Below are 56,619 nucleotides of genomic sequence, written 5' to 3' on the forward strand. Positions count from 1 at the left end.
CGCCGCCTGGCCCCCCGCCGCACCAGACCCGAGGCTCCCCGCGTCACCTCCGCGGCCAGGCGGCGATGGCCGTACACCAGGCCGGCGTCGAGGTCGATCAGCGCGGGCCGATCGCCTCGCCCGTGCGCGTAGCCGAACACCGCCTCGGTGAGGGTGCAGCTGGTGGACGGAGAGGTCGGTCTCATTCCGCCGACGCTAGGGGCGGGCCGTCCGCGCGGGCATCGGCAGATGTATGTAGATGGCTGTGTATCCGGCCCCTCCGCGCCCGCCCGTCCACCCGGCCGCGGGACGTCCGGCCCGCGGGTCCCCCGGCGCGTCCCGGGCGGCGTCGTGACCGTGGGCGGGAACGCCGGGCGGGCCCGGGCCCTGCGCGACCCGAGCCCGCTGTCACATGCCCCATGACCTGGTCCCCACCCCTCCGAGGAGACCCCGGCCGTCGACAAGGGCACGCGACGTCCGCGACGTGCCCGACCGAGACGTCCGGGATGGTGTGGACCTCCGTCCCGTACCGGGGTTTCGGCCGGCGCGGTGCGGAAGGCTGGACGTCATCGGTCGAACACCAGGAAAACGTACGGCGCGCCACGGGTCCGCCACATGCTCCGGAGTGCGTATCCCGGGATGTATCTTCCGCGCCGCACATGTGTAGCCCGCGGGCTAGGAACGGTTCTGCTCGACCACCCAGGTGGCGACCTGCGTCCGGGAGGAGAAGCCGAGCTTGGCCAGGATGTTGGCGACGTGCCGGGCGGCGGTGGCGGGACTGATCACCAGGTCGTCGGCGATGGCCTTGTTGCTCAGGCCCCTGGCGACGAGCTCGGCGATCTCCCACTCCCGGCAGGTGAGCGTGGTCAGCGGGGTGACCGCCGGGGAGGCGCCGAGCAGCGGGGGCGTCTCGTGCGGCTCCTCGACCTGCAGCGCGTAGCGGACCGCCTGCTCCTGGGACATCTCCTGGCCCTGCGCCCACAGCCGGGCGACCTGGCTCTCGCCGAGGCGCATCCGGGCGGGCTGGAGCAGCTCCTCCATCCGCGCCCCGAACCCGGGCGGGAGCACGGCGCCGCTCATCGCGCTCCTGATCGCGGCGGAGGCCCCGGCCAGGCGCACCGCGCGGCGGTCGTCCTCCTCGGCGAGGGCGAGCTGGGCGAGCGTCTCGATCCGGCGGGCCACGCCGAGCCGCTGGCCGGTCCCGATGCACAGCCGCAGGCTCTCGATCAGCCTGACCCGCGCGGTGGCGAGGTCTCCCTGGGCGAGGGCGATGCGGCCCAGTCCGGACAGGCACGTGACGACCTGCCAGTGGGCGGTGATGTCCTGGAGCATGTCGAGGGCGCGCTCGTAGCGGGCGCGGGCCTCGGCCAGGTCGCCGCGGAGCCAGGCGACCTGGGCCAGGCCGATCAGCGCGACCGGCGCGGCCCAGTGGTTGTCGAGCTCGTGCGCGATCGCCAGCGCGGCCTCGAAGGAGCGCTGCGACTCCTTCGCCCTGCCCTCGGAGAGGGCGAGCGTGCCCTCCATCGACCGGACGACCGTCTCGTGCCAGGGGTCGTCGACCGCGCGCACGGCCTCCAGCGCCTCGTCCAGCAGGGCCCTGGCCCGGTCGGGACGGCGCTGGTAGATGGCCACCCAGGCCAGCACGGCCAGCGCGCCGCCGAGCGGCCCGTGCAGGCCCGCCTGCCGGCACAGCCCGATCGCGGCGGTGCAGGCGACCTGGGCCGCGTCGGGGTCGCCCTGCCCGAAGGCCACCTGCCCGCGCAGCGCGAGGGCGTCGCCGCGCACCTGGGGCGACAGCTCCTCGGGGGCGGCCTCCAGCAGGCGGTCGAGCCACTTGTCGGCCGGGGTGAACCTGCCCCCGGCGATGAGCGGCCAGCGCAGCAGGACGAGCAGGCGCAGCGCGCTCTCCGGGTCGTCGTCGGCCTCGGCCGACCAGCGCACCGCCGCCCACACGTTGGCCTGGAGCTCGTCCATCATGACCAGCATCGGGCAGATCTCCGCCCAGGTGGGGCGGGGCCGCCGGACGATCGTGCGGTGCATCCGGGCGGCGACCTCGATCATGTGGTCGCGGTGCAGCCTGCGGAAGCCGGATTCCTCCCCGGAGGCGGCCAGCTGCTCGGCCGCGTACTCGCGGATCGTCTCCAGCATGCGGTAGCGCGTCTCGCCCGCGACCGCCGTCTCGGCCAGCACCAGTGACTTGTCGACCAGGACGCAGAGCACCCTCAGCACGTCCTCGGCGCGCAGGGCGTCGCGCGCGCAGACCCGCTCGGCCATGTCGAGCGTCCACCCGCCGGTGAAGACCGCCAGCCGCCTGAGCAGGATCCGTTCGGGCTCGTCCAGCTGCTGGTAGCTCCAGTCGACGGTCGCCCTGAGCGTCTGCTGCCTGGCCGGGGCCGTCCGGTCGCCCGCCGACAGCAGCCGGAACCGGTCCCTGATCCGGGCGTTGATCTGCCCCACGGTCAGCACCCGGCACAGGGCGGCGGCGAGCTCGATGGCCAGCGGCATCCCGTCGAGCGCCTCGCAGAGCCCGGCGATGTCGGCCTCGTTCTGCTCGGTGACGGCGAACTCGCGGGAGGCCGCGGCGGCGCGGTCGACGAAGAGCCGCACCGCCTCGCTGTCGGCCGGGTCGTGGCCGCCGCCCCGGGGCAGGCTGAGCGGCGGCACGCGCCACACGGTCTCCCCGGCCACCCGCAGCGGCTCCCGGCTGGTCGTGAGCACGCGCACCTCGGGGCAGACGGTCAGGACCGCGCGGCAGAACCTGGCGGACTCCTCGATGAGCGATTCGCAGTTGTCCATGACCAGCAGCAGCCGCCGGTCGCCGAGCGCGTCGATCAGGGTCTCGGCCAGCGCGCGGGACGGCTCGGCCTTGACCCCGAGCACGGCGGCCACCCTGGTCTCGATCTGGTCGCCGGGCACCGCGTCGGCCAGCTCGACCAGCCAGACGCCCCCGGGGAACTCCGCCGCCACCTGGGAGGCCACCCGGATCGCCAGCCTGCTCTTGCCGATGCCGCCCGTCCCGCAGAGCGTCACCACCCGGGCGACGCCCAGCAGGTCGACGAGTTCTTCCACGTCGGTCTCACGCCCCACGAAGCCGTTCGGTTCGAGGGGCAGGTTGCCACCGGTGAGGGAGGCGTGCGCGGTGTCCTGGGTCATCGGCTCTTAGGGAGGTCGGGTAGAACCGTCACAGAAAGTGTGACATCAATTACCGAACCATGCCCGGTCTTAGTCCTTTTTCCGGGCGGCGCGCGGGCGCGGGTCCCGGTGCTGACCGTCAGCGGCCATCGGATGGCCATCGGATGGCCATCGCCGGGACGGCCGCTCACACTGCTTCCATGGCCGACTCCCCCGTCCCCCGCTCCCCCGACCCGTCGGGCTCCCCGCCCCCTTCCGGCACGTCCGGCCCGGCCGACGCCCCCGGCCCGGCCGGTGCTCCCGATCCGGCCGACGCCCCAGGCCCGGCCGGTGCTCCCGGCCCGGCCGGTGACCCGGGTCCGTCCCGGGCCCCCGGCCCGGCCGCGGACGACTCCCCCGAGTTCGGCGAGCTGAACCTCTCCGAGTGGTACGCGCACGCCGACACGATGGCGAAGGTCGGGTTCCTGACCATCGCCCGCAGGCTCCCGGCCCTGGTCTCGCAGGCCGTCGGGCTGGCGTGGTCGGCCAGCCGCCGCGACACCGCCGTCGCGATCGCGCTGAGCCTGCTGGCCGGCGTGTTCACCGCGTTCGGGCTGCTCGCCACCACCGAGGTGCTGTCGGCGCTGTTCGCGGCCGGTCCGACCCCCGAGCGGGTGCGGGCCGCCCTGCCCGGCCTGATCATGGTGGGGGTGGCCGCGGCCCTGCGCACCCTCATGCAGGCGGGCGCGGGCTGGGCGCAGTCACGGCTGGAGCCTCAGGTCGGCCGGCTCGCCGAGGAGCGCCTGTACGGGCTGACCAGCAAGGTCGAGCTCGCGGCCTTCGACGACCCCGACTTCCACGACGCCCTCCAGCGGGCCCGGACGCGCGGGGTCTCCACGGCCGACGTGGTGGTGGGCACGACCGTCAACGTGCTGACCGCGGCGATCGGCATCGTCGCCGCCGCGGGCGTGCTGGGGGTGCTCCACCCCGTGCTGCTGCCGCTGCTGGCGCTGGCGGTGCTGCCCGACGCCTGGGCGGCGGTCCGCTCGGCGCGGATGCGCTACACGACCCTGTACGCGCTGATCCCGGTCGGCCGCCGTAAGTGGATCATCTCGGACCTGCTGGCGCAGCGGGACCCGGCGGCCGAGGTGCGCTCGTTCACCATGCGCGACTTCCTGATGCGGATGTACGACGTGGTCGCCACGGCCGAGCAGACCGTCATGCTCACCCTGGCGCGGCGGCAGACGGTCGCCAGGATCGTGGGCGAGGCGCTGGGCGGGATCGGCACCGCCCTGGTGTACGTGGCGCTGGGGGTGCTGCTGGCGATGGGCGCGGTCCCGCTGGCGGTGGCGGGCACCGCGGTGCTGGCGATCCGCTCGGGCCAGACGTACCTGGCCAACCTGATGTTCGCCACGAACCGCCTGTACGAGGAGGGCCTGTACTTCACCGACTTCCTGGACTTCTGCGCCGAGGCGGAGGGGAGGATGGCGGCCGGGCGACCGGCACCGGCGCCGGAGACCTTCGCCCGGATCGTCGCCGAGGACGTCGTCTTCACCTATCCCGGCTCCGCCTCCCCTGCGCTGCGGGGGGTGAGCGTGCGCGTCGAGCGGGGCGAGGTGATCGCGCTGGTCGGGGAGAACGGGTCGGGCAAGACCACGCTGGCCAAGATCCTGTCCGGGCTGTACGAGCCGGACGCCGGCCGGGTCCTGTGGGACGACACCGACCTGTCCACCGTCGACCCCGACGCGCTGAGGCGCCGTATCGCGGTCATCGCCCAGGACCACACCCGCTGGCCCCTGCGGGCCCGCCACAACATCACCATGGGCACCGACAAGGGGGAGCCCGCGCTCGTCGCGGCGGCCGAGGTCGCCGGTGCCGACCAGGTCGTGGCCGAGCTGCCGCACGGTTACCGCACCCTGCTCGACCGGCGTTTCAAGGACGGCCACGAGCTGTCCGGAGGCCAGTGGCAGAGGATCGCGGTGGCCCGCGGCTTCCACAGGGACGCCCCGCTGCTGATCTGCGACGAGCCCACCGCCGCGCTGGACGCCCGCGCCGAGAACGCCCTGTTCGAACGCATCCGGGAGCACGCCGACGGGCGCACCGTCCTGCTGATCACCCACCGGCTGGCGAGCGTCCGCTACGCCGACCGGATCTACGTGCTGGACCACGGCAGGGTCATCGAGCACGGCACCCATGACGAGCTCATCGGCCTCGACGGTCTCTACGCCGACCTGTACGGGCTCCAGGCCTCCGCCTACTCGGCCTGACCGACCAGCACGGCCTCGATGACGGCCCTGGCGATGGGGGCCGCCACCCGCCCGCCCTCCCCGCCGCCCTCGACCAGGACGCCCACCGCGACCCGGGGGGCGGCGGCCGGTGCGAAGCCGGTGAAGAGCGCGTGGTCCGCGGCCGGGGGGACGTTCCCTGCCGAACCGGTCTCGGCCGCGACCTTCACCCCGGGGACGGCCGCGGCGACGCCCGTCCCTCCCGGCTCGGTGACGGCGACCATCATCCCGGTGAGCCGTTCGGCCTCCTCGGCGCCGAACACCCGGCGGTAGGGCGACGGCTCGGCCCGCTCGATCACGGTGTCGTCGGCGAGGCGGACGTCCTCCACCAGGTGGGGGCGCATCAGCAGGCCGTCGTTGGCCACCGTCGCCGCGATCATCGCCATCATCAGCGGGGTGACCCGGACACCGGCCCCGCCCAGCGCCGACAACGCGGTCCGCGCGTCGTCCGTCGCCGGCGGGTAGACGCTCCTGACCACCGGCATGGGGATCCGCAGGTCGTCGGTGTCGAACCCGAACGCCTCGGCCCGCTCGCGCAGCGCGTCGTGGCCGAGCTCGATGCCGAGCTTGGCGAAGGGGGTGTCGCAGGAGGACCGGAACGCCTGGAGCAGGGCCGCCTCCCCTCCGGCACAGGCGGCGCCGCGCCGTTCGCGCAGGTAGGTGCCGGTGCCGGGGAGCCGGAGCGAGGCCGGGACGCTGACGGCGACGCCGGGGCCGTACCGCCCGGAGGCGAGCGCCGCGGCGCTGGTGACGATCTTGAAGGTGGACCCGGCCGGGTGGCTCCGCTGGATGGCCCGGTTGACCAGCGGGTCGGCGGGATCGCCCCGCAGCCTCTTGTCCGCCCGGTCGAGCCTGGCCGGGTTGAAGCTCGCGTACAGGTTCGGGTTGTAGGAGGGCAGGGAGACCATCGCCAGGACGGCGCCGGTGCGGGGGTCGATCGCGACGACGGCGCCGGGCAGGCCGGTGGCGCGCAGGCCGTCGTAGGCGGCCCGCTGGGCGCCGCGGTCGAGGGTGAGCCTGAGGGTGGCGCCGTCGCGGGTCCCGCCGATCAGCCCGCGCACCCGTACCCGGGGGTCGTTCCCGGACAGCAGGGCGTCCTCGGCCCGCTCCAGCCCGCCGCTGCCGTGGAGCGAGAAGTGCCCGGTGACCGGCGCGTACAGCCGGCCGCCGGGGTAGACCCGCCGGTAGCGGTAGGTGACGCTCCTGGACCTGCGGCTGGCCGCGACGACCGTGCCGTCGCGGAGCAGGATCCGGCCCCTGGGGCTCTCGAAGCGGGCGATCGTCGTCCGGCGGTTGCGCGGGTCCTCGTTGAGCCGTTCGGAGTCCAGCGCCTGCAGGTAGGTCACGTTGGCCAGGAGGGCGAACAGCATGGCGCCGCACATGAGGGCGACATGCCGCAGCGGAATGTTGATCCGGCGTGCCCGCGGTGCGATCATGACCCCTCCCGGACCCCGGCTCCGATACCGGTTTAACAGCCGGACCGAAAAGGGCGTCCCGAGCCGGGGCAAAGCCGCCGTACGGCTTGCGGTCCCCGTCACGCGACCCATGTGGGAAAAAGCGCGGGAAATTACTTAGCAATTTGGAAAGTAATGCCCTACTGTGAAGGTACTGCCCGAGCAGGAAGGTGGCCCCATGACACAGCACGATCACATGAGCCCGGCGGAGGCGCTGGCACGCGCCGAGGAGCTGGAGACCGTCGTGCGGAACCGCTCCAAGTGGTACGCCCGCTATCTGGCCACGTTCGGTGTCGCGACGTTCGCGTTGATGCTCGCGCTCGGATTCACCTCGGGCCCGCTCGCCCTGACGGTCTCCATGACCCTGTGGGTGGCGTTCGTCGCGGCCATATCCGTCTACGCCGTACGCCAGCCGGTGAGCCGCCGCGGGTTCGGCACCCGGCACGGCGTGATCATGGCGACGTGGGGGCTGCTGTACGCCGCCGTCCTGATGGGCGGGCTGGCCTGGTTCCGCGGCGAGCCCGTCTGGTGGATCCCGGGCGCGGTCGTGGTGTCGCTGCCCGCCTTCGTCGGCGCCTACCTGGAGGCGCGCCGGTGAGTCATCCGCGCCACCTGCTCGACGACGTCATCCACTCGCCGGTCCGGTTCGCGATCGTGGCACTGCTCGCCGCCGCCGAGAAGGCCGAGTTCGGCTACGTCCGCGACACCGTCGAGGTGACCGACTCGGCCCTGTCCCGGCAGGTCGCCACGCTGGAGAACGCCGGTTACGTCCAGGTCACCAAGGGCTACGTCGGCAAGCGCCCGCGGACCTGGCTCGCCCTCAGCAAGGAGGGCAAGGCCGCGTTCGCCGCGCACTGCGCGGCGCTGCGGGCGATCGCCGACGGCGTGCCGTAGCGCGAGCCCGCCGGAGGCGGTCAGCCGGCCACCGAGTGGTAGTACCGGATCTTGTTCCGGATCGCCACCTGCTGCTCGCGCAGGTTGTCGACCTGCTCCTCCACCCGCCGGTCGTGGGCCTCCAGCAGCGCGATCCGCTCGCGGACCGTGTGGTCGCCCGCCCTGGTCAGCTCCGCGAAACGGAGCATCTCCGCGATCGGCATGCCGGTGCCGCGCAGGCAGCGGAGCATGCCGAGCCAGCCGACGTCCTGCTGGGTGAACCTGCGCTGCCCGGCCGCGTTGCGGCCGATCGGTTCGAGCAGCCCGATCCGCTCGTAGTAGCGGAGCGTGTCGAGGCTGAAGCCGGTCTCCTCGACCACCTGTCCCGGTGTGTACACGCTCACGTCCGTGGACCCCGTCACCTGACCACCTCACCGAGAGTCGCCCCTGCCGGCCCGCCGTCGCCGGCGGATCGGCACAACCTGAAAGGTCCCGGACCGACGCGGCGGCCCGGAGCCCTGTCCCGTCCGTCCGGGAGGGTTCACGAAGACACGAACCTGCCACGACCCTACCGACGCCCCCGCGGCCGTAACAAACGCCCGGACCCCCGGGACACGGGTCCCTCAGCGGTCGCGCTTGACCTGGAGTGAACTCCAGCCTGCAGGGTGGGACCCATGACGCACATCCCCCTCGCCCTGGGCACCATCCCGTTCGGCACCGCCGTCGACGACGAGACCACGTTCGCCATCCTCGACCGGTTCGCCGAGGCCGGCGGCACCATGCTGGACACCGCGAACAACTACCCGTTCTGGATCGAGGGCGCCACCGGTGACGAGAGCGAGCTGGCCATCGGCCGCTGGCTGGCCGCCCGCGGCAACCGTGACCGGATGGTGCTGAGCACCAAGTGCGGCGCCCGGCCGACCGTCCCGGGCGACCGTACCCTGGACTTCGCCGAGGGCCTGTCCGCCAAGGCGATCGCCGCCGCCGCCGAGGGCAGCCTGCGGCGGCTCGGCACCGACCACGTCGACGTGTACTGGGCGCACGTCGAGGACCGCTCCGTCCCGCTGGAGGAGACGCTGGGCGCCTTCGGCGAGCTGGTACGGGCCGGCGCGGTGCGCGAGATCGGCGCGAGCAACGTCCCCGCCTGGCGCCTGGAGCGCGCCCGCGCCCTCTCCCGGGCCATGGACCTGCCGCCCTACACCCACGTGCAGCTCCGCCACACCTACCTGCGGCCCCGGCCCGGGGTGAGGCTCCCCGAGGGGGGCCACGTCCTGGTCCAGGACGACATGCTCGACTACCTGCGCTCGGAGCCGGACCTGACGCTGTGGGCGTACAACACGCTCATGTTCGGCGCCTACACCCGCGAGGACCGGCCGATCCAGGACGTCTACGACCACCCGGGCACCACCCGCGGGCTCGCCGTGCTGCGGGAGATCGCCGGTGAGCTGGGCGCGAGCGTCAACCAGGTGGTGCTGGCCTGGCTGATCGGCGGTGACGTCAGGACGGTCCCGATCGTCGGCGTGAGCTCCCTGGCCCAGCTGGAGGAGGCCCTGGGCGCCCTGGACCTCACCCTCGACGCCGGGCACCGCGACCGCCTGGAGTCCGTCCGCTGACGCCCTCCCCGCGACGGCCCCGCGACGGCCCCGCGACGGCGCGGGGACGGAGACGGGCACGGGCGCCCGCGTGTCACCCGGCGGGCAGGTGGACCGACAGGTAGCGCCGGACCAGGTTCTTGCACTCGTCGATCAGGTCGAGGTCGCCGTCCGGGTGGGAGCGGAAGGCGAGCTTGAGCACCGCGTCGGCGGCCTCGACCGCGACGAAGAGGGCCCGGTCCAGGCCGGGGCCGATCGGGGCGCCCATCAGCTCGACGGTGATCCCGCGGAGCCGGTCGGCCACGATGGCGTTGTTCTCCATCGCGGCGTCGAGCATCCGGTCGGTGCCCTTGACCACCGAACCGGACGGACCGGCGAGCACCTTCCCGAAGTCGACGACCGCGAAGCCCGGGGTGGACCGCTTCATCGCGACGAACTCGTCGACGGCGAGGTCGACCATCTCCGTCCAGTCGGACAGGTGCGCCTGCGCGAGCCTGGCCGTGATCCGGCCGAGGAACGCCTCCAGGTTGCGCATCGCCAGCGCCCGGACCAGCCCCTGCTTGTCCGGGAAGAACTGGTAGAAGGTCCCGATCGGCACCTCGGCGCGGCGGGCGACCTCCTTGGTGGTCATCATCTCGTAGCCGACCTCGTCGAGCAGACGCGCGCACTCGTCCAGCATGCGTTCCACCCTCTCCAGGCTGCGGCGCTGGGCAGGACGGCGGCGAAGCGTTCCCCCGGAGACGTTCGTCATCTCCCCATCATCCCTCACGGGAGGGATCGTCCCCTCACGAACGGGCGGGGGGTTACCATGATCCGGACTCAGGCGGGCTGGAGGCCGGGATGTTCCTGTGGGGTACGGCGACCGCGTCCTACCAGATCGAGGGCGCCGTCGCCGAGGACGGCCGGGGCGCCTCGATCTGGGACACCTTCTCCCACGAGCCCGGCCGGATCCGGGGCGGTGACACCGGTGACGTGGCCTGCGACCACTACCACCGCTGGCGGGAGGACGTCGCGCTGATGTCCGGCCTCGGGGTGAACTCCTACCGGTTCTCCATCGCCTGGCCGCGCGTCCAGCCCGACGGCAGGGGCGCGGTCAACCGGGCGGGGCTGGACTTCTACGACCGGCTGACCGACGCGCTCGTCGAGCGGGACATCGTCCCCGCGGCCACGCTGTTCCACTGGGACCTGCCCCAGCGGCTGGAGGACGAGGGCGGGTGGCTGAACCGCGACACCGCCCACCGCTTCGCCGAGTACGCCGCGGCCGTGGCCGACCGGCTCGCCGACCGGATCCCCATCTGGATCACCCTGAACGAGCCCTTCGTCCACATGGTCTACGGGTACGCGCTGGGTACCCACGCCCCCGGCAGGACCCTGGTCCTGGACGCGCTGCCCGCCGCCCACCACCAGCTGCTCGGGCACGGCCTGGCCGTGCGGGAGCTGCGGGCGCGCGGCGCGGAGAAGGTTCTGATCACCAACAACTGCACCCCGGTCCGTCCCGCCTCCGGCGACCCGGCCGACCTGGCCGCCGCGGACGCCTACGACACGCTGCACAACCGCCTGTTCAACGACCCGGTGCTGCTGGGCGCCTACCCCGACCTGTCCGCGTACGGGACGGACATGGACGGGGTCCGCGACGGCGACCTGGAGCTCATCTCCGCCCCGCTCGACGGCATCGGTATCAACTACTACAACCCCACCCGGATCGCCGCCCCCGTCGACGACGGTCTCCCCTTCCACGACGCGGGCGTCACCGGCCATCCCGTCACCGGCTTCGGCTGGCCCGTCGTCCCCGACGGGCTGCGCGAACTTCTCGTCGGCCTCCGGGACCGGTACGGCGACGCCCTGCCGCCCGTGTACGTCACCGAGAACGGCTGCTCCCAGCCCGACGAGCCCGGCCCGGACGGGACGGTCGACGACCGGGCCAGGATCGAGTTCCTCGACGGCCACATCGAGGCCATGCAGCGGGCGCGGGCCGAGGGGGTGGACGTGCGCGGCTACTACGTCTGGTCCCTGCTGGACAACTTCGAGTGGGCCGAGGGCTACAGCCAGCGTTTCGGGCTCGTCCACGTCGACTTCCCCACCGGGGCGCGTACCCCGAAGGCCTCCTACCACTGGCTGCGCGAGCGCATCGCGCGACCGTGACCGTGACCCCCGGGGCCTCCCGCCGCCGGTGGGGCGGCCGGCTCAGTTGAACTCGTCGGGGTCCGGGCCGATGCGGGTGCCCTTCTCCAGCCCGGCGATCCGCGTCATGTCCTCCTCGGTGAGGGAGAAGTCGGAGAGGTCGAAGTTCTCCCTGATCCTCGACGGGGTGACCGACTTGGGGATCACGACGTTCCCCAGGTCCAGGTGCCAGCGCAGCACGACCTGGGCGGGGGTCTTGCCGTACCGGCCGGCGATGTCGGTGATCACCGGGTCGTCCAGCACGTCCCCCTGCGCCAGCGGGCTCCACGCCTCGGTGACGATCCCGTGCTGGTCGTGGAACGCGCGCAGCTCGGCCTGCTGCAGGGCGGGGTGGAGCTCGATCTGGTTGACCGCGGGGACGAGGCCGGTCTCGTCGATGACGCGCGTCAGGTGGGCCGGCTGGAAGTTGGACACCCCGACGGCGCGGATCCGGCCGTCGGCGTGGAGCTTCTCCAGCGCCCTCCAGGTGTCCAGGTACCGGTCCCTGGCCGGGGTGGGCCAGTGGATGAGGTAGAGGTCGAGCCGGTCCAGGCCCAGCCGCTGCATGCTCGCGTCGAAGGCGGCCAGGGTGGAGTCGTAGCCCTGGTCGTCGTTCCACAGCTTGGTGGTGACGAACACCTCGTCACGGGGCAGGCCGGCGGAGGCCAGCGCCTCGCCCACCTCCCGCTCGTTGCCGTACACCTTGGCGGTGTCGATGCTGCGGTACCCCGTCTCCAGGGCGGTGCTCACCGCCTTCGCGGTCTCGGCCGGGGGGATCTGGAACACGCCGAAACCGAGCCGGGGCATGGACACCCCGTTGTTCAAAGTGATCATCATCTCTGGTTCTCTCCTCATCGGTCGCGAACGACCCGGGGCCGCCGGTGCGCGGCCGCCGTGGACGGGCGTGCCGTCGGCCGGCGCCCGTCATCGGGCCACGTGACCACGGCGGACGCCGGAACAGGTCCATACCCGCCCTCGCGCCGGTACGCCTCGGCGGGCCGTAGTCCCAAAGGTGTACGGCCACCTCGACGTCACGCAGGAGGTCACGCGCGGGTCCGGGGCGGAGGATCGAAGGGACGGTGGGCGAGATCCTGCCGATCCCTGCCGATCCCTGCCGATCCCTGCCCCCGTCCCCACCGCCGAAGGACCACGTTGACCATCACCCTGATGCTCACCCTCGCCGCGCTGGCCCTCCTGGACAGCATGAGCTTCGGGACCCTGGGCGTCCCCGTGTACCTGCTGATCTCCTCGGACCGGTCGCCGGCGGGCCGCCTGGTGGTCTACCTGACCACGGTCGCGCTGTTCTACTTCGGGGTCGGCGTGGCCCTGATGCTCGGGCTGGCCGCCGCCCTCGACACCTTCGACGAGGCCCTGAGCAGCCGTCCCGCCTACTGGGTGCAGCTCGTCATCGGCGTGGGACTGTTCGCGCTCAGCTTCCGGTTCGACTCCAAGCGGCAGAGGGACCGCCCGGACCGCTGGGAGTCCCGCCTGGGCGGCCCGGGGGCGATGGTCCTGCTCGGGCTGACCGCCGCCCTGCTGGAGGTCGCGACGATGCTGCCCTATCTCGGCGCGATCGGCTTCATGACCTCCGCGCAACTGCCCGCCGCGCAGTGGGTGCCGCTGCTGGCGGGCTACGTGATCGTCATGATCCTGCCCGCGCTCGTGCTGTTCGCCCTCTGGTCGGTCGCCCGGCGGCGGCTGGAGCCCGCGCTGCGGCGGCTGCGCGACTGGATGCGCAGGCACTCGGCCTCCACGATCGGCTGGACCCTGGGCATCGTCGGGTTCTTCGTCGCCCGGGACGCCGCGGCCCACCTGTTCCTCCTCTGACCTGCGAGGACCCGCACGGAAAACCGGTTGCGCAGTGGCGAGACGAGTCGTATCGTCTATCGCCATGTGCCTGTATTACGCCGTCATGACCTACGGCTATGTGATCCGTCCCCGCGGTGACCGGCCCCTGGCCCGCTAGGGACGCGTCACCCCTTCTCCGTTCCGCCACGCGTCCCCGATGCGCGCCCCGGGCCTTCCGAGACCTCTCACCTCGGACCCGAAAGGGCGAAAGCCGTGGCGCACTTCTCCGCGCACCGAAACCGTTCATCATCTCAGGGAAAGGGGGAAAGCGACCGTGGCCGGGCCAGGCGCGTCCTGTCACAGAACTTCCTCGTCGATCCGCACGCCGTACGCCTGATGGCCGAGACCGCGGGCTCGCACGAGCTGCTCCTGGAGCCGGGGGCCGGCCGGGGAGCCCTCACCCTCGCGCTGGCCGGCACCTGCGCCAGGGTGGTGGCGTACGAGATCGACCCGGAGCACGCGGACAGGCTCGCCGCGCGCGCCCGCGGTCACGACCGGATCGAGGTGGTCAGGGCCGACTTCCTGACCGCGCGGGCCCCGCGCGAGCCGTTCGCGGTCGCCGGGAACATCCCGTACTCGATCACCTCGGCGATCGTCGGCTGGTGCCTGCGCGCCCCCGCGCTCACCTCGGCGACCCTGCTCACCCAGCGCGAGTACGCGCGCAAGCGCTCCGGCGACTTCGGCCGCTGGAGCAGGCTGACCGTGCTGACCTGGCCGGGCCACTCCTGGGAGCTGGCCGGTCGCGTCGGCCGGGCGAGCTTCCGCCCGGTGCCCGCCGTCGACTCGGCGATCCTGCGGATCACGGCCCGGCCGGTCCCGCTGCTGCCGTCCGGGCGGCACGACGCCTGGCGGGCGTTCGTCGAGGAGGGCTTCACCGGGCGGGGCGGCTCGCTGCACGCCTCGCTGCGCGGGCGGTACCCGTCCCGCAGGGTCGACGCGGCCTTCGCGCGGGCGGGGGTGGACCGTGACACGGTGGTGGCGTTCGTCCATCCCGACCGGTGGCTGACGCTCTTCGAGCTGATCTGCTGAGTCCCCGGGCCGCGGGAGCGGCCGGGGCGGGGATCGCCCCGTCCCGGCCACTCCCGCACCCTCGCTTCAAAACGATTTTATTCCGGCGGAAGGCGGGGCTCACCCCCGGTGAGCTGGGAGATCGCCGACGGCACCGGCCTCCAGAGGCGATGACGGACGAATCCTGACATGCGTCACTCTTGACTCACCGTTACCGGAGCGTTGACACTCGCTCAAAGCCGTCGCCGACCTTTCGTTGTGTTAACGCTAACAACCCGCGACCTCCGCTCTCCGCCGACCCGTGAACCGGACGGTTCCGCACCGCCCGGCCCGCACCCCCGCACATGAGGAGATCTTCGTGCCGTCCGCGTACCTCACCATCGATCCCGCGTTCAGGGTGGCCCCCGTCAGCCGGCGCACGTTCGGGACGTTCGTCGAGCACCTCGGCCGCTGCGTCTACACCGGCGTCTACGAGCCGGACCACCCCACCGCCGACGAGGACGGCCTCCGGCGCGACGTCCTGGAGCTCACCCGCGAGCTGGGCGTCACCACGGCCCGCTACCCCGGCGGGAACTTCGTGTCCGGCTACCGCTGGGAGGACGGCGTCGGCCCGCGCGAGCGCCGCCCCCGCCGGATCGACCCGGCCTGGCACAGCACCGAAACCAACGCGTTCGGCCTGGACGAGTTCGTCGCCTGGGCCCGCAAGGCCGGGGTCGAGCCGATGATGGCCGTCAACCTCGGCACCCGGGGCGTCGCCGAGGCGATGGACCTGCTGGAGTACTGCAACCTCCCCTCCGGCACCCACCTGTCGGACCTGCGGGTCGCCAACGGAGCCAAGGAGCCGCACGGCATCCGGATGTGGTGCCTGGGCAACGAGATGGACGGCCCCTGGCAGATCGGCCACAAGAACGCCCGCGAGTACGGGCGGCTGGCCGCCGCGACCGGCCGGGCGATGCGGATGATCGACCCGGACGTGGAGCTCGTCGCCTGCGGCAGCTCCGGCTCCTCCATGCCGACCTTCGGCGCCTGGGAGGCGGCCGTGCTGGAGGAGACCTACGACGTGGTCGACTTCATCTCCTGCCACGCCTACTACGAGGAGCACGACGGCGACCTGGCGAGCTTCCTGGCCTCGGCGACGGACATGGACCGCTTCGTCGACGCGGTGACGGCGACGGCCGACAGCGTGGGGGCCAGGCTCAAGAGCGCCAAGAGGATCGACATCTCCTTCGACGAGTGGAACGTCTGGTACCTGTCCCGCTTCCAGAACGCCGAGCCGCCCCGGGACTGGCCGGTCGCCCCGCCGCTGCTGGAGGACCACTACCACCTGGCCGACGCGGTGACCGTCGGCGGCCTGCTCATCTCGCTGCTGCGGCACAGCGACCGGGTGACCTCCGCGTGCCTGGCCCAGCTGGTCAACGTGATCGCGCCGATCATGACCGAGCCGGGCGGCAGGGCCTGGCGGCAGACCACCTTCCACCCCTTCGCCCTGACCTCCCGGTACGCGGCCGGCCACGTGCTGCGGGTCCCGTTCGACTCCCCCTCGCACGAGACCGCCCGGTTCGGCGAGGTGACCGCGCTCGACGCCGTCGCCACCCACGACGAGGAGACCGGCGACACCACGCTGTTCGCCGTCAACCGCTCGACCGACCGGCCGCTCACCCTCACGGCCGACCTGCGCGCCCTCGGCCCGGTGCACCTCGCCGAGGCCACGGTGCTGGCCGGCCCCGACCCCTACGCCCGCAACACCGCCGACGCCCCCGGCACGGTGGTCCCCCGCGCCAACCCCGACGCCCGCCTCGGCGACGGGAAGCTGGAGATCACCCTGCCGCCCGTCTCGTGGAACGCGGTCCGCCTCACCCGCCCGTAAGTCCGCCCCGGCGCGCCGTCACTTCCCACCGGCCGCCGGCACACCCGCACAGGAACAGATCCCGTCCCGGCGCGCCGTCACTTCCCACCGGCCGCCGGCACACCCGCACAGAAGCAGATCCGTCCCGGCGCGCCGTCACCTCCCCGGCCGCCGACGCACGCGGAAACACCTCCGTCCGGCCGCGCCGTCGGGAAGGCGCGGCCCCGTCCCCCTGGAGACAGCAATGGACGACATTCCACCGACCCCCTCACCCATCAGCCGGAGAAACCTGCTGGGCGGCGCGCTCGCCCTCGGCCTCCTCGGCTCCGGCTGCTCCATCCCGGTGGACCTGGGCTCCTCGCGGACCCGGGTCAAGTACTGGCACTTCCTCGGCGCGAGCGACGGGGTGATCATGAACGGCATGGTCGGCGCGTTCGCCGAGGAGAACCCCGACCTGTTCGTCGAGGAGAACGTGCTGCAGTGGGGCGAGCCCTACTACACCAAGGTCGCGATGGCGGGCTCGGGAGGCCGCTCCCCCGACGTCGCCACCTTCCACCTCGCCCGGCTGCCCGGCATCGGCCCCGGCCAGATCCTCGACCCGATCAACCTCGACCTGCTCGCCGAGAACGGCCTGCGCGCCGAGGACTTCAGCCCGCCCATCTGGGAACGCGCCCACATCGACGGCGTGCTGTACGCGGTGCCGTTCGACGCCCACCCCATGGTCCAGTACTACAACACCGACATCTGCGGCAAGGCCGGGCTGCTCGGCGGCGACGGGAAACTGCTCCCCACCAAGGGCACCGACGAGCTGCTGACGGCACTGCGCAAGGCCAAGGACGCGCTCGGCGGCAAGCCCCCGCTGGTCTTCGACGCGCTCGGCCTGGGCACCGTGGGCCCCTGGCGCGTCTGGTGGTCGCTGTACCCGCAGAGCGGCGGCACCCTGCTGTCACAGGACGGCACGCAGGTCACCATCGACGACGCCAAGGCGCTGGAGGCGCTGGCCTTCATGCGCACGCTCGGCGAGGAGGGCCTGTGTGACACCACCCTCGACTACGCCGCGTCGGTCGCCGCCTTCCAGAGCGGCACCGCGGCCTTCCTGTGGAACGGCGACTGGGAGACCACCACCTTCAAGCTGGCGAAGATGCCGTTCAGCATGGCGCGCTTCCCGTCGGTGCTGGGCGGTCACTCGGCGCAGGCCGACTGCCACGTCTTCGTGGTGCCCCACCAGCGCGACCGCGACCCCGAGGTCGAACGGGCGACCTACCGGTTCATCGCCTCCCTGGTGAAGAGCAGCGCCGACTGGGCGGTCGCCGGTCACGTCCCGGCGTACCTGCCGGCGCTGGAGAAACCCGAGTACCTCGCCCTGAACCCGCAGTCGGAGTACCGCTCGGTCATCACCGACGTGGCGCTCGACCCGCAGGTCTGGTTCGCCGGGTCGGCCTCCCGGTTGTGGATCGAGTTCGGCGGGGCGTTCTCCACGGTGATCAGCGGAGCGCGCACGCCCGAGCAGGGCCTGGCCGTGGCCAAGGACGCCTTGCGCCGCCTGATGGCCGCCCCGAACCCCTTCCCCGAGGAGCCCCGATGACGACCACCGTCACCGCTCCCGCCACCGCCGCGCCGGTCGCGGCGGCCCGGGCGGGTCACCGCTGGACCCAGCACGGGCTGCTGTTCGTCGCGCCCTTCCTGATCATCTATCTGGCCTTCCTGGTCTGGCCGCTGATACAGGGCCTGCGGATGAGCCTGACCAGCGTCAACGTCGCCGGGTCCAACGACCGGTTCGTCGGGTTCGCCAACTACGCCGAGGCGTTCGGCGACCCCCGGATGTGGAACGCGCTGTGGAACACGCTGCGCTTCACCGTGCTGAGCACGATCCCGCTGGTCGTGCTGGGGCTGGCCCTGGCCCTGCTGGTGCACAACCTGCGCTTCATGCGGTGGCTGTGGCGGTTGTCGTTCTTCGCCCCGTTCCTGCTGCCCTCGGCGGTGGTGTCGCTGCTGTGGATGCACATGATCTACCAGCCGAGCTTCGGCCTGCTGAACAACGCCCTCGGCACCGACGTGCTGTGGCTCGGCGACCCGGGCATGGCGATGTGGTCGGTCGTGCTGACCACCGTGTGGTGGACGGTCGGCTTCAACTTCCTGCTCTACCTGGCCGCGCTGCAGAGCATCCCCGAGCATCTGTACGAGGCCGCCTCCATCGACGGCGCCTCGGCCTGGGACAAGCTGCGCTCGATCACGCTGCCGATGCTCCGCCGCACCACCGGCCTCATCGTGGTGCTGCAGCTGCTGGCCTCGCTCAAGGTCTTCGACCAGATCTACCTGATGACCGGCGGCGGCCCGGACGACTCCACCCGCCCGATCATCGAGTACGCCTACGACATGGGCTTCACCGGCTACCGCATCGGCTACGCCTCGGCCGTGTCCTACATCCTCTTCGTCCTGATCGTGATCGTCTCCCTGGTGCAGCTCCGGCTGTTCCGCAAGCGCGAGGAGTCCCGCCGATGACCAGACGCCTCAGCCCGGGACAGCTCGTCCTGCTGGTGATCACCGCACTGCTCGCCCTGCTCTGGCTCGTCCCCGTCGCCTGGGCGGTCGCCACCTCCCTCAAGCCCGAGGCCGACACCACCGCGATCCCGCTGCGCTGGTTCGGCGAGGAGGTGACCCTGGACGCCTACGCCCTGGTCCTGGGCACCGGCGGCATCGTGAAGTGGGCGATCAACTCCACCGTCATCGCGGTCGCCGTGACGTTCATGACCGTGCTGTTCTCGGCGATGGCCGCGTACGGCTTCGCGCGGATCCCGTTCCGGGGGCAGCGGGTGCTGCTCGCGGCGATCCTCGCGGGGATCATGGTGCCCCCGCAGGTGCTGATCGCCCCGCTGTTCGCCGAGATGGTGGCGCTCGGCCTGGTCGACACCTGGTGGGGCGTCATCCTGCCGCAGGTCGCGGCGCCGGTCATCGTCTACATCCTCTACAAGTTCTTCCAGGGGGTGCCGCCGGAGCTGGAGCAGGCCGCGTTCGTCGACGGGGCGGGGCGCTGGCGGGTGTTCTTCACGATCGTGCTCCCGCTCTCCCGCCCGGTGCTCGCCGCGGTGTCGATCTTCACGTTCATCACCACCTGGAACAACTTCCTGTGGCCGTTCCTGGTCTCCACCGACCCGAACACGATGACCCTGCCGGTGGGGCTGGCCAACGTGGTGCAGGGCACCTTCGGCGTCCGGTACGCGCAGATCATGGCCTCGGTGGTCCTGGCCGGCCTGCCACTGCTCGTGATCTTCGTTCTCTTCCAGCGCCAGATCGTCCGCGGCGTCGCCCACACCGGCCTGGCCGGTGAGTGACGGGCGCCTGACGACCGCCCGTCCCCCGCGAGGTCTCCCGCGGGACGGGTGACCGTCCCCGCCGCGGGGTCCCGCGACGTGCGGGCCCCGCGGCGGCGGCCGTCCGCGCTCGCGTAGGGTTCTCCCCGAGATGAGCGAGATCGGGACGACCGGCGGGACCGACGCCGCACGGCTGCTGGAGGCGGCGAGGGCGGGTGACCCCGACGCCTTCGGGCGCCTGGTCGACCCGTTCCGCGCCGAGCTGCAGGCGCACTGCTACCGGATGCTCGGGGCGGTGCACGACGCCGAGGACGCGCTCCAGGAGACGCTGGTACGCGCCTGGCGGAGCCTGGGGCGGTTCGAGGACCGCGGCTCGATCCGGCCGTGGCTGTACCGGATCGCGACCAACCGCTGCCTGACGCTGATCGAGCAGCGGGGCCGCCGCGAGCTGCCCGCCGACCTCGGCCCCGGCTCCGCGCCGCTCGCCGAGATCGCATGGATCGAGCCCTACCCCGACGCGCGGCTGGGCCCGGAGGCCCGCTACCTGGAGCGCGAGGCGGTGGAGCTGGCCTTCGTCGCCGCGCTCCAGCACCTGCCGGGCCGCCAGCGGGCCGTGCTGGTCCTGCGGGAGGTCCTCGGGTTCTCCGCGCGCGAGGTGGCGGACCTGCTGGAGAGCACGGTCGCGTCGGTCAACAGCGCGATGCAGCGCGCCCGCGCGTTCCTGGACTCCCGGCTCCCCGCCACCGGCCAGCAGGAGACCCTGCGGTCGCTGGGCGAGGAGAGGGTCAGGCGGCTGGCCGAGGACTACGCCGGCGCGTGGGAGGCCGGTGACGTCGACGCCATCGTGGCCATGCTGACCGACGACGCCAGGTACGCGATGCCGCCGCTGGCCGAATGGTACGCGGGACACGAGGCCGTCAGGGCCTTCCTGCTGGAGGGGCCGCTGGCCAGGCGGTGGCGCTTCCTGCCGGCGCATTCCAACGGGCAGATCGCGTTCGGCACCTACATGTGGGACGAGGACAGGGCCGCCTACGTCGCCGGCGGGCTCGACGTGCTCACCCTGCGCGGCACGAAGGTCGCCGAGGTCGTCGCGTTCCTGGACCCGGAGGTCTTCCCGCTGTTCGGGCTTCCCGCCGAGGTCGCCGACCCGCCCGGCGGCCCCCGGGACATCCGGCCGTCCCGGCCGTAGGTCGTCTCAGCCGAGGGCGGGGGCGGCCCGGATGATCCGGGCCACCTCGGCGGGCGCGCTGTAGTTGAGGGTGTGCCCGGCTCCGGGCACCTCGGTCAGCTCTCCCCGGGGGAGCAGGGCGGCGACCCTCCGCGACCACTCCCGTGGCGCGATGAGGTCCCGCTCCCCGCGCACCACCATGGCGGGGACGTGCACGTGGCCCAGCTTGTCCTCGATCGGGTCGGCCAGGGCGGCGTCCAGCGTGGCGAAGTAGCGGCGCGGGCCGCAGACGAGGTAGTCGCGGCCCAGCACCGGCACCAGGCCGGGCCGTTCGAACGCCGTGTTCCCCGCCAGCCGCGCCGCCTGCCGCCACGCGGAGCGCGCGCCGGCGTCCATGGTGGGGCCGATGAGGGTCACCGGCCCCAGCAGCTCGGGGGCGTGCACCGCCATGTCGACGACGACCTGGCAGCCGACCGAGTTGGCCACCAGCGGCGTGCCACCGCGCCCGGTGGCACGCAGCCATCCGGCCAGCACCCGCGACAGGCCGCGGATGTCCAGCGGCTCGCGCGGGCCGGGCGTACGGCCGAATCCGGGCAGGTCGACGGCGACCGCCCGCGACTCCGGTGCCAGGCACCGGGCCAGGGGCAGGAAGTAGCGGTGCGAGCAGCCGAGACCGTGCACGAGCACCATCTCCGGCGCGGAGGCGGGCCCCAGCACGGCGGCGTGCACCGGGACGCCCGCCACGGCGGTGACCTCGTGCTCCTGCCAGCCGGTCGCCCGCCGTCGGGACGGCCGCCGGCCGGCCGGTGACCGGCCGGCCGGCTGCTCGCCCGTCACCTCGTCGTCAGCAGACGCCGCGCGCCCACGGCCGCTCCGGCCAGGGTCGCCGCCACGGCGATCCGGCGTACCGCGGTCTTGCGCCCGCCGTGCCAGCCCCCGGTCACCGCTCCCGGCCCCGGGATCGGCTCGTGCAGGTTGCCGTGCGTGTCGGCGGCGCGCTTCCTGCGCGACAGGTGGGTACGGTCGACCTGGGTGGCCATCGCCCGCTCGGTGCGGCCGGGGGCCTTCTTGGCCTGCCGCACCATGGCGCGCCCGGCCGGGCCGACGACGACCTCCCTGCGCGGGGACCGCACCACCTTGACGATCGCCTTCGCGACCCGCTGCGGCGTGTACACCGGCGGCATCGCCACCGGCTTGCGCCCGGTGTAGTTGGCCGCGTGCTCGAACAGCGGAGTGTCGATGGTCGCGGGCATCACCGTGCACACGTCGATCTTCTTGGCGCCCTCCAGCGCCAGTTCCTGCCGCAGGCTGGCCCCCAGGGCGCGGACCGCGAACTTCGACATCGTGTACGCGTGCGTGTAGGGCTGGGCCACCACGCCGACGATCGACGCCACGTTCACCAGCACCCCGGCGCCCTGTGCCCGCAGGTAGGGCAGGGCCGCCCTGGCGCCGTGCACGTACCCCATCACGTTGACGTCCATCACCCGGCGGAAGTCCTCCAGCGGCACGTCGCTGAACGGCCCGAAGACGGTCACCGCGGCGCAGTTCACCCAGACGTCGATGCGCCCGAACCGCTCGGCCGCCAGCCGCGCCAGTTCCCGTACGGCCTGCTCGTCGGTCACGTCGGTCGGCACCACCAGGGCCCGCCCGCCGGTGGCCTCGCACTCCTCGGCGACCTCCTTGAGCACGCCCTCGCGCCGTGCGGCCAGCACCACCGAGGCCCCCTCGGCCGCGAACGCCAGGGCGGTCGCCCGCCCGATACCGCTCGACGCGCCGGTGACGACGACGACCTTGTCCTTCACCTTCATCCGACGACTCCCCGAACTAGAGATTCACGGGCCGCTACCGGCCCGTTCTCCCCCTCCCCGGTAGACCTCCGCCGAAACAACACCCCCCGCGCGTCGTCCCCGGCCGCGGCAGGACCCGGGGCGAAGAACGACGGAGCCCGCCTCCCCGGGGAGGCGGGCTCCGCGACGTTCACGGCTCCCACGGGCTCCGGACGGGGCGGGCCCGCGGGTGGCGCGGGGCGCTCAGGTCTGCGGCGACTCCTTGCCCAGGCCCTTGAACCTGTTCTCGATGAAGTCCCCCCACGTCGCGTCCAGCATCGTCAGCTCGCCGTCGACCATCTTCCACTGCCGGGCCTTGTGCGGCGGGTAGGCGAACAGCACCGACGACAGGCGCCGGTAGCCGGGGGGCATGGGCTTGGTGTGCACGCGGTGCGTCGACGGCCGGAAGCGCTCATCGGACGCGCTCCAGAGCATCCGGCCGATGTTGCACAGGACCACGTCGGTCCCGGCGATGACCGGCTCGACCCAGGTGCCGTCGTGCAGGACGTACTGCAGGCCCTGGTCGGACGGGGGGAGCTGGAGACCGAGCATCTGGATGCCCGAGTGCTCGTGCGCCAGCACCTGGCGGTCGCCCACGTCCCTGTAGTTGATCACCCGCAGGTTGGTCGCGTCACGCGAGAGGTCCAGCTCCGGCGTCCCGGGCGGCATCATGCCGCGGACGACCTCGCCGAAGAGCGAGATCAGCCTGAACGCGACGTCGAACACCTCGGTGGCGGCGGCCCCGAACCTCGGGAAGGCGCGCAGGACGTCCGCGGCCCCGGGCGGCTGATCCGAGATCATCGCCCCGCTGACGTGAATGAACTCCTTGGGGTCGGCCACGCCGTTGGCCAGGCGGGGAATCTCCGAATGGTACGGAAAGAATCCGTGCGTCCCACCTGCGGACAACTGCGGAACGGATTCGTACCGATAATCGGACAGGCTCGGTTCGGTCGACGCGCAGGCCGACGCGAATTCGTTCATCATGCCTGCGACGCGTTCACCGATACCGGGGACCTCTGCGGCCATGAAGCCCCAACCGGTCAACTGCGCGCCGATGTCCTCGGCGGCGGAGTTCATGTCCGCCTCGAGTTCGTTCAGTCTTATGGAGGGAACGCGGCCACTGAGTTCCATCGGGGGGACGTCCAATGTCGCTCCTTTTGTCGTCGGCCATCCTTGTTCGAGGCTAGCCCTTTCACCGGAGCAGTCAAGGAGTCGCGGATCGATTTCGGAGAAAACATTTCCCGGCATGGAACGGAATTAACTCCGGATGATAATGACCGCGCGCGGCGGGCCGGAACCGGGCACGGCGCGCCGTCGCCGGTGCCTCCTCCGGGTCCTCGGGGACGGTTCCTCACCGCGCGAGCCCGCTCCCCAGCCGCTCCGCGGCCAGGGCCACCTCCGTCCGGTTGGAGCAGCCGAACTTCACCAGCAGGTTCGAGACGTGACGCTTGACGCCGTGGATGGATATCCCCATGGCGCGGGCGATCTGGTGATTGCTCATCCCCTCCAGCAGGAGGGCCAGCACGGCGCGCTCGCGCTCGGTCAACCTCCCGATCGGGCGCGTTCCCGGACCGGGCGCACCGCGCTCGCCGCCGTTCACCGGACCGCGCGTCCCCCCGGCAGGAACGGCCGGGACGGGCGGGCCGGGCACGGCGGACGGGCGGGAAAGGCCGGGCACCGCGGACGCGCCGGACGGATCGGGCCTGGTGGGAGGGCCGATCGGGTCACCGCGGAGCACCCGCTCGAAGGTGGCGGACAGCCCCGCGACGCTGATCTCTCCGGGCGTCAGGTAGCCGTCGGCGAGGGACGGGACGGGCCGGACCCGCTCCTGTCGCAGGACGGCCAGCATCGTCGGGCGCCTTCCGGCGGGGCTCGCGGCCAGGATCTCCGGCAGCGCGTCCAGGGGTGCCACCGCCACGTCGAAACGCCGTTCCGCGAGCAGCGCCCGGGCCTCCGCCGCGTTCCGCCCGACCGCGGCCTCGGCCACGGCCGGCACCTTCATGAGCAGTAGCGGGAGCCCGTGATAGGAGACGTCGTCCTCGGCGAGCCAGAGGACACAGAGCCCGGAGCGGCGCGGGCCGCCCTTTCCGGCCCGTCGGCGGGAAGGGGTGCCCGGAAAGGGATCTCCGGCCTCCGTCACGCTGGCATCCATCGCACGGCCCTTTCTCCTGGATCCGCGAAGAACGCATTCCACGCCGGGCCGGAAAGAACGGTCCCGGCATTGTCAGGGCATGGGGAGCGCGCCGGGCCGTACGGCAGGGCTCCGTGCGCCGACGGCGCGCGACGGCCGCACGCCTTCATATTTCCGGCCCTTGCGGGAACCTCGCCGGCCCCTGGCCGGTGGACGATATACGACTCCGGTTACGGCCCCTCATAAACAATACGGATTAGCGTGGATATATATTTCTTTACCGTTCAAGCACGTTATCCAACGGCCTGGGGTCCGTCAACCGGCCGGATCACGGCCCCCTATGGCCGCGGCCCGCTTTTCCGGCGCGGGCATATCGGCGAGCTCGGCGGACGATCGTTTCCGGCGCCGCGGCCGGGTGCCGTCGCGGGTCGTGACGTGAACCATCGGCCACCTCCATGGTTCACTTGCCGCCGCCCTCGCGCCGCGGGGACGCTTACCGGGGCGCAGACCGGATCACGGTGACGGGCGGTCCGCGGTCACGGACGACCTCGCCGGGACCCGGTACGACGAGGGCGGCCCGGCGTGCGGCACCACGGGGTGCCGCGGGGCCGCCACGGGGTCGCCACGGGGCTTCGGAACCTCACGGCCGGGACCCGGGCGGCCTCCCCGAACCCCCGTCACCGGTACGACCGTCGCCGCACGCCTGGGAGGACTGCATGGTTTCGCTCGCGCTGCCCAAGGGATCCCCGCTGGAGCGGCGGACCCTGGACCTCTTCGCGGCGGCCGGCCTCGACGTGCGCAGAGCCTCCGACCGCAGCTACCGGGCGGGCATCGACTACGACGGCCGGATCCAGGTCGCCTTCTACCGGCCGCGCGAGATACCGCTGGTCGTCGAGAGCGGGGCCTTCGACTTCGGCCTGACCGGCACCGAGTGGATCGAGGAGACCGGCGCCAAGGTCGAGCCCGTGAGGGCGTTCACCGCCTGCACGGGGACGGACCGGCCCTGGCGGGTGGTGCTCGCCGTCCCGACCGGCCATCCGGCCGGGAACGCCCGCGAGCTGCCGCCCGGGGTGCGCGTCGCCACCGAGTACCCGAACATCGGCCGCCGGTTCTTCCGGAGCCTGGGACTGCCCGCCGAGATCGTCCACTCCTACGGCGCCACCGAGGCCAAGATCCCCGAACTCGCCGACGCCGTCATCGACGTCACCGGGGGCGACTCCGCGCTCCGGCACAACGACCTGAGGATCATCGACACCCTCAGGACGTGCGCGCCGCATCTCGTCGCGGGCCCGAACGCCTGGCGCGACACGGACAAGCGCGTCACGATCCAGAAGGTCGCGCGGCTGCTGGACTCCGTCCACGCGGGGGCGGCACGCGTGCTGCTGACGGCGCGCGTCCCGGCGCGCGACCTGCCGCGCGTGGCGTCGGCGATGCCGGGCCCCTCCTGGCGGGCGGGCACCGGCCTGACCGGTGACGACGCCGGCGCGGGGGGCCGGGAGGGCGAGGGGGACCTGGTCGTCGTCCAGGCACTGGTGCCCCGGCGGCACCTGGCCGAGACCGTCGACGCGGTCCTGGCGGCCGGGGCCCTCGACGTCATGGAGTCGCGGGTCGGCAGGGTGGCGACGTCCGGGCGGGACGACCCGCGGGGCGGATCACCCGGCCCCGGGGACCCTCGTGTGATCACATGACGGCACGGGGGCCGGGGCGACCCGCGTCACGCCCCCGTCCGGTCACGACCAGACGAACGGAGACGCGCATGACGCGCCCGTACCACCACGCCCCGGGGCGGCCGGGGGTCGCCTCCCCGCCGGCCGCTCCCCGTCGCGCGCGTCGCGCCGGCCACGAAGGAGACGGCACGCCGTGAGACGCCGGATGATCGTGTGCGACCTCGACGGGACGCTGCTGGACTCCGCCGGCCTGGTGTCGGAGCGCACCCGCGTGGCGGTGCACCGCGTGCAGCGGGACGGGCACGTGTTCGTCGTCGCGACGGCACGGCCGGTGCGCGACACCCGGCACGTGGCCGTGGCGCTCGGCGGCACGCCCGTCGCGGTCTGCGGGAACGGCTCCATCACCTTCGACTTCGTCCGGGACGAGGTGGTCGACTACCACCCGCTGGCCGAGGAGCACGTCGCCGAGGCGCTGAAGGTCCTGCGCGACCGGTTCCCCGGGGTCCGCCTGGGCGCGGAGTGCCGGCTGGAGCTGGTGCTGGAGGACTCCTTCGGCCTGCCCGAACCCCTGTCGCGGAGCGCGCGGCGGGTGCCCCGCCTGGAGGACGGGCTCGACCGGCACAACGTCGGCAAGCTCATGGTGCAGCTGGAGGGGAACGCCCGCCACTACCACGACAGCGTGCGCCACCTGCTGACCGGATGCGAGGTCACCATCTCGGCGGACGTGTTCTGCGAGGTGATGCGCGCCGGCGTCACCAAGGCGGCCGCCCTGGAGGCGATGGCCGGGCGGCTCGGGTTCGGCACCGTCGACGTGATCGCGTTCGGCGACATGCCGAACGACCTTCCCATGCTGACCTGGGCGGGAACGGCGGTGGCCGTCGCGAACGCCCACCCGGCGGTGCTCGCCTCGGCCGACGAGGTGACGGCGTCCAACGACGAGGACGGGGTCGCCAGGTGGCTGGAGCGGCTGACCGGCCGCGGATGACCGGGCCACGGATGATCGAGCCACGGGCGAACGGCCGCGGATGACCGGGCCACGGGTGAACGGGCCGGCCCCCGGCATCCGGCGGCACTTGTCTGATGAGTATTGACGCTTGTCTGACCGGTGTCCATCATGGGTTCACCGGAGCCGAGGCCCCACCGGCCGCACCCGGCTCACGGAGGTGGACCCCGGGCCGTGCCAGGCGCGGGCGCTCGATCCGAGAGGTGCGCCATGCCCCGACCACTCGCCGTCCGGCTCCTCGTCACCTGCCTGGTGATCTGCTCACTCGCGGCCTGCTCGACCGCGGGGAACGGCAGCGCCGCGAACCCGCCCTCCGGCGGGGACGGCGCCGCCACCTCGGCCGTCACGGTCGGGGTCGCCTACAGCCGGGGCGGCCGTGGCGACAAGTCCTTCAACGACTCGGTCGGCGCCGGGCTGGACCGGGCCAAGGCCGAACTCGGCGTGAAGGTCAAGGAACTCAGCCCCAACGCGGCCGGGTCGGACCTGGAGGAGGTCCTGCGCCTGCTGGCCGAGACGGGCCACAACCCCGTCCTGGCCGTCGGCTTCTTCTACGCCCAGCCCCTGACGAAGGTCGCGCCGGCCTTCCCCCGCACCCAGTTCGTCATCATCGACGACGCGTCGGTGAAGCTGCCCAACGTCACCAACGTGGCCTTCAGGGAGGAGGAGGCGAGCTACCTGGTCGGAGCGGCCGCGGCCCTGAAGTCGGCCACCGGGCGGATCGGCTTCGTCGGGGGCGTGCAGACCCCGCCCCAGGAGAGCTTCATCGCCGGGTACGCGGCCGGCGCCAGGAAGATCAATCCCAAGATCGACATCTCCAGCGTCTTCATCAGCCAGCCGCCCGACTTCAGCGGGTTCTCCTCGCCGGACAAGGCCCAGGAGGCGGCCCGCGGCATGTACGACGGCGGCGCCGACATCGTCTACCACGCCGCGGGCGCCTCCGGGCTCGGCGTCTTCCAGGCGGCCAAGGCGGCGGGCAAGCAGGCCATCGGGGTCGACGTGGACCAGCGCGCGACCGTGGACCCCGCGCTGGCCGACGTGATCCTCACCAGCGCCACCAAGGAGCTCGACGTCGCGGTGCTGCGCACCATCCAGGAGGCCGCGGCGGGCAAGCCGGTCTACGGGGTGCGCGAGTTCGGGCTCAAGGAGAAGGGGGTGTCCTACGCCACCAGCGGCGGCGGCCTCAGCGACGTCCGGCCGCGCCTGGAGGAGCTGCGCGAGCAGATCGTCGCGGGCGAGATCGACGTACCCGCCACCCTCTGACCGATCCACCCGCGCCGGTGGCCCGGTCGCCGGCGCGATCCCCGGAGGCGCGTTGTCCCCCCACACCCCATCCCCCCGCACCCCGCCCCCTCGCCCGCCGTCCGAACCCGGAAGGTCCCCGCTCGTCGAACTCCGCCACATCAGCAAGCGCTACCCGGGCGTCGTGGCCAACCGCAACATGAACCTGGTCGTCCGTCCCGGTCAGGTCCACGCCGTGGTGGGCGAGAACGGGGCCGGCAAGTCCACGCTGATGAGGATCCTCTACGGAGAGGAGCAGCCCGACGGAGGCGAGCTGCTCCTCTCCGGCGAGCCGGTCCGGCTGCGCTCGCCCGCCGACGCCATCGCGGCCGGCATCGGCATGGTCCACCAGCACTTCATGCTCGCCGAGAACCTCACCGTCCTGGAGAACGTGATCCTGGGGGCCGAGACCTCGCGGTGGGGCCTGCTGGACCGGCGCTCCGGCAGGCGGGCCCTGGAGGAGGTGAGCGAGCGCTACGGCCTCGACGTCGATCCCGACGTCACCGTCGAGCACCTGGGGGTGGGGCAGCGGCAGCGCGTCGAGATCCTCAAGGTCCTCTACCGGGGCGCGCGCGTCCTGATCCTCGACGAGCCCACCGCGGTGCTCGTGCCCGACGAGGTGCGGGCCCTGTTCGACAGCCTGGCCGGGCTGCGCGCGCGGGGACTGGCCGTCATCTTCATCTCCCACAAGCTCGACGAGGTGCTCGCCGTATCCGACCACGTCACGGTCATCCGGGCCGGCACCTCGGTGGGGGACTTCGCGACCTCGGAGGCCGACCCGCGCCGCCTGTCCCGGCTCATCATCGGGGGCGAGCTGCCCGCGCCCGCGACGCGCGACCGTACCGGGGGCGGGCCGGTGGCCCTGCGCTCGCGCGGCCTGCGGGCCGGTCCCGTCGTCGAGGCGAACCTGGAGGTGGCCCGCGGGGAGATCCTGGGCGTCGCCGGGGTCCAGGGCAACGGGCAGTCCGAGCTCATCGACGCGATCACGGGGGTACGGGAGATCTCCGCGGGCTCGCTGCACCTCGCGGAGCGGGACGTCACCCGGCTGGACACGCGGCAGCGGCGGCGGCTGGGGCTGGCGTGCATCCCGGAGGACCGCCACCGCCAGGCGCTGGCGCTGCCCGCCACGCTGTGGGAGAACGTCATGCTCGGCAGCGAGGACCTGCGCCGCCGCGGCCGGTGGCGGGTCGACCGGAAGGCGGCCAGGGACCTCACCCGCGAGCTCATCGCCCGGCTCGACATCAAGGCGCCCTCGGTAGACGTGCCGGCCGCCGCGCTGTCCGGGGGCAACCAGCAGAAGCTGGTCGTCGGCAGGGAGCTCAGCGGCCGGCCCGCGGTGCTGCTGGCCGCCCATCCCACCCGCGGCGTGGACGTCGGCGCCCAGGCCGTCATTTGGGAGCTGCTGCGCGACGCCAGGGACGACGGCCTGGCGATCCTGCTGGTCAGCGCCGACCTCGACGAGGTGCTCGGCCTGTGCGACCGCGTACAGGTCATGCTGCGCGGACGGCTGAGCGCCGCCGTGCCCGCCGCCGAGCTGACCCCGCAGCGGCTCGGCCGGCTGATGACCGGGACCGAGCCGGAGCCGGCCGGTCCGGTGGCGGGGGCCCGGTGAGGCCGGCCTGGGCGACGGGCCGGGGGGCGCTGAGCACGCTCGCCGCGCCGGCGCTGGCCCTGCTGATCGCGCTCACGGTCTCCACCGCGCTGCTGCTCACGGTGGGCGCCTCGCCGGGGGCGACGTACCTGACGATGCTGGAGTTCGGGGTCCGGCCGGACTCGCTGGTCTCCGCGGTCAACCGGTCGACCATCTACTTCTTCGCCGGTCTGGCCGTGGCGCTCACCTTCCGCATGAACCTCTTCAACATCGGGGTGGAGGGCCAGTGCCGGATCGCGGCGCTGCTCGCCGCGGCGGCCGGCGCGAGCCTCGACCTGCCCGCGCCGCTGCACCTGGCCGTCATCTGCCTGGTGGCCGTGCTCACCGGCGCGGTGTGGGCGGGCATCGCCGCCCTGCTGAAGGTGTGGCGCGGGGTCTCGGAGGTGCTGTCCACGCTCCTGCTGAACTACGTCGCCACCGCCGTCATCGCCTACCTGCTGGCCGAGGTGTTCGCGGCCGACAGCGTCACCGGATCGACCCGCGAGCTGCCCCCGTCGGCGCGGCTGCCCGTGCTCGACGGGCTGCTGGCCTCGTTCGGGCTGTCGCTCCCGGCGGGCGCGCACCTGGGCGGGGCCGTGCTGGGCGCGGTGGTGTTCGGGGCGGCGGTGCACTGGACGCTCACCCGCACGCTGTACGGCCACGACCTGAGGATCAGCGGGCTGAACCCGGCTGCGGCCCGCGCCCACGGCATCGACCCGCGCCGCATGATCATCGTCACGATGCTCGTCTCCGGCGGACTCGCCGGGCTGGCCGGGCTGCCGGACCTGCTGGGCAACACCTACCGCTACGGCCTGGACTTCCCCTCGGGCGCGGGCTACACCGGCATCGCCGTGGCCCTGCTCGGCCGCAACACCCCCGTCGGCATCGCGCTGTCGGCCCTGCTCTTCGGCTTCCTGGAGCGATCCGCACTGATCCTGGACATCCAGGGCATCCCCAAGGAGATCGTCACGATCATGCAGGGCGTCATCGTGATCAGCGTCGTGGTCGCCTACGAGGTGGTGCGCCGCGTGGAGCGCAGGCGCACCGCCCGGCTGGTACGTGAGGAGACCGCCCGGACCGTCGCCTCCGAGCCGGTGGGACAGGCCTCGTGAGCGCGACGACATCCCAGACCGCGCGGAGCCCCCAGGGCTCGTGGGGCTCGCGGGCCTGGTGGAGCTCGCGCAGCCCCCGGAGTTCGCGGACCCCTCGGCCGTGGTGGCGCCGGGGGTGGGTGCTCGCCGTGGTCGCCGTCCTGGTCGCGGCGTCGGCGGTGCGGGTCCTCACCGGGACCGACGCCCTCACCGGGTCCGGCGTCGTGAACGCCGCGCTCCGCCTGGCGGTCCCCATCGGCCTCGCCGGTCTGAGCGGCCTGTGGAGCGAGCGCGCGGGCGTCGCCAACCTCGGCATCGAGGGCATGATGATCATCGGGACCGTGTGCGGGGCCTGGGCCGGGTACACCCACGGCGTCTGGGCCGGGGTGCTGGCCGGTGCGCTGGGCGGCGTCGCCGCGGGCCTGCTGCACGCCGTGGCCACCGTGACGTTCGGGGTGGACCAGGCGGTCTGCGGCATCGCCATCAACATCCTGGCGCTGGGGGTCGCGCGCTTCCTGTCGGTCATCGCCTTCAGCGGCCTGCCCGGGGCAGGGGCCACCCAGTCGCCGCCGGTCAGGGGGGTGATCGACACCGTCAGCGTGCCGTTCCTGGCGGGCGGCGCCGGCACGCCGGACCTGCTCGGCGACCTGGAACGGACCCGGTGGTTCCTGGTGTCCGACGCCGCGGGCATCCTGCGCGGGCTCCTGCACGAGGTCTCCTGGCTCACCGTGCTCGCCGTCGCGCTGGTGCTGGGCAGCGTCGTGGTGCTCTGGTACACCGCCTTCGGGCTGCGCCTGCGCTCGGCCGGCGAGCATCCCGCCGCGGCGGACTCGCTCGGGGTCCCGGTCCACCGGATGCGGTACTGCGGGGTGCTGGTGTCCGGGGCGCTGGCCGGGCTCGCCGGGTCCTACCTGGTCACCGTCTCCTCCAACGTCTACCGGGAGGGCCAGACCGGCGGCCGGGGCTTCATCGGGCTCGCGGCCATGATCTTCGGCAACTGGCGGCCGGGCGGAACGGCCGGCGGAGCCCTGCTGTTCGGGTACGCCGACGCCCTGCAGCTGCGCCAGGCGACCGCCGTGCACGTGCTGCTGCTGCTCGCCGCCGTGCTGGCGTGGACGGCGGCCCTCGTCGTGCTGCGCCGGCGCCCGCGGACGGCCGCGGCCCTGGCCCTGGCCGGGGTGGCCGCCTTCGCGGTCTTCCGGACCACCGACGCGATCCCCACCCAGCTCATCTACGCCACGCCGTACCTGGTCACCCTGCTGGTGCTGGTCACGGTCGCCCAACGACTGCGGATGCCGACCTACGCCGGCCTCCCCTACCGGCGAGGAGAGACCTGAGCGCATGGCAACGGAGCAGGAACCCCGCCTGATGGCGTACGCCGACAGCTGGTCGGTCCCCCCCGGACGGCAGGTGAGCGTGTACGCCTCCGGCGCGCCGGGGACCGTGGCCGTCGACCTCGTGGACCTCGTGGACCTCGTGGACGAGGCCGTCCTCACCCCGGCCACGCGGGTCGCCGTCGAGCCGCGGCGGATCAGGACCGGTTCCCACCTGGAGGCGACCTCCGTACCGGTGCCCGCCGACGGAGGGCTCGCGCTGTGGGTCCGTCCTCACCGTCTCGGCCCGCGCCAGGTCGTGGCGGATCTGAGCGCCGGGGACTGGCGGCTGCTCCTCGTCCTGGACGAGGAGGGCCGGCCCGAGGTGAGCGCCGGCACGCCCTCGGGCCGGGTACGGGCCCGCCTGCCCGGCCCCGTCCGGCGGGGGTCGTGGTCCCTGCTCGTGGCGGCCTGGGAGACGACGCCGTCCGGGACCGTCGTCCACCTGACCGTCGGCGACGACCCCGCGCGGGACGGATCGACACGGGACGAACCCGCCCGGGACGGATCGACACGGGGCGGGCTCGCGCGGGACGGATCGGCACACGACGGACCGACGCGGGACGGGTCGGTGAAGGACGGGCCGGTGGAGGACGGCGGCGTGACCGGGGTCGGTGCGCGCGGGGCGGCCCCGCCCCCGCCGCCCTCGCCGGCCACGGCCGGGGTCCTCCGGATCGGGGCCGGCCAGGACGGGGACGACCCCTATCTGGGGCGCGTCGCCCTGCCGCTGCTGACGCGCGGCCCGCTCACCGGGGCCGGTTGCGTACCCCTGCTCGGCCTGACCACGGCGTCCGGCCTGATCGAGCACACCGGGGCGGACCTCGTGGCCCTGTGGGACGTCTCGGCCGATCCGGGCGCCCCCCTGGTCCCCGACCTCAGCGGGAACGGCCGGCACGCGCGCGCCGTCAACAGGCCGCTCATGGGGCTGGTCGGCCCGGGGGCGGGCGCCGGGGAGACAGCCGCCCGCACCGCCGTCCAGTTCTCCCCCGAGGACCTGGACGACGCGGGCTGGCCGGAGACGTGCACGGTGACCGTCCCCGCCGACACGGCCTCCACCGTGCTCGGCATCCGGCTGCGCGGCCCGGGGCGGTCCTTCGTCGTCCCGCTGATCGTCCGCCCCGCGGAGACGCCACGGGAAACGGCGGACCGCCCGATCGCGGTGGTCCTGCCCACGTTCACCTACCTGGCCTACGCCAACCACCGCCAGTCCAGCGAGGCCGAGTACTTCGGGGACTACTCGCGGGTGACCGCCCGGCCCATCACGCTCTCCCCCACGGACGTCTACCTCAACGCCCACCGGGAGCTGGGACTGTCCCTGTACGACAGCAGGCGAGAGGGCGGTGCCGTCCACCACTCCTCCCGGCTCCGCCCGGTGCTGAACCACACCGCCGACTACCGCTGGTGGATGACGGGGGCTCCCCGGCACTTCTCCGCCGACATCCTGCTCCTGCGCTGGCTGCGGTCGGAGGGGTTCGCCTTCGACGTGCTGGCCGACGAGGACGTGCACGCGGGCGGGGCCGCGCTGCTGGCGGGCTACCGCGTCGTGCTGACCGGCAGCCACCCCGAGTACGTCAGCGCGCCCGAGCGCGACGCCGTCAGCGCGTACGTGTCCGGTGGCGGGCGGCTGATGTACCTCGGCGGGAACGGGTTCTACTGGGCGACCGGCGTCGATCCCCGCCACCCGCACGCCATCGAGGTCCGCCGCCGGGGCTCGGGCGACTGGTGGGACAACGAGCCGGGCGAGGACGTCCTCACCTCCACCGGGCAGCCCGGCGGGCTCTGGCGCCACCTGGGCCTGCCCCCGCAGGGACTGCTCGGCGTCGGCTTCGCAGCCCAGGGGTGGGGCCCGGCCCCCGGCTACACGCGCCTGCCCGACAGCCGCCTCGACGAGGCGGCCTGGGTCTTCGCCGGTGTCGAGACCGACACCGTGGGCCGCTACGGGCTGGCGCTCGGCGGCGCCGCCGGGGACGAGATCGACCGCGCCGCGCCGGAGCTGGGCACCCCGCCCGGCACCCTGGTGCTCGCGACGTCCGCGGGCGGGCACAGCCACCACTACCTGGCCGCGTCGGAGGACTCCTCGCCGGGCCAGGAGACCGTCCGTGCCGACATGACCCTGCGCCGGCTCGACGGCGGCGGCGCGGTGTTCTCCGTCGGATCCGTCAACTGGATCGCCAGCCTCGCCTGCCGCGACGGCGACATCAGGCGGATCACCCGAAACGTCCTGTCCCGGTTCCTGCTGCCCGACCCCCTGTGACGAGCCCCCCAGCGACCCCCGCGACCCCCGCGACCCCAGCGATCCCCGCGACCCCAGCGACCTCGGTGACCTCGGCGACCCCCGCGACCCTCGCGACACGGTCGACGAGTCCCCGCGACAAGGAGTGACATGCCCACCGCCGGCGCGCCGCGCGACGCCTACCCCTATCCCCGCACCTGCGGCGACCTCACCGACGAGCACCTGTCCATGCCCGTGGAGGACCTCGTCGCGATCGCCCGCCACCCCCTGACCGTGCACCCGGACACCACCGTCCTCTACCACCGGCTGGCCCGGGAGATGGCCGACGAGCTGCGGGAGAACAACCGGCGCGGGGAGCCCACCCGCTGGATCCTGCCCGTGGGTCCCAAGGCGCAGTACCCGATCCTCGCGCGCATCTGCAACGAGGAGCGCATCGGCTGGGGCGACGTGTTCGCCTTCCACATGGACGAGTTCCTCGACTGGCAGGGCCGGCCCGTGGACCCGTCCCACCCCTTCAGCTTCCGCGGCTACTGCGACCGCAACCTCTACCGGCTGCTCGACCCGGAACTGCGGCCCCACCCCGGGAACGTCGTCTACCCCGACGTGTTCGACCCCGACGCCTACGCCGAGCGCCTGCGGCGCGAGGGAGGGGCCGACACCTGTTTCGCGGGCTTCGGCTACCGGGGGCACCTGGCCTTCAACGAGCCGCCGGCGACCCGCTGGCACGACTACGGCGTCGAGGAGTTCGCCGCCTCCACCACGCGGATCGTCCCGCTGCTGGAGGACACGATCGTGGCCCACTCCCACCGGGTGACCGGCGGCTACACGCAGGCCATCCCGCGCATGGCCGTCACCCTGGGGATGGCGGAGATCCTCTCGGCCCGCAGGCTGCACCTCATCACCGACGGGGGCGCCTGGAAGCGCTACATCGTGCGGGTCCTGCTGCTGACCACCGAACCCGACGTGATGCTCCCGGTCACCCTCGCCCACCGCCACCCCGACGTGCGCGTCACCGTGGACGCCGGCAGCATCGCGCCCTGCGCGCTGGGCCTCGACGGATGACCGTGCTCGCCGTCGGCGCGTACACCCTGGACCTGTACATGTTCGGCGACCGCCTGCCGGCGACCGGGGAGAGCGTCGACGCCTTCGACTACGCCACCGCGCACGGCGGCAAGGCGGCGAACGTCGCGGTCGCGTCCGCCCGGCTGGGCGCCCCCACCCGCTTCGTCGGCTGCCTGGGGGACGACGCCGACGGGCCGGCGGCGCTGGCCGCGCTGCGGGCCGACGGCGTCGAGGTCGGCGACTGCGCCACGGCCGGCGGCACCGCGACCGGGCGCAGCTTCGTCTACGTCGACGGCGCCGGCCGGCAGATCGTCATGACGTGGCCGGGGGCGGCGAACCTGCTCCCGGCGTCCCGGGCCGCCGCCACGGCCGCGGGCCTGCCACCCGGCTCGGTGCTCGTGCTGCAGGGCGAGATCCCGGTGGAGACGTCGGCCGCGGCGGCGGCCGCGGCCCCGCCCGGGGTGCGCCTGGTGCTCAACCCCAGCCCGGCCGCGGCGTTCCTCGGCGGCACCGGGCGGGACCTGCTCGGCCGGGCCGACGTGCTGGTGCTCAACGAGGGCGAGCTGTCCGAGCTGTCCGTCCTGGCCGGGGGGACGCCGGGCGCTCGCGCCGGGCCGGTGGAGGGCCTGCGCTCCCGGACCAGGGGCCGTACCGTGATCGTCACCCGGGGGGAGCACGGCGCCGAGGTGGTCGACGATCACGGCACTATGCTGATCGGCGCACCCGTCGTGGACGCCGTGGACACGACCGGTGCGGGTGACGCCTTCACCGGTGCCCTGGCGGCCGCCCTGCGCGCCGGCGCGAGCCTGGCGCAGGGGGTCCGGCTCGGCTGCCGGGTGGCGGCGGTCTCGGTCACCCGCCGCTTCTGCGCTCCCAGCTACCCGTCCGCCTCGGAGCTCGGCGTCGCACCGTTCCACGGCCCGTACGGGCAGGAGAGACCCAGGTGACACGACGACAGCCCACCCTGGCGGTGCAGGTGCGCGACCGGATCCGGGCCCTGATCGTCGAGCAGGGGTTGCGCGCCGGGGACAGGCTGCCCTCGGAGAACGAGCTCATCGCCCTGTTCGACGTGGGCCGCACCAGCATCAGGGAGGCGCTCAAGCTCCTGGAGCAGGAGGGCCTCATCCAGGCGCGCCACGGCGACGGCCGCTACCTCACCTCCCAGCCCAGCCTGGACCGGCCGCTCACCCGCCTGGAGGGCGTGACGGAGATGCTGGCCAGCCGGGGGCACACCGCCGACAACACCGTCCTGGACGTCGCCGCGGCCGAGCCGAGCCGTCACCAGCGCGAGCTGCTGCAGCTGCCGCCCGGCGAGACCGTCGTGCGGCTGGAGCGCCTGCGCCGGCACCGCGACGACGCGCTGCTGTACTCGATCGACCTGTTCCCCCGCTCCCTGGTCGGCCGTCCCCTGGACGAGGTGGACTGGACCGGGTCGCTGTTCGGCCTGCTCACCGAGTACGGGCACGACATCGCCTACGCGGTCGCCCAGGTCCGGGCGGTCACCCTCGGCGAGGCGCAGGCCGGGCGCATCGGCGGCGCCGAGGCCGGTGGCGCCTGGCTGCTGCTGACCCAGACCCACCACGACAGCGCGGGACGGCCACTGCTGTACTCGCAGGACTACCACCGGGGGACCGACTTCTCCTTCCACCTGGTGAGGCGCCGTGACTGATCCCTCTCGGGGCGACGCGCCGGCGCCCCGGACGCGAGGTGCCATGACCGACCTCCCCCCGCGCCCCCGCCGGGTCCTGTTCGACCACGACGGCGCGCCGGACGACCTGCTCTCCCTTCTCCTGCTGACCCGGTACGGCCACGTCGACCTGCGCGGGGTCGCGGTGACCCCGGCCGACTGCCTGCCCGAGCCCGCCCTGTCGGTCACCCGCAAGATCCTCGACCTGACCGGCAGGGACGCGCCCACGGCCGTGGGCACGCTGCCCGGACGCAACCCCTTCCCGCTGGAGTGGCGCATCGACGCCCTGCGGGCGGACGCGCTGCCCGTGCTGAACCGGAAGGACCCGGACATCGGCCCCGCGGACGCGCTCCCGGCGCACGAACGGCTCGCCGTCTGGCTGGCGCGGGCCCCGGCCCCGGTCACCGTGCTCGCCACCGGCCCGCTGACCAACCTCGCCTGGTGCCTGGAGCACCACCCCGGGCTGGAGTCCCGTATCGAGGAGGTGGTGTTCATGGGCGGTGCCCTGGACGTCGCCGGCAACGTCCTGCGGCCGGACCACGACGGCAGCGCGGAGTGGAACGTCTTCTGGGACCCCGACGCCGTCAGGCGCGTCTTCGACTCGGCCGTGCCGGTCACGATGTTCCCGCTGGACGTGACCGACCGCGTGCCGGTGACCATGGACCTCGCCCGCGCGTTCGGGCGCGCCTACGGCGACCCCGTCGCCGACCTGGCCGGGTCACTGCTCGCGCTGACGTTCGGCACCCTGGAGACCACGGGCCTGGCCTACTGCTGCTGGGACAGCCTGACCACCTCCTACCTGGCCGAACCCGGTATCTGCGCGTTCGAGACCGTGCACTGCGACGTGATCACCCGGGGGGTGAGCCAGGGACGCGTCCTGCGGCGCGCCGGGGGCCGCGCCGTCAGGTGCGCCGTGACGGTCGACGCCGGCCGGTTCTACCGGCACCTCCTCGACACCCTGGCCTCGGACGGACGGCCGCCTACGGGCCGGTGACGGTGCCGGAGCTCCACGCCCAGGCGGCGATGCCGACCCGGTTGGCCACGGCGAGCTTGCGCTGGACGTTGGCGACGTGGGTCTTGACCGTGCCGGAGCCGATGAACAGCTCGGCGGCGATCTCGGCGTTGGTGCGGCCGTGGGCGACCAGGCGGGCAACCTCCAGCTCCCGCTCCGTCAGCGGCTCGGCGGGTCCGGGCGGCCCGGTGGACGTTCGGAGGTGGGCCAGCAGGCGGACGGTGACCTGGGGGCTGATCAGCGTGTCGCCGGCCATGGCCGCCCGGACGGCCTCGACGAGCAGGGCGGGGCCCGACCGCTTGAGCAGGAAACCGCAGGCGCCGTTGCGCAGCGCGGTGTGCACGTACTCGTCGAGGTCGAAGGTCGTCACGACGATCACGCGGGTCAGCCCGGCCAGCAGCCGGGTGACCTCCAGCCCGTCGAGCCTCGGCATGCGGATGTCGGCGAGCACCACGTCGGGCCGCAGACGCCGGGCCAGGTCGACGGCGCCGTGGCCGTCGGCGGCCTCTGCCACCACGCTCATGTCGGGCTGGGAGTCGAGCATGAGCCGGAAGCCGATCCGCACGTCCTCCTGGTCGTCGGCGATCAGGATCCGGGTGGTCATGCCGGCTCTCCTCGATCGGCGGTCGGGCGGCTCACGCGTGCTCCTGCGTGCCGGAGCCGCCGTGGCGGGTGAGCGGGCACGAGCGCCTCGACCCGCCAGCCGCCCGGTCCGGGTCCGGCCGACAGGGAACCGCCGAGCACCTCGACCCGCTCGGTGAGCCCGATCAGGCCAAAGCCTCCGCGGCGGGCCGCCTCCGAGACCCGCCCGGTGAGACCGGCCGGTCCGTGGCCCCCGCGACGGGCCGCCCGCGGGTGGCCGCCGTCGTCGACGACGCGCACGCGGACCGCCCCTCCCGCGAGGGTGACGGTGATCGCGACGGAGGTCGCCGCGGGGGCGTGACGGCGTACGTTGGTGAGCGCCTCGGTCACGACCCGGTAGACGGTGGCGGAGGTCTCCGGGGAGAGCCGCCGCTCCAGCCCGGGATCGACCGACAGGTCCACCCGTACCGACGGGGAGTAGCCGCCGGCGAGCCGCGCCAGGCCCTCGACCCCGGGCGGCGGTGCCGTCGCGCCCGATCCGGCCTCGCCGGCCTCGCCGGCCTCGTGGAGCATCCGGACGGTACGGTCCATGGCGGCCAGGGCCCGCTGCCCCGCCTCCTCGATACGCCGCAGCGCGTCGGCCACCTGCGGCGGGAGCTCCTGCGGCATGAGCCGGGCGGCCTGCGCCTGCACGAGGATCCCGCTCACGTCGTGGGCGACGAAGTCGTGCAGGTCTCGGGCGAGCACGAGCCGCTGCGTCCGCCTGGCCGCGGCCACCGCGCGGCGCCGGCCGTCGTCCAGCGTGCGGGCGTACAGGCCGGTGCCCGCCGCCGCGACCGCGAGCAGGGACCAGCTCGCGCAGGCCCCGGCGGCGAGCGCGATGTCGCCGGGCCAGAGCGTGCGCACGAGCATCAGCGCGACCGCGCTCCCGGCGAGGCCGGCCGAGACGACGGCCCGGGAGGCCGGCGCGCGCCTGGCGGCCATGAGCGTCAGCACGAGCAGGGGCGGTACCTCGATCAGCACCCAGGGGACGGTACCGCCGTGTCACTCGGCCAGCGGATACGCGACGGTGATCGCGATCGAGATCGCCCCGGCCGCCGCGGCGGGCCACGCCGGCGGCACGCGTGGCACGAACGCCACGATCATCATGGCGAGTGCCACGAACGCGGCGACCTGATCCATGGGCCGACCCTACGGGAACACCCGGCCGCGGCGGATCCACCGAAAGGCAGAGAGAACACGGCGCCCGCCGGACGAGATCCGCCAGACGGCGGATGGGCACGCCCCCCTCCGCCGCCCGACGCTTGAGCCATGGAAACGACCATGGACGACCGGAAGACGACCCCCCGATGGGCCCGATGGGCGGCGTACGCGGCGAGCGCGTGGTCGCTGGTCTACGGCGGGCTCGGGCTCCACTGGGCGTGGGGCGGCGCGGGTTTCCCCTTCGGCGAGGGCGATCTGCCCGGCGCCAGGGCGAAGTCGCTGCTGGGCGGCGTGACGGCCTCGGGCACCGCACCGGTGATCGCGGCGCTCGGGTTCGCGGGCGCGGTGCTCGCGCTGGTCATGGCCCGGGCACGGCCGCGCGGCGCCGCCCGCGCCGCAGTGCTCGCGACGGCCTGGTCCGTCGCACTGGCGCTCGTCGCCCTCATCCCCGACGCCCGGGTCATGACGGCGGTCGGGTACGCCCCGATCGTCCTGGCCGGGCTGCCGTTCGGCTGGCCGGACGGCGACTACCTCGGGGTCGCGCTGCCCTGGCCGGTGCTGAACCTGATCCTCTGCATGGCCGGAGGGCTGCTGTGGGCGGGCGCGGCGCTGGCCTTCCAGCGGCGCACCGGCGACTCCTGCGGCGGCTGCGGCCGTTCGGCGCGCGAAGGCGCCACCTGGACGACCCCCGCCTCGGCGGCCCGGTGGGGACGCCGGGCCGCCTACACGGCCTTCGTCGTCCCGCTGCTGTACGCCGCGGTCCGCTGGGCGTGGGTGCTGAACGTCCCCCTGCTGCTCCCGAAGGAGGAACTGCGCCAATTACACGAATCCGGCCTGGTGTGGGCGGGGGCGGGTCTGGCGACGTTCGCGGCGGCCGGCGGTGTGCTCACGCTCGGGCTGGTGCACCGCTGGGGCGAGGTCTGGCCCCGCTGGGTGGTCGGGCTTGCGGGCAGGCGCGTCCCGCCCGCCCTTCCGGTGACCCTCGCCTCGGCGGTCACGGCCGTACTGCTGGCGGCGGGCACCCAGATCGTGCGCGACACGGACTGGGGCGACCCGGCCGTCTGGCTGACCGACCCGACGACGTACTGGCCGGTCTGGGCGCTGTCCCTCGGCGCGGCGACGCTGGCCTACCACCTGCGCAGGCGGGGCCGGTGCCGCCACTGCGGCCTGGTCTGACCCGGCCTCGACGGGGGCGGCCGGTACGGCGTCCGGGGAACGCCGTACCGGCCGCCCATGGAAGGCGCGCACGGGCGGCGGGGCAGGCCCCCGGGCCGGGATCACGAGGGGGGCGCCGGGTCGCCGGCCGGCCGTCCGGCCAGGGCGCGCAGGGCGAGGTCGATCATGCCGGAGTCGGTGGAGGACGCCGCCAGGACGCGCAGCGCGGTCTCGTCCAGCCAGCGCGCCTCGACGAACTTCTCCCGCTCGATCGTGGGCCGGGTCAGGTCGCCCTCGACCGTGGCGAGCACGTCGATCTCACGCCTGCGCTCGCCGTCGCCGCCGTCCCAGTCGAAGACGTCCACCATGCCGTCCACCCGGACCAGCCGCCATCCCGTCTCCTCCTCGATCTCCCTGGCCAGTGCCGCGCACAGCGTCTCGCCCTCCTCGACGTGCCCCCCGACGATGTCCCAGCAGCCGGGGAAGAGCCGTACGTGGGGGGCCCGGCGCTGCAGGAACACCTCGCCGCGCGGGTTGACCAGGACCGCGCCCACCACGCACCGCACGCCCGCGCCGGCGGCCTCGCGGTGGATCCGCTCGAACTCCGGCGGGTGCGGGGCACAGCCGCCGTTCCGCGCGCTCATGCCGGCCTCTGGTGGGCGTAGTAGGTCGCGTACAGCTCGGAGAACGGGCCGTCGCGGCTCAGCAGCTCGTCGAAGCCGCCGTCCTCGACGATCGTGCCCTCCCGCATGACCAGGATGCGGTCGGCCCGCCGGATCGTGGCGAGCCGGTGGGCGATCACCAGCACGGTCCGGTCGGTGAACAGCCGGGACAGCGCGTTCTGGATGCCCCTCTCGGTCAGCGGGTCGACGCTGGCCGTCGGCTCGTCCAGGATGACGATGTCCGGCTCCCGCAGGAACATCCGGGCCAGCGCGATGAGCTGCCGCTGCCCGACCGAGACGCCCTGGCCTCCCGCGGCCAGGTGGTCGTGCAGGGACATCGGCATGCTGCGCGACCACACCCGGCGCCCGATCCTGTCGACGGCGCGTTCGACGTCGGCGTGGTCGGCGTCCGGCCTGCCGTAGGCGATGTTCTCGGCGAGCGTCCCCGCGAAGATGAACGGGTGCTGCGGGACGACGCCGACGCGCCGCCGGTAGGAGCGCAGGTCGAGCGAGCGGATGTCATGGCCGTCGACGAGCAGTTCGCCCTCCTGGAAGTCGTAGGCGCGGGCGATCACCTTGGCCAGGGTGGACTTGCCGCCGCCGGTGTTCCCGACGACGGCCACGGTCTGCCGCGCGGCGATCCGCAGGTCCAGGCCGCGGAACACGACCGATCCGGGCCCGTACGCGAACGTCAGGCCGCGCGCCTCGATGTCGCCCCGCAGCTCAGTCACCGGCTCGTTCCCGTGCTGGACGACGGCGTGCTCGCTGTCGATCAGCGCGAACACCCGTTCGGCCGCGGCGAGGCCCTGCTGGAACAGGCTCCAGAAGGACGCCGCCTGGGTGACCGGCTGCCAGAGCATGCCGAGCGCCTGCAGGGCGAAGTACCACTCGCCCGGCGAGAGCCTGCCGAGCACCGCGAAACGCCCGCCCTGGTAGAGCACGACGGCCGTCGCCAGCCCGGCCAGCAGCGTCAGGACCGGCAGGATGAGCGTGTAGATGAGGCCCTGCCTGACGTAGACCGCGTACGACAGCCGGTTGACCTCGTCGAAGTCGCGGTACACCGTCCGCTCCCGGCCGAAGCCCTTGGCGACCGAGATGCCCAGCATCGACTCGTGCACGTTGGCGTTGACCCTGGCCATCACCCGCCGGGTGGCGGCCGCGGCGGTCCTGGCGATCCTGCGGAAGGCCAGCGCGGTGCCGAGCAGCAGCGGCAGCGCCGCGAGGATGATCAGGCCGAGGTCGACGTCGATCCAGAACACCACGCCGCCGAGCAGCAGTACCAGGAACAGCTGGCTGAGCAGGTTCAGGGTGAGGGTCATGACCGAGCTGAAGCCCTCGGTGTCGCCGGTGACCCGGCTGAGCACCTTCCCGACCGAGTTCCGGTCGTGGAACGCGATGTCCTTGGCGAGCGCGGCGTCGGCGGCGTCGCACTGCAGCCGGTACACCACGTCGCCGACCAGGCGGGCGGTGATGGCCTGGCGCGCCCAGTTCATCGCCCAGGCCACCACCGCGGCCGCGACCACGAACAGGCTCAGCCGCAGTCCCAGCCCGGCCCCGGCCGCGACCTGGTCGATCACCTGGGAGATGACGATCGGCACGGCCGCGGTCAGCAGGGCCGCCCCCACCACGAGGGCGGCCGAGCCGAGCATGGCGCCGCGCCGTTCCCGCAGGTAGTGCAGGATGCGGCCGAGCAGGCGGCGGTTGCCGTAGACGCGGTCGTAGTCGTCGGCGTGCAGGCCCGCGAACAGGTCGCTCACCGCGGCCGCCGATCCGCCGGCGCCGGTGGGGCCGATGCGGCCCGGACGTCATTCACTGTAGATCTCCTGGTACAGCGCGCAGCGCGCGATCAGCTCTTCGTGCGTTCCCTGGTCGACGACCCGCCCGGCGTCCAGTAGCAGGATCAGGTCGGCGCGCCGGATCTGGCCGGGGCGGTGCGAGACCAGGATCGTGGTACGGCCGGTGGCCGCGCGTTCGATCGCCTCGGTGATGGCCGTCTCGGTCCGCGCGTCGACCGCGCTGGTCGCGTCGTCGAGGGTGAGGATGCGGGGGTCGGTGAGCAGCGCCCTGGCGATGGCCAGCCGCTGCCGTTGCCCGCCGGACAGCGTGGTCCCCCCCTCGTTGAGGACCGTGTCGTAGCCGTGCTCCATCGCCCGGACGAACTCGTCGGCGCACGCCTGCTTGGCGGCGCGCACGACGTCCTCGTCGTCGGCCCCGTCCGGCGAGCCGAACGCGATGTTGTCCAGCACGCTCTTGGAGAACAGGAAGGTCTCCTGGTCCACCTGGCCGATCTGGCGGCGGAGCGCGCCCGGTTCCCACTCGCGCACGTCCCGGCCGTCGATGAGCACCCGGCCCTCGGTGGCGTCGTACATCCGGTTGACCAGTTTGACGAGCATGCTCTTGCCGCTGCCGGTGGGCCCGACGACGGCCAGGGTGCGGCCCGCGGGCACGTGGAAGGAGACGTCGCGCAGGATGTCCCTCCCGTCGTGGCGCAGGTGGACGCCCTCGAAGGTGACGGCACCCCGCAGCGTCGCGGTCGTCCCCGCGGTGTCCTCCCGCTCGCCCGGGTCGCCCTCGGTGATCTGCCGCATCCGGGAGGCGGCGACGAAGCCCTCCTGGATGATCGGCACGGCCTGCTCGGACATGGTGACCGGCTGGGCGAACAGCACCAGCCAGCCCAGGTAGGTCACGACCTGGGCGAGGGTCAGCCCGCCCTGGGCGTACAGGTGCAGGGAGTGCAGGGCGCCGATCGCCATCGCGAGCGCGAAGCTGAGCGCGGGCAGGTAGACGGCCTGCGCCCTGCCCCGCCTGACGAAGGCGTCCCGGTAGGCGGCGGCGGCCCGGGTGAACGCGCGCCGCTCGTGGTCCTCCTGGGTGAAGGCCTTGACCGTGGCGATGCCGCCGAGGGTGGTGGAGAAACGCTCGTTGAGGTCGGCGAAGGTCTCCCGGGCGCGCAGGGTCAGCGGGTGCAGCCGCCGTACGTGGCGGTGCAGCGCGTACCCGAACACCACGATCATCACGCCGGGGGCCAGCAGCAGCCAGGGGTGCAGCGAGGCGATGAACAGGATCGGGACCAGCAGGGCCAGCAGGCCGTTGAAGGCGGTGGAGACGCCGGGGCTGAGCATGTAGTCGACGAGCCTGGCGTCGTTGATGGCGCGGGCCAGGATGTCGCCGATGCGCTGCTGGTCGTGGAAGGACAGACGTTTGGCGAGCAGGCCGCGGTACAGCTCGTCGCGCGCGTCCCGCTTGACCCGCTGGGCGATGATCTCCATCGACCCGTTGAACAGCAGGTCGGCGGCGAACCGGCCGGCCGCGAGCAGGCCGATCGCGACCGCCGCGGCCCCGACCACGCCGAGGTCGGGGTCGGGGCCGGTGGCCGCGGCGAACGCCGCGCCGATCTGGACGGGGACGAGGGTGGAGCAGAGGTTCGCCGCCACCGCCGTGACGGCGAACACCGCCAGCAGCGTCCGGTGCCGTCCCAGGTGGCCGAAGATCCACCCCCGCACGCCCGAGGACGCGGCCGGCCCGCCGAGGGCGGGTTCTCCCTCCGGTCGCGTCCCCTCAGCCATCGGTTCCCCCGCCGGTCGCGGTGGTTGTCGTGGTCACCTAGCCGACCCGGAGCGGGTCCGCGAGGACTCCGACGCCGTTCCCGCCGGTGGCGTACAGCTCGTCCATCGTCCGGTCGCACAGCACCGACGCGGCGAGCGCGTCGGCGACCGACGGCACGTCCTGCGCGGCGGCCGAGCCGTCGGCGGGGCTCCCGGCCACCCTGGCGCGGCACGCGGTGACGAAGGCCTCCAGCTCGGGCCCGAAGCCGCTGCGCCCCCAGCCGTGGTCGAGGTTGCGCATGCTGTGCAACTCCTGGCCGAACGGCACGCCGTCGGACAGCTCCAGGGTCACCCGCTCCAGGGACGGTGCGCTGTAGCGGCTGCCGTCCATGCCCTGCACGGCGACGCCCACGATGAAGCGCTTGACGTGGTTGCCCATCCGCAACGTCGTCAGGGAGCCGTCGTGGTGACGCAGCACGAGGTTGACCTGGAAGCGGTCGGTGCCGTCGAGGATGGCGTGCGCGATCACCTGGACGACCGGTGAGGGCGTGAACCAGCGGGCCAGGTCCAGCGCGTGCACCCCGTTGTGGCGGATCCACGCCTCCAGGGTCGTGTCCACCCCCCACTGCGGTGCCGACGGGTGGCGGCTGTAGAAGTCGATGGTCACCGAGCAGGGGGTCTTGCGGGCGCCCGCGCTCAGCTCGTGCAGCCGCTGGAGAGTCTCGGTGTAGCGGAAGTTGAAGCCCACCTGGACGTGGCGGCCGGTGAGGCGTACCACCTGGTCCAGGTCCTGGAGCGCGGGGGTGGACGGCCCGGCCGGCTTCTCCACGAAGCAGTCGACTCCCGCCTCCACCAGGTGCCGGGTGAGCCGGTAGGACGGCTCGGGCGGGACGGCCAGCAGCGCCGCGTCCACGGTCCCGGCGTCGAGCCCGTCGACGGAGTCGGCCAGGACCGGCGCGCCGGTCAGGGCCTGCATCTCCTCGGCCATGGACAGGTCGGGGTCGACGCAGGCGACGACGCGGTGACCGCGGATGCGCTGCAGGAAGGGGAAGAGGTTCTGCTGCATCTGCCTGCCGCAGCCGATCAGGGCGAGGCGTACGACCGGCTCAGCCACGGCCGGCTCCGGTGGAGGTGCTCCACTGCTCGAAGGCCTGGCGCGCCCGGTCGTGCAGGTCGCTCCAGTCGATGTCGCGGTGCGCGAGGCTCACGAAGGAGGGGTGTCCCTCGAGCAGCAGGATGCCGGCGCCGGTGAGGGCGCCGAGCAGCGCCTCGCGCCGGTCCTTGTCACCGAGCAGCCCGTCGTCGTGGTAGACCAGTTCGAACATCCCGCCGCCCAGCACCGGGCGGGCACCGACCAGGGAGCCCACCCCGGCCTCCGTGGCGGCCGCGGACAGGACGGACGCCACCTGCGTGCCGATCCTGCCGACCTCGGCCCAGCCGTCCGGGGACTCCCCGACGGGCTTCTCCAGGATGTCGCGGGTGGCCAGCGCGGCGTACACGGCGATCATCTCCTTGGAGAAGGTGCCGCTGAGCCGGGCCCGCTCGGCGTGGGCGAGCAGCTCGGCACTGCCGACCAGGATGCTCAGCGGTGCCCCGTTGGCCAGCGCCTTGCCGATCACGACCAGGTCGGAGCCGATGGCGTTGTCGTGGTCGTAGCCGAGCGGCGAGATCCGTCCCCCGGTCTTGGTCTCGTCGAAGACCGTGAGCATGCCGGCCTCGCGGCACATCGCGACGGCCCGCCGCAGCACCTCGGGCGTGGTGAACGACGCGAGATAGGCGTCGAACACGAAACACCCTAAACGGTCCCGGTACCGCTCCAGCAGTTCGGAAAGCGTTTCCAGGCGCAGGTCGACCCAGTTCACCGCGGGTTCAGAGTCGCCGATGCCCCGCATGGCGTCGGTGTACTTGAGCCTTTCCCTGAGTGGCGAGTGAAGGGGCTCGTGCCATTTCAAGGAATTGGCGATCTGCGCGTCGTGCCAGCCGACGTAACCGCTCCGCACGATGCCGAGCCGGCCCGTCTGCATCGCGGCCAGCCGGAAGGCCGCGGTGACGGCCTCGGAGGCGGTCTTGAAGAACGCTCCGCGATCTTCAGGCCGATTTCCGAGAAGCCGTTCCAGATACTCCTGGTGGAAGGTCGTATATCCCGGCATCATGACGCCGTTGTCCAGGTGACCGCGCACGATCTCGTTGAAAAGGTCATCGGCGTGGCCGATTATCACTGGTCCGTAACCCATGACGAAGTCGATGTACGTCATGCCGTTCGCGTCCCGCACCTCACCCCCCCTACCCTGGGAGAACAAGAGCTGGCGCCCCTCGGACTTGAACTTACGCGTGATCTTCGAGTGGGCTATCCGCTCGTTTTGGGACAAGGATCCTCCCGGTGGTGCGCTATCCGATCCCGTACTTAATCTCAAGGACCGTACAGTCACGTCGTAAGGGCGTCAACCATCCTTAATTCTCGGCTTTTCGGCATCTTGACAGTCCCGCACAACGCATATCAAGGTGTGTGAGGCCATTAAAGACGGGCCGGCCGACACGAACTGCGAACGCCGATATGGAGGCGATGTGGATTACGGGTCGAGAGAGGGAATTCCGGTCCTCGACGTGGCCAGGACGACCGAGCCGGATATCGTCGGGCGAAGCAAGCGCCTATGGCTTCTTCCCGGTGGGCGCTGCCTCGTGCAGATAATCCCCAGCCTGCGTAGTTTCACGTACCAGCGTGACGAAATGGTGGAGCGCACCGGCCCGCTCCGCCTCGATTTCTACGAGAAGGCCGCGGCCCGTCTCGTGGCCGCGGGCGTGCCGTGCGCCTTCAGGGAGCGGGTCTCCGCCGACCACTACCTCGCCGACTACTGTCCGGCCCCGCCCTTCGAGGTCATCGTGAAGAACAGGGCCACCGGGTCGACCACCCGCAAGTACCCGGGCCTGTTCGAGGACGGCGCCCCGCTGCCGCGGCCGGTCGTGAAGTTCGACTACCGGGTCGATCCCGAGGACCAGCCGATCGGCGAGGACTACCTCAGGGCCCTGGGGCTGCCGGTCGAGGAGATGCGCGAACGCTCCCTCGCCGTCAACGACGTGCTGCGGTCCTGGCTGCACCCGGTCGAGGTGTGGGACTTCTGCCTGATATTCGGGCAGACCGAGGACGGCGAGCTGACCGTCATCTCCGAGATCTCCCAGGACTGCATGCGGCTGCGGCACGAGGACGGCTCCCCCCTGGACAAGGACCTGTTCCGCAAGGGCGTCGGCGGGGACGAGATCGTGAACCAGTGGAGTCGCATCCTCGATGTCATCTCCTGAGGCCCGGGTCGCCCTGGTCACCGGCACCAACCGCGGCAGCGGGCTGGCCATCGCCGAGGACCTGCGCGACCGCGGCTACCGCGTCTTCTCCCTGAACCGCTCACCGGCGGGACGGGACGGGTCCGGCGAGCACCGGTGCGACCTGGCCGACCCCGCGCAGATCAGGAGCGCGGTCGGCCGGGTGCTCCAGGAGGCGGGACGTCTCGACGTGTGCGTGTCCAACGCGGTCGACCGGGTGCTCGACCCCATAGCCGACCTGGACGAGGCCGACTGGGACCGGCTGGTCGCGGTCAACCTCAGCGCGGGCTTCCACCTGCTCAAGGCCGTCCTGCCCGCGCTGCGGGCGAGCCGGGGCCTGTTCGTCGCGATGGGCAGCCACGCCGCCACCCGCTTCTTCGAGGGCGGCGCCGCCTACAGCGCCACCAAGGCCGGGCTGAAGGCGCTGGTCGAGACGCTCCTGCTGGAGGAGCGGCGCAACGGGGTCCGCGCCTGCCTGGTGTCCCCGGGCGCCATCGCCAACCTGGACGGCGACGGGTCGCCGCACAAGATGAGCACCCGCTCGGTCGCCCGCTGCGTGGGCGCCATCGTCGACTCCTGGCCCAAGGACCTCGTGGTGGGGGAGATCGAGATACGCCCCGCCGGCCTGCCCGAGCCGCCCGTCATCGGGATCGACCGGTTGCTGCACGTGTGACCGGCCACAGGGGAACCGTGAAGGAGCAGTCATGATCTCCCTCGCACTGCCGAAGGGGTCGCTGGAGCGGCGGGCCCTGGAGCTCTTCGCGGCCGCCGGGCTCGACGTGCGGCGCTCCTCGGAGCGCTCCTACCGCGGCACGATCGACTACGCCGGGATGACGCGGGTGGCGTTCTACAAGCCGCGCGAGATCCCGTCGGTGGTCGGGAGCGGGTCGTTCGACCTGGGGCTGACCGGGGCCGACTGGGTGGAGGAGACCGGCGCCGTGGTCGAGGTGGTGGAGTCCTTCGACTACTCCCGGCACTCCGAGAGGCCCTGGCGGCTGGTGCTCGCGGTGCCGTCCGGCCACCCCGCCACCGGGGTGGCGGACCTCGGCGACGGCGTCCGCGTGGCCACCGAGTACCCCAACATCGGCCGCCGCTTCCTCCGGGACGCCGGGGTCGGGGCCGAGGTGATCGTCTCCTACGGCGCGACCGAGGCCAAGATCCCGGAACTGGCCGACGCGATGGTGGACGTGGTGGAGACCGGCCGTTCGCTCCGGCAGAACGACCTGCGGATCATCGAGACCATCCGGACCTGCGGCGCGCAGCTGATCGCCAACCCGGCGGCCTACGCGGAGAAGGACAAGCGCGCCGTGATCCGGAACGTCGCCCGGCTGCTGCGGGCCGCCTGGGTCGGCCCCGCCCACGTCCTGCTGACGGTACGCGCGCGCGCCGAGGACCTGCCGGGGGTGGCCCTCGCCATGCCCGGACGGTCATGGCGCGCCGGGTCGGGCCTGTCGGACGAGGACGTGGTCGTCCTGCAGGGGGTGCTGCCGAGAAAAGACGTCCCGGAGACGATCGACGTCCTGCTGTCGGCGGGGGCCGTCGACGTCACCGAATCGGACATCGGCATCCTCGCCTCGAACACGCCGCGGGCATGACGCCTCCGGCGGGCGAACCCGGGCGGACACCGCCACCGGGACGAGAGTGATCGAATCTGGGAAAGTCCCCGGAACGACGCGCCCGCGCCTGATTGGGTGGAGGCCGGGCGGCCACCCGGGACACCGGCCGCCCTCGGAGACCCCCGCGGCCACCCGGGACGCGGGCCGCCCTCGGAGACCCCCGCCCGGCCGGTCCGCCCGGCCGTCGCGACATCGCGCGAAGGAGAGTTTCATGGACCGCCGGCCGATGCCAGGCACCTCGGAGCCGGACGAGGAACTGCGGCGGCCCTCGCCGTGGGGGACGATCGCCGTCGTCTACCTCGGCGGGGTCGTCGCGGCGATGGGCCTGGGCAAGTTCGCCTCGGTCGGGCCGGAGGTCGCGGACCGGCTGTCGCTGTCGCTGTCGCAGCTGGGCTGGGTGATCTCGGCGGTCGTCGGGGTGGGGGCCGTCGCGGGCCTGCCCGCCGGGTACCTGATCCGCCGGTTCGGCACGGAGAGGTCACTGGTCACCGGCCTGGTCCTGATCGCGGCAGCGAGCGCGGCGAGCGTCCTGGCGGGCGACTTCCCCTGGCTGCTGGCCGCCCGGGGCGTCGAGGGCGTCGGGTACGTGTTGGTCACGATCTCGTGCCCGGCGCTGATCATCCATCTGGCCAGGGAGAGGGACCGTGGAGCGGCCATGTCGCTGTGGGCCACGTTCGTCCCGGTGGGCATCGGGGCGAGCACGCTGGCCGGCGGGGCGGCCGGTTCCGCGCTGGGCTGGCGGGGCTGGATCGGGCTGATCGCCGGCCTGACGCTCGCTATGGCGCTGGCCGCGTGGGCGCGGCTGCCGCGCGGGCCGGGCCGGCAGGCGGCGGCCGGGTCCGTCCCCCGGGCGGGGGCGCTGGCCTGGCCGGCCGTGCTCGCCGTCTCCTTCTGCCTGAACGTCCTGGTGACCATCCCGGTGATCGTGCTCCTGCCCACGCTCCTCATCGAGGAGTACGGCCGCTCGGCCGCCGCCGCGGGCGCCGTGACCTCGGCGATCTCGCTGCTCGGGGTGCTCGGCGGGCTGGCCGTGGGGGTGCTGCTCCGCCGGGGCGCGCCGGTCGGCCTGCTGGCGCTGGCCGGGCTCCTCGTCGTACCGGCGGCCTGGCTCGTGTACGGCGGCAGCGGTTCGCAGGCCGCCGCGCTGGCCGGGGCGGGGGTGATCTCCGTCGCGAACGGGTTCCTGGCGGCCCTCGTCTTCGCCGCCCTCCCCCTGGTGCTGAAGAACCTCGCCGACGCCGACGTCGGCAACGGCGTGGTCGCCCAGGCGGGCAGCGTCGGATCGCTGCTCGGCCCCCCGATGTTCGGCCTGGTGGCCGGTGGGCTCGGCTTCCAGGCCCTGGTGCCGGTCATCGCCGCCGGGACGCTGGGCGCCGTCGGGGCGTTGCTGCTGGCCGGCGGACGGGCGTCCCGGTCCCGGCCGTCCACCGGCTGACTCCCGCCGCGACGCGTTCAGCGGCCGCGCAGGAGGTCCTCGGTGTAGGCCGCCAGGCGGGCGGCGTCGCCGGGATCGAGCGTTCTCAGGGACCTGTCGACCGGCCGGCCCCTGTCGACCGCGGAGAGCGCATCGGCCGGCGGCTCGTCGATCCACCCGACGATCGGCCGGACCGCGTCGGCCACCGGACGGGCGAAGAGCCCGGCGAGCAGCTTGATCGAGCCGCGTACCAGCGGATTCGGATGCGCGTCGGCCCCGCTGCGGGTGAAGCCGGGGTGGTAGAGGACGTAGCGCGCCCTGCTCCCGGCCCGTTCGGCGAACGCGACGCCGAGCAGGTCGTTGGCCCGGCCCGCCTGGAGCTGGGCGCGCACCTGCCCGTAGCCGCGGGTGAGCTGCGGGTCCTCCCAGAAGATCCGGCCCGCGGTGTTCCCGACCCCGGCGACGTTGACGATCACGGGGTTCGGGGCGGCGTCGAGCAGCGGGGCCAGCCGGTGGCCGAGCAGGTAGCGGCTCAGGTAGTACAGCGCGAAGGTGTACTCCAGCCCGTCGGCGGTCCGCCTGCGCGCAGGGCTCGGCCGGTTGGCGAACAACGCCAGCGCGTCGATGCTCTCGTGCCGCCCGGAGATGTCGGCGACGACCCGCGTCACCTCGGCGATCGACGACAGGTCCGCCCGTACGAACCGCAGGCGGGGGTTCGCGGCCCGCTCCAGCAGGGCGCGTCCCCTGGCCTCGTCACTGCCGATCACGGTGACGTGGTCGCCCCTGGAGAGCCGTTCGAGAGCGGTCGCGCGGCCCATGCCGCCGGTACCGCCGCTGATGATCACAGTTTTCGGGGGCCGGGTCGGCACGTGTCCTCCGTAGGCTCGGAATCGGCTGGACCCATCGTGGGTCCGTCACGTCCGAGGCGGAAAGAAGGCAGTTTCATGTCCGGTACGCACACCGATGTGCCCTCGGTGCTGGCGCACGAGCTCCCCCGGCCGGTTCCGGCCGACGAGTTCGCGGCGTGTCCCGTGAGCGACGTGTTCCGGCGGGTGGGCGACAAGTGGAGCATGCTGCTGGTGATCCTGCTCGGGGGCCGCCCGCACCGGTACAACGAGCTGCACCGCGCCGTCGAGGGGATCAGCCAGCGCATGCTGACCCGCACGCTGCGCGGCCTGGAGACCGACGGGCTGGTCTGGCGCGAGGTGCGTCCCACCGTGCCGCCCGCCGTCGAGTACGGCCTGACCCCGCTCGGGCGGACGCTGCTCGAACCGCTCTCGGCGCTGGCCGACTGGGCGGTCCGGCACGAGGCGGAGATCGGCGAGGCCCGTTCCCGCAGGACCCCGGCCCGCAAGGCCCCTGAGGTCCCTGAGGTCCCTGAGGTCCCTGAGGACGCCGGGCGGGCGGCGCACGACACCCGCCACGGCCCCGGTCAGGCGCGGCGGGCCCGGCCGGGGACCTCGGCCGGGCCCGCGCGGCACCCGCGGGGGCCCGGTCAGGCTCCGACGTAGGCCGCCAGGTGCTCGCCGGTGAGGGTCGAGCGGGCGGCGACGAGGTCGGCGGGGGTGCCCTCGAAGACGACCAGGCCGCCGTCGTGACCGGCGCCGGGGCCGAGGTCGATGATCCAGTCCGCGTGCGCCATGACCGCCTGGTGGTGCTCGATGACGATGACCGACGTACCGGACTCGACCAGCCGGTCGAGCAGGCCGAGCAGCTGCTCGACGTCGGCGAGGTGCAGGCCGGTGGTCGGCTCGTCGAGGACGTAGACGCCGCCCTTGTCGGCCATGTGGGTGGCCAGCTTGAGCCGCTGCCGCTCGCCGCCGGACAGCGTGGTGAGCGGCTGGCCGAGGCTGAGGTAGCCGAGCCCGACGTCGGCGAGCCGGCCGAGGACGGCGTGCGCGGCCGGGGTGCGCGCCTCACCGGCGCCGAAGAACTCCCGGGCCTCGGTCACCGACATCGCGAGCACCTCGCTGATGTCACGGCCGCCGAGACGGTGCTCCAGCACCGAGGCGTGGAACCGCTTCCCCTCGCACTCCTCGCAGGTGGTGGAGACACCGGCCATCATCCCCAGGTCCATGTAGATCACGCCCGCCCCGTTGCAGGTGGGGCAGGCACCCTCGGAGTTGGCGCTGAACAGCGCCGGCTTCACGCCGTTCGCCTTCGCGAACGCCTTGCGGATCGGATCCAGCAGCCCGGTGTACGTCGCCGGGTTGCTGCGCCGCGAGCCGCGGATCGGCGACTGGTCGACGGACACCACACCGGCCCCGGCCGGGATCGACCCGTGGATCAGCGAGCTCTTGCCCGAACCCGCGACACCGGTGACGACGCACAGGACGCCGAGCGGGATGTCGACGTCGACGTTCCGCAGGTTGTGGCGGTCGGCGCCGCGGATCTCCAGCGCGCCCTTGGGGGTCCGCACCGTCTCCTTGAGGGCGGCCCGGTCGTCGAGGTGGCGGCCGGTGACGGTGCCGCTGGCCCGCAGACCCTCGACGGTGCCCTCGAAGCAGATGGTGCCGCCCGCCGTACCGGCACCGGGGCCGATGTCGACGACGTGGTCGGCGATCACGATCGCCTCGGGCTTGTGCTCGACGACGAGCACCGTGTTGCCCTTGTCCCGCAGCCGCAGCAGCAGGTCGTTCATCCGCTGGATGTCGTGCGGGTGCAGGCCGATGGTCGGCTCGTCGAAGACGTAGGTCACGTCGGTCAGCGCGGAGCCGAGGTGGCGGATCATCTTGACGCGCTGGGCCTCGCCGCCCGACAGCGTGCCCGACGGCCGGTCGAGCGAGAGGTAGCCCAGCCCGATCTCCACGAACGAGTCGAGGGTGTGCCGCAGCGCGGCGAGCAACGGCGCGACCGACGGCTCGTCGAGGCCGCCGATCCATCCGGCGAGGTCGCTGATCTGCATCGCGCAGGCGTCGGCGATGTTGACACCCTTGATCCGCGAGGAGCGGGCCTCCGGGCTGAGCCGGGTGCCCTCGCACTCGGGGCAGGTGGTGAAGGTGACCGCGCGGTCCACGAACGCCCGGATGTGCGGCTGCATCGCCTCCCGGTCCTTGGACAGGAACGACTTCTGGATCTTCGGGATCAGTCCCTCGTAGGTGAGGTTGACGCCGTCGACCTTCACCTTGACCGGCTCCCTGTAGAGGAAGTCGTGCAGCTCCTTCTCGGTGTAGTCGCGGATCGGCTTGTTCGGGTCGACGAAGCCCGACTCGGCGTAGGTCCGTACGGTCCAGAAGCTGTCCGACTTCCAGCCGGGGATGGTGAACGCGCCCTCGGCGAGCGACTTGGAGTCGTCGTAGAGCTGGGCGAGGTCGAGATCGGTGACCGAGCCCCGGCCCTCGCAGCGCGTGCACATGCCGCCGATACGGGTGAAGGTAGCCTTCTCGGCCTTGTGGGCGCCGCGCTCGACGGTGATCGCGCCGCTCGCCCGGACCGTGGGGACGTTGAAGGAGAATGCCTGGGGAGAGCCGATGTGCGGCTGCCCGAGCCGGCTGAAGAGGATGCGCAGCATCGCGTTGGCGTCGGTGGCGGTACCGACGGTGGAGCGGGGGTCGGAGCCCATCCGCTGCTGGTCCACGATGATCGCGGTCGTCAGGCCGTCGAGGACGTCCACCTCGGGCCGCGCCAGCGTCGGCATGAAGCCCTGCACGAAGGCACTGTAGGTCTCGTTGATCAGCCGCTGCGACTCGGCGGCGATCGTGCTGAACACCAGCGAGCTCTTGCCCGAGCCGGAGACGCCGGTGAACACCGTCAGCCGGCGCTTCGGGATCTCGATGCTGACGTCCTTGAGGTTGTTCACGCGCGCGCCGTGCACGCGGATCAGGTCGTGGCTGTCGGCGGCGTGCGGCGCGGACGACCGCGTCTCCGTTCCCGGGGCCGTGCTCATCGTGTCTCCCTCTGTTACGCGAGCTCTGTTACGTGAGCCCTGTCATGTGAGCTCTGTACGCGAGCTTCTGTTACGCGGGGCCGCCTTCACGCGCTCCCCGTCGGCGTCGCCCCGGTCGATCTAACCAGCTTCGAGCGGTACGTCCGGTCCTTTGCGTCGGCTCGTCCCGAACGCCGGCCGGTTCGTCCCGTACGCCGACCCATGGGTAAGCCCCGAGCACGCGGCACGTCCGGCCGGGACGTCACGCTAGCCGCGGCCGGGGGCCGTCGCTTCTCGATTCCTGACCGATCCGGCCGTCCGTCTCAGGCCGATCCGGCCGTCCTGCTCACGAGGCGCGGCTCCGCGGCGGCCTGTCCCCCGAACGGCGTGTTCCCCGGGGGCCACGGGTCAGGAGCGGTCCGTCACGACCGGGGCCGGGTACGCGTTGGCGGGCAGGTGGACCTTGCGCAGGAAGGCCGGCAGCAGCCAGGGACGCCGCCCGGTGACGACGACCTTCCCGGTCAGCGCCGCCCTGGCCCGGCTCATCCTCCCGAACAGCACCAGGTTCAGGGCGACCGGGTCGAAACGCAGGCGTACGTCGGCCCCGGCCCCCGCCTCCTCCACCGTCACCCTC

Annotated in this window: 50 protein-coding genes (2 of these 50 running past the window's edge); 29 read left to right on the forward strand and 21 right to left on the reverse strand. The window is 73.1% G+C overall.

Features of this window, described 5'->3' with window-relative positions; genetic code table 11:
* Together ACIBCT_RS06255 and ACIBCT_RS06260 are read right to left on the reverse strand one after the other, a co-directional pair.
* Window positions 1-185 carry the beginning of an AMP-binding protein gene (locus ACIBCT_RS06255; protein ID WP_399186318.1) on the reverse strand. 592 nt of this gene lie to the left of the window's left edge, so the window shows 185 of its 777 coding nt (coding positions 1-185); it begins with the start codon at window positions 183-185; its stop codon lies off the left edge, out of view.
* Between the two features lie 469 nt (window positions 186-654).
* Complete coding sequence (locus ACIBCT_RS06260) at window positions 655-3,132, reverse strand: tetratricopeptide repeat protein (protein ID WP_399186319.1); 2,478 nt, start codon at window positions 3,130-3,132, stop codon at window positions 655-657.
* Between the two features lie 179 nt (window positions 3,133-3,311).
* Between ACIBCT_RS06260 and ACIBCT_RS06265 the strand changes: the two genes are divergently transcribed.
* Complete coding sequence (locus ACIBCT_RS06265) at window positions 3,312-5,357, forward strand: ABC transporter ATP-binding protein (protein ID WP_399186320.1); 2,046 nt, start codon at window positions 3,312-3,314, stop codon at window positions 5,355-5,357.
* Here the strand turns inward: ACIBCT_RS06265 and ACIBCT_RS06270 are convergent.
* Window positions 5,345-6,811, reverse strand: coding sequence for a penicillin-binding transpeptidase domain-containing protein (locus ACIBCT_RS06270; protein WP_399186321.1), 1,467 nt, complete (start codon window positions 6,809-6,811; stop codon window positions 5,345-5,347). The two genes, ACIBCT_RS06265 and ACIBCT_RS06270, sit on opposite strands and share 13 nt — an antisense overlap.
* 196 nt (window positions 6,812-7,007) lie before the next feature.
* Between ACIBCT_RS06270 and ACIBCT_RS06275 the strand changes: the two genes are divergently transcribed.
* Entirely contained in the window at window positions 7,008-7,427 is a 420-nt protein-coding gene (locus tag ACIBCT_RS06275) for a hypothetical protein (protein ID WP_399186322.1), read from the forward strand.
* A complete protein-coding gene (locus ACIBCT_RS06280; RefSeq protein WP_399186323.1) occupies window positions 7,424-7,723 on the forward strand; it encodes a transcriptional regulator in 300 nt (99 codons plus the stop codon). Before ACIBCT_RS06275 ends, ACIBCT_RS06280 begins: the two co-directional genes overlap by 4 nt.
* A 20-nt stretch (window positions 7,724-7,743) precedes the next feature.
* Here ACIBCT_RS06280 and ACIBCT_RS06285 read toward each other — a convergent pair whose 3' ends face one another.
* Window positions 7,744-8,106 (reverse strand): MerR family transcriptional regulator, encoded by a 363-nt coding sequence (locus ACIBCT_RS06285; protein WP_399186324.1) that lies wholly within the window; start codon window positions 8,104-8,106, stop codon window positions 7,744-7,746.
* Window positions 8,107-8,376: 270 nt separating this feature from the next.
* Here ACIBCT_RS06285 and ACIBCT_RS06290 point away from each other — a divergent pair, with 270 nt between their 5' ends.
* The gene (locus ACIBCT_RS06290) at window positions 8,377-9,315 is read left to right on the forward strand and encodes an aldo/keto reductase (protein WP_399186325.1); all 939 of its coding nucleotides are present in this window, start codon (window positions 8,377-8,379) and stop codon (window positions 9,313-9,315) included.
* A gap of 73 nt (window positions 9,316-9,388) precedes the next feature.
* Here the strand turns inward: ACIBCT_RS06290 and ACIBCT_RS06295 are convergent, their stop codons facing one another.
* On the reverse strand, window positions 9,389-10,045 hold the full coding sequence (locus ACIBCT_RS06295) for a TetR family transcriptional regulator (RefSeq protein ID WP_399186326.1): 657 nt from the start codon (window positions 10,043-10,045) through the stop codon (window positions 9,389-9,391).
* An 89-nt stretch (window positions 10,046-10,134) separates the two neighbouring features.
* On the opposite strand from ACIBCT_RS06295, the gene ACIBCT_RS06300 reads away from it, so the two are divergent.
* Window positions 10,135-11,436 (forward strand): GH1 family beta-glucosidase, encoded by a 1,302-nt coding sequence (locus ACIBCT_RS06300; RefSeq protein WP_399186328.1) that lies wholly within the window; start codon window positions 10,135-10,137, stop codon window positions 11,434-11,436.
* Between the two features lie 42 nt (window positions 11,437-11,478).
* On the opposite strand, the gene ACIBCT_RS06305 is transcribed toward ACIBCT_RS06300, so the two are convergent.
* Window positions 11,479-12,288 carry an aldo/keto reductase gene (locus ACIBCT_RS06305; protein WP_399186664.1) on the reverse strand — a complete coding sequence of 270 codons (810 nt, stop codon included), beginning with the start codon at window positions 12,286-12,288 and terminating at the stop codon, window positions 11,479-11,481.
* 318 nt (window positions 12,289-12,606) lie between these two features.
* Here ACIBCT_RS06305 and ACIBCT_RS06310 point away from each other — a divergent pair, with 318 nt between their 5' ends.
* The 7 genes from ACIBCT_RS06310 to ACIBCT_RS06340 all read left to right on the forward strand — a co-directional run bounded on the left by ACIBCT_RS06310 (window position 12,607) and on the right by ACIBCT_RS06340 (window position 20,656).
* Complete coding sequence (locus ACIBCT_RS06310; protein WP_399186329.1) at window positions 12,607-13,281, forward strand: GAP family protein; 675 nt, start codon at window positions 12,607-12,609, stop codon at window positions 13,279-13,281.
* A gap of 357 nt (window positions 13,282-13,638) precedes the next feature.
* Complete coding sequence (gene erm / locus ACIBCT_RS06315) at window positions 13,639-14,331, forward strand: ErmE/ErmH/ErmO/ErmR family 23S rRNA (adenine(2058)-N(6))-methyltransferase (protein ID WP_399186330.1); 693 nt, start codon at window positions 13,639-13,641, stop codon at window positions 14,329-14,331.
* 337 nt (window positions 14,332-14,668) lie between these two features.
* Window positions 14,669-16,177: an alpha-N-arabinofuranosidase gene (locus ACIBCT_RS06320; RefSeq protein ID WP_399186331.1), complete on the forward strand. Its 1,509-nt coding sequence runs from the start codon at window positions 14,669-14,671 to the stop codon at window positions 16,175-16,177.
* Window positions 16,178-16,400: 223 nt separating this feature from the next.
* A complete protein-coding gene (locus ACIBCT_RS06325) occupies window positions 16,401-17,741 on the forward strand; it encodes an extracellular solute-binding protein (RefSeq protein ID WP_399186332.1) in 1,341 nt (446 codons plus the stop codon).
* Window positions 17,738-18,658 carry a carbohydrate ABC transporter permease gene (locus tag ACIBCT_RS06330; protein ID WP_399186333.1) on the forward strand — a complete coding sequence of 307 codons (921 nt, stop codon included), beginning with the start codon at window positions 17,738-17,740 and terminating at the stop codon, window positions 18,656-18,658. The genes ACIBCT_RS06325 and ACIBCT_RS06330 overlap by 4 nt, the downstream gene beginning before the upstream one ends.
* Entirely contained in the window at window positions 18,655-19,488 is an 834-nt protein-coding gene (locus ACIBCT_RS06335; protein ID WP_399186334.1) for a carbohydrate ABC transporter permease, read from the forward strand. The genes ACIBCT_RS06330 and ACIBCT_RS06335 overlap by 4 nt, the downstream gene beginning before the upstream one ends.
* 130 nt (window positions 19,489-19,618) lie before the next feature.
* Window positions 19,619-20,656, forward strand: a complete 1,038-nt coding sequence (locus ACIBCT_RS06340) for a sigma-70 family RNA polymerase sigma factor (RefSeq protein WP_399186335.1) — start codon at window positions 19,619-19,621, stop codon at window positions 20,654-20,656.
* Window positions 20,657-20,662: 6 nt separating this feature from the next.
* On the opposite strand, the gene ACIBCT_RS06345 is transcribed toward ACIBCT_RS06340, so the two are convergent.
* The 4 genes from ACIBCT_RS06345 to ACIBCT_RS06360 form a co-directional block, all read right to left on the reverse strand.
* Window positions 20,663-21,472 carry an alpha/beta fold hydrolase gene (locus ACIBCT_RS06345; RefSeq protein WP_399186336.1) on the reverse strand — a complete coding sequence of 270 codons (810 nt, stop codon included), beginning with the start codon at window positions 21,470-21,472 and terminating at the stop codon, window positions 20,663-20,665.
* Window positions 21,469-22,443, reverse strand: a complete 975-nt coding sequence (locus ACIBCT_RS06350; RefSeq protein WP_344894514.1) for an SDR family oxidoreductase — start codon at window positions 22,441-22,443, stop codon at window positions 21,469-21,471. The genes ACIBCT_RS06345 and ACIBCT_RS06350 overlap by 4 nt, the downstream gene beginning before the upstream one ends.
* A gap of 222 nt (window positions 22,444-22,665) precedes the next feature.
* Window positions 22,666-23,301 (reverse strand): hypothetical protein, encoded by a 636-nt coding sequence (locus ACIBCT_RS06355; protein WP_399186337.1) that lies wholly within the window; start codon window positions 23,299-23,301, stop codon window positions 22,666-22,668.
* 511 nt (window positions 23,302-23,812) lie between these two features.
* A complete protein-coding gene (locus ACIBCT_RS06360) occupies window positions 23,813-24,601 on the reverse strand; it encodes a response regulator transcription factor (protein WP_399186338.1) in 789 nt (262 codons plus the stop codon).
* 707 nt (window positions 24,602-25,308) lie between these two features.
* Here ACIBCT_RS06360 and hisG (ACIBCT_RS06365) point away from each other — a divergent pair.
* The 11 genes from hisG (ACIBCT_RS06365) to ACIBCT_RS06415 all read left to right on the forward strand — a co-directional run bounded on the left by hisG (ACIBCT_RS06365) (window position 25,309) and on the right by ACIBCT_RS06415 (window position 38,610).
* A complete protein-coding gene (hisG, locus tag ACIBCT_RS06365; RefSeq protein ID WP_399186339.1) occupies window positions 25,309-26,280 on the forward strand; it encodes an ATP phosphoribosyltransferase in 972 nt (323 codons plus the stop codon).
* Window positions 26,281-26,452: 172 nt separating this feature from the next.
* Window positions 26,453-27,244, forward strand: coding sequence for an HAD family hydrolase (locus tag ACIBCT_RS06370; protein ID WP_399186340.1), 792 nt, complete (start codon window positions 26,453-26,455; stop codon window positions 27,242-27,244).
* Window positions 27,245-27,472: 228 nt separating this feature from the next.
* Window positions 27,473-28,522 (forward strand): BMP family protein, encoded by a 1,050-nt coding sequence (locus ACIBCT_RS06375; RefSeq protein ID WP_399186341.1) that lies wholly within the window; start codon window positions 27,473-27,475, stop codon window positions 28,520-28,522.
* A 163-nt stretch (window positions 28,523-28,685) separates the two neighbouring features.
* Window positions 28,686-30,152, forward strand: coding sequence for an ABC transporter ATP-binding protein (locus ACIBCT_RS06380; RefSeq protein WP_399186342.1), 1,467 nt, complete (start codon window positions 28,686-28,688; stop codon window positions 30,150-30,152).
* Window positions 30,149-31,282 carry an ABC transporter permease gene (locus ACIBCT_RS06385; protein ID WP_344894493.1) on the forward strand — a complete coding sequence of 378 codons (1,134 nt, stop codon included), beginning with the start codon at window positions 30,149-30,151 and terminating at the stop codon, window positions 31,280-31,282. Before ACIBCT_RS06380 ends, ACIBCT_RS06385 begins: the two co-directional genes overlap by 4 nt.
* A complete protein-coding gene (locus tag ACIBCT_RS06390; protein WP_399186343.1) occupies window positions 31,279-32,598 on the forward strand; it encodes an ABC transporter permease in 1,320 nt (439 codons plus the stop codon). The genes ACIBCT_RS06385 and ACIBCT_RS06390 overlap by 4 nt, the downstream gene beginning before the upstream one ends.
* Window positions 32,599-32,602: 4 nt before the next feature.
* The gene (locus ACIBCT_RS06395) at window positions 32,603-34,888 is read left to right on the forward strand and encodes a N,N-dimethylformamidase beta subunit family domain-containing protein (RefSeq protein WP_399186344.1); all 2,286 of its coding nucleotides are present in this window, start codon (window positions 32,603-32,605) and stop codon (window positions 34,886-34,888) included.
* 129 nt (window positions 34,889-35,017) lie between these two features.
* Window positions 35,018-35,929: a 6-phosphogluconolactonase gene (locus ACIBCT_RS06400; RefSeq protein WP_399186345.1), complete on the forward strand. Its 912-nt coding sequence runs from the start codon at window positions 35,018-35,020 to the stop codon at window positions 35,927-35,929.
* The gene (locus ACIBCT_RS06405) at window positions 35,926-36,876 is read left to right on the forward strand and encodes a PfkB family carbohydrate kinase (RefSeq protein WP_399186346.1); all 951 of its coding nucleotides are present in this window, start codon (window positions 35,926-35,928) and stop codon (window positions 36,874-36,876) included. The genes ACIBCT_RS06400 and ACIBCT_RS06405 overlap by 4 nt, the downstream gene beginning before the upstream one ends.
* Entirely contained in the window at window positions 36,873-37,598 is a 726-nt protein-coding gene (locus tag ACIBCT_RS06410) for a GntR family transcriptional regulator (RefSeq protein ID WP_399186347.1), read from the forward strand. The genes ACIBCT_RS06405 and ACIBCT_RS06410 overlap by 4 nt, the downstream gene beginning before the upstream one ends.
* A gap of 43 nt (window positions 37,599-37,641) precedes the next feature.
* Window positions 37,642-38,610, forward strand: coding sequence for a nucleoside hydrolase (locus ACIBCT_RS06415; RefSeq protein ID WP_399186348.1), 969 nt, complete (start codon window positions 37,642-37,644; stop codon window positions 38,608-38,610).
* On the opposite strand, the gene ACIBCT_RS06420 is transcribed toward ACIBCT_RS06415, so the two are convergent.
* The 3 genes from ACIBCT_RS06420 to ACIBCT_RS06430 are packed head-to-tail and all read right to left on the reverse strand — an operon-like array spanning window position 38,597 to window position 40,392.
* Window positions 38,597-39,232, reverse strand: a complete 636-nt coding sequence (locus tag ACIBCT_RS06420; RefSeq protein WP_344894474.1) for a response regulator transcription factor — start codon at window positions 39,230-39,232, stop codon at window positions 38,597-38,599. The genes ACIBCT_RS06415 and ACIBCT_RS06420 overlap by 14 nt on opposite strands.
* Window positions 39,229-40,233: a sensor histidine kinase gene (locus tag ACIBCT_RS06425; protein ID WP_399186349.1), complete on the reverse strand. Its 1,005-nt coding sequence runs from the start codon at window positions 40,231-40,233 to the stop codon at window positions 39,229-39,231. The genes ACIBCT_RS06420 and ACIBCT_RS06425 overlap by 4 nt, the downstream gene beginning before the upstream one ends.
* A gap of 21 nt (window positions 40,234-40,254) precedes the next feature.
* On the reverse strand, window positions 40,255-40,392 hold the full coding sequence (locus ACIBCT_RS06430) for a hypothetical protein (protein ID WP_399186350.1): 138 nt from the start codon (window positions 40,390-40,392) through the stop codon (window positions 40,255-40,257).
* A 129-nt stretch (window positions 40,393-40,521) separates the two neighbouring features.
* Between ACIBCT_RS06430 and ACIBCT_RS06435 the strand changes: the two genes are divergently transcribed.
* Complete coding sequence (locus ACIBCT_RS06435) at window positions 40,522-41,589, forward strand: hypothetical protein (RefSeq protein WP_399186351.1); 1,068 nt, start codon at window positions 40,522-40,524, stop codon at window positions 41,587-41,589.
* Between the two features lie 101 nt (window positions 41,590-41,690).
* On the opposite strand, the gene ACIBCT_RS06440 is transcribed toward ACIBCT_RS06435, so the two are convergent.
* From ACIBCT_RS06440 to ACIBCT_RS06460, 5 genes are read right to left on the reverse strand one after another with little or no spacing between them, the layout of a single operon-like run.
* On the reverse strand, window positions 41,691-42,212 hold the full coding sequence (locus tag ACIBCT_RS06440) for an NUDIX domain-containing protein (protein ID WP_399186352.1): 522 nt from the start codon (window positions 42,210-42,212) through the stop codon (window positions 41,691-41,693).
* Window positions 42,209-43,987 (reverse strand): ABC transporter ATP-binding protein, encoded by a 1,779-nt coding sequence (locus ACIBCT_RS06445; RefSeq protein ID WP_399186353.1) that lies wholly within the window; start codon window positions 43,985-43,987, stop codon window positions 42,209-42,211. The genes ACIBCT_RS06440 and ACIBCT_RS06445 overlap by 4 nt, the downstream gene beginning before the upstream one ends.
* 48 nt (window positions 43,988-44,035) lie before the next feature.
* Window positions 44,036-45,796: an ABC transporter ATP-binding protein gene (locus ACIBCT_RS06450; protein WP_399186354.1), complete on the reverse strand. Its 1,761-nt coding sequence runs from the start codon at window positions 45,794-45,796 to the stop codon at window positions 44,036-44,038.
* A gap of 37 nt (window positions 45,797-45,833) precedes the next feature.
* Entirely contained in the window at window positions 45,834-46,889 is a 1,056-nt protein-coding gene (locus tag ACIBCT_RS06455; protein WP_399186355.1) for a Gfo/Idh/MocA family protein, read from the reverse strand.
* On the reverse strand, window positions 46,882-48,204 hold the full coding sequence (locus ACIBCT_RS06460) for an aminotransferase class III-fold pyridoxal phosphate-dependent enzyme (protein ID WP_399186356.1): 1,323 nt from the start codon (window positions 48,202-48,204) through the stop codon (window positions 46,882-46,884). The genes ACIBCT_RS06455 and ACIBCT_RS06460 overlap by 8 nt, the downstream gene beginning before the upstream one ends.
* Window positions 48,205-48,379: 175 nt before the next feature.
* On the opposite strand from ACIBCT_RS06460, the gene ACIBCT_RS06465 reads away from it, so the two are divergent.
* The 4 genes from ACIBCT_RS06465 to ACIBCT_RS06480 all read left to right on the forward strand — a co-directional run bounded on the left by ACIBCT_RS06465 (window position 48,380) and on the right by ACIBCT_RS06480 (window position 52,141).
* A complete protein-coding gene (locus ACIBCT_RS06465; protein WP_399186357.1) occupies window positions 48,380-49,072 on the forward strand; it encodes a phosphoribosylaminoimidazolesuccinocarboxamide synthase in 693 nt (230 codons plus the stop codon).
* Window positions 49,059-49,763, forward strand: coding sequence for an SDR family oxidoreductase (locus ACIBCT_RS06470; RefSeq protein ID WP_399186358.1), 705 nt, complete (start codon window positions 49,059-49,061; stop codon window positions 49,761-49,763). Before ACIBCT_RS06465 ends, ACIBCT_RS06470 begins: the two co-directional genes overlap by 14 nt.
* Window positions 49,764-49,794: 31 nt before the next feature.
* Entirely contained in the window at window positions 49,795-50,685 is an 891-nt protein-coding gene (hisG, locus tag ACIBCT_RS06475; protein WP_399186359.1) for an ATP phosphoribosyltransferase, read from the forward strand.
* Between the two features lie 232 nt (window positions 50,686-50,917).
* Window positions 50,918-52,141, forward strand: coding sequence for a CynX/NimT family MFS transporter (locus ACIBCT_RS06480; protein WP_399186360.1), 1,224 nt, complete (start codon window positions 50,918-50,920; stop codon window positions 52,139-52,141).
* 17 nt (window positions 52,142-52,158) lie between these two features.
* Here the strand turns inward: ACIBCT_RS06480 and ACIBCT_RS06485 are convergent, their stop codons facing one another.
* Window positions 52,159-52,989, reverse strand: coding sequence for an SDR family NAD(P)-dependent oxidoreductase (locus ACIBCT_RS06485; RefSeq protein WP_399186361.1), 831 nt, complete (start codon window positions 52,987-52,989; stop codon window positions 52,159-52,161).
* Between the two features lie 75 nt (window positions 52,990-53,064).
* Here ACIBCT_RS06485 and ACIBCT_RS06490 point away from each other — a divergent pair, with 75 nt between their 5' ends.
* Window positions 53,065-53,631, forward strand: coding sequence for a winged helix-turn-helix transcriptional regulator (locus ACIBCT_RS06490; RefSeq protein ID WP_399186362.1), 567 nt, complete (start codon window positions 53,065-53,067; stop codon window positions 53,629-53,631).
* Here the strand turns inward: ACIBCT_RS06490 and ACIBCT_RS06495 are convergent.
* Together ACIBCT_RS06495 and ACIBCT_RS06500 are read right to left on the reverse strand one after the other, a co-directional pair.
* A complete protein-coding gene (locus ACIBCT_RS06495; protein WP_399186363.1) occupies window positions 53,616-56,006 on the reverse strand; it encodes an ATP-binding cassette domain-containing protein in 2,391 nt (796 codons plus the stop codon). The two genes, ACIBCT_RS06490 and ACIBCT_RS06495, sit on opposite strands and share 16 nt — an antisense overlap.
* Before the next feature lie 387 nt (window positions 56,007-56,393).
* A protein-coding gene (locus tag ACIBCT_RS06500) for a maleylpyruvate isomerase N-terminal domain-containing protein (protein ID WP_399186364.1) crosses the window boundary here: on the reverse strand, window positions 56,394-56,619 show its 3' end. It continues 662 nt past the right edge of the window; 226 of the gene's 888 nt are visible here — the last part of the coding sequence; its start codon lies off the right edge, out of view — the gene reads right to left on this strand; the stop codon is at window positions 56,394-56,396.

This window comes from Streptosporangium sp. NPDC050855 (genome assembly GCF_044456585.1).
Classification (GTDB): domain Bacteria; phylum Actinomycetota; class Actinomycetes; order Streptosporangiales; family Streptosporangiaceae; genus Streptosporangium; species Streptosporangium longisporum.

What these genes read in the sequence shown, in the direction of transcription:
- ACIBCT_RS06260 (WP_399186319.1), bottom strand. Translation starts at nt 3,132, where the DNA reads ATGACCCAGGACACCGCGCACGCCTCCCTCACCGGTGGCAACCTGCCC.
- ACIBCT_RS06265 (WP_399186320.1), top strand. Translation starts at nt 3,312, where the DNA reads ATGGCCGACTCCCCCGTCCCCCGCTCCCCCGACCCGTCGGGCTCCCCG.
- ACIBCT_RS06270 (WP_399186321.1), bottom strand. Translation starts at nt 6,811, where the DNA reads ATGATCGCACCGCGGGCACGCCGGATCAACATTCCGCTGCGGCATGTC.
- ACIBCT_RS06275 (WP_399186322.1), top strand. Translation starts at nt 7,008, where the DNA reads ATGACACAGCACGATCACATGAGCCCGGCGGAGGCGCTGGCACGCGCC.
- ACIBCT_RS06290 (WP_399186325.1), top strand. Translation starts at nt 8,377, where the DNA reads ATGACGCACATCCCCCTCGCCCTGGGCACCATCCCGTTCGGCACCGCC.
- ACIBCT_RS06295 (WP_399186326.1), bottom strand. Translation starts at nt 10,045, where the DNA reads ATGACGAACGTCTCCGGGGGAACGCTTCGCCGCCGTCCTGCCCAGCGC.
- ACIBCT_RS06300 (WP_399186328.1), top strand. Translation starts at nt 10,135, where the DNA reads ATGTTCCTGTGGGGTACGGCGACCGCGTCCTACCAGATCGAGGGCGCC.
- ACIBCT_RS06305 (WP_399186664.1), bottom strand. Translation starts at nt 12,288, where the DNA reads ATGATCACTTTGAACAACGGGGTGTCCATGCCCCGGCTCGGTTTCGGC.
- erm (WP_399186330.1), top strand. Translation starts at nt 13,639, where the DNA reads ATGGCCGAGACCGCGGGCTCGCACGAGCTGCTCCTGGAGCCGGGGGCC.
- ACIBCT_RS06325 (WP_399186332.1), top strand. Translation starts at nt 16,401, where the DNA reads ATGGACGACATTCCACCGACCCCCTCACCCATCAGCCGGAGAAACCTG.
- ACIBCT_RS06330 (WP_399186333.1), top strand. Translation starts at nt 17,738, where the DNA reads ATGACGACCACCGTCACCGCTCCCGCCACCGCCGCGCCGGTCGCGGCG.
- ACIBCT_RS06335 (WP_399186334.1), top strand. Translation starts at nt 18,655, where the DNA reads ATGACCAGACGCCTCAGCCCGGGACAGCTCGTCCTGCTGGTGATCACC.
- ACIBCT_RS06340 (WP_399186335.1), top strand. Translation starts at nt 19,619, where the DNA reads ATGAGCGAGATCGGGACGACCGGCGGGACCGACGCCGCACGGCTGCTG.
- ACIBCT_RS06350 (WP_344894514.1), bottom strand. Translation starts at nt 22,443, where the DNA reads ATGAAGGTGAAGGACAAGGTCGTCGTCGTCACCGGCGCGTCGAGCGGT.
- hisG (WP_399186339.1), top strand. Translation starts at nt 25,309, where the DNA reads ATGGTTTCGCTCGCGCTGCCCAAGGGATCCCCGCTGGAGCGGCGGACC.
- ACIBCT_RS06375 (WP_399186341.1), top strand. Translation starts at nt 27,473, where the DNA reads ATGCCCCGACCACTCGCCGTCCGGCTCCTCGTCACCTGCCTGGTGATC.
- ACIBCT_RS06395 (WP_399186344.1), top strand. Translation starts at nt 32,603, where the DNA reads ATGGCAACGGAGCAGGAACCCCGCCTGATGGCGTACGCCGACAGCTGG.
- ACIBCT_RS06400 (WP_399186345.1), top strand. Translation starts at nt 35,018, where the DNA reads ATGCCCACCGCCGGCGCGCCGCGCGACGCCTACCCCTATCCCCGCACC.
- ACIBCT_RS06405 (WP_399186346.1), top strand. Translation starts at nt 35,926, where the DNA reads ATGACCGTGCTCGCCGTCGGCGCGTACACCCTGGACCTGTACATGTTC.
- ACIBCT_RS06415 (WP_399186348.1), top strand. Translation starts at nt 37,642, where the DNA reads ATGACCGACCTCCCCCCGCGCCCCCGCCGGGTCCTGTTCGACCACGAC.
- ACIBCT_RS06420 (WP_344894474.1), bottom strand. Translation starts at nt 39,232, where the DNA reads ATGACCACCCGGATCCTGATCGCCGACGACCAGGAGGACGTGCGGATC.
- ACIBCT_RS06430 (WP_399186350.1), bottom strand. Translation starts at nt 40,392, where the DNA reads ATGGATCAGGTCGCCGCGTTCGTGGCACTCGCCATGATGATCGTGGCG.
- ACIBCT_RS06435 (WP_399186351.1), top strand. Translation starts at nt 40,522, where the DNA reads ATGGAAACGACCATGGACGACCGGAAGACGACCCCCCGATGGGCCCGA.
- ACIBCT_RS06440 (WP_399186352.1), bottom strand. Translation starts at nt 42,212, where the DNA reads ATGAGCGCGCGGAACGGCGGCTGTGCCCCGCACCCGCCGGAGTTCGAG.
- ACIBCT_RS06450 (WP_399186354.1), bottom strand. Translation starts at nt 45,796, where the DNA reads ATGGCTGAGGGGACGCGACCGGAGGGAGAACCCGCCCTCGGCGGGCCG.
- ACIBCT_RS06470 (WP_399186358.1), top strand. Translation starts at nt 49,059, where the DNA reads ATGTCATCTCCTGAGGCCCGGGTCGCCCTGGTCACCGGCACCAACCGC.
- hisG (WP_399186359.1), top strand. Translation starts at nt 49,795, where the DNA reads ATGATCTCCCTCGCACTGCCGAAGGGGTCGCTGGAGCGGCGGGCCCTG.
- ACIBCT_RS06480 (WP_399186360.1), top strand. Translation starts at nt 50,918, where the DNA reads ATGGACCGCCGGCCGATGCCAGGCACCTCGGAGCCGGACGAGGAACTG.
- ACIBCT_RS06490 (WP_399186362.1), top strand. Translation starts at nt 53,065, where the DNA reads ATGTCCGGTACGCACACCGATGTGCCCTCGGTGCTGGCGCACGAGCTC.
- ACIBCT_RS06495 (WP_399186363.1), bottom strand. Translation starts at nt 56,006, where the DNA reads ATGAGCACGGCCCCGGGAACGGAGACGCGGTCGTCCGCGCCGCACGCC.